Origin of the sequence: Pseudomonas sp. PB106 (genome assembly GCF_009764645.1) — a bacterium.
Classification (GTDB): domain Bacteria; phylum Pseudomonadota; class Gammaproteobacteria; order Pseudomonadales; family Pseudomonadaceae; genus Aquipseudomonas.
The window spans coordinates 57,672-101,868 of the sequence record NZ_RWIM01000061.1 but is presented as its reverse complement, the minus strand read 5'-3'; the positions used below and the strand labels follow the sequence as shown (position 1 = coordinate 101,868).

The following is a 44,197-nucleotide window of genomic DNA, read 5'->3' as shown; positions in this document are numbered from 1 at the left end:
TGCGATCTTTTGATTCTGATCCTGAAAACACAGATCAAAAGATCGCAGCGTGCCGCAGCTCCTACAGGAGAAGGTACGATGTTGTCTGTACTCCCTCGAATGACTGGCGATCGAACCTCATCGCTGAATCACTGTCCTTCGGGGACGCGAAGTTTTTTGCCAAGGATCGATATGACCAGCCTTAACGCCCAAGCCACCTTCGTCCCCGGACGCCTGCAACAGATGTCCACGCGCATCGCCTTTTTCATCGCCGGGCTCGGCATTGCCGCGTGGGCGCCGCTGGTGCCGTACGCCAAGGCACGCGCCGGGCTCGATGAGGGCACGTTGGGCCTGTTGCTGTTGTGCCTCGGTGTCGGTTCGATTCTGGCGATGCCGCTGGCGGGGATTCTCGCCACGCGCTTCGGTTGCCGGCGCGTTGCAACGGGCGGCACACTGCTGATCTGCGCGGCATTACCGTTGCTGGCGACGGTGTCGTCGATACCCGCATTGATCGCCACGCTGTTCATGTTCGGAGCGGGACTGGGCACGGTGGATTCGACGGTCAACCTGCAAGCGGTGATCGTCGAACGCGCCAGCGGCAAGAACATGATGTCGGGCTTTCACGGCTTGTTCAGCCTCGGCGGGATTGTCGGCGCGGCGGGCGTCAGCGCCCTGCTCGGCCTGGGTTTGACGCCGCTCGCAGCGATGTTGGTGGTGGTCGTGGTGTTGATCGCGGCGCTGTTCAAATGCGTACCGCACATGTTGCCTTACGGCAGTGAAAGCTCGGGCCCGGCATTCGCCATCCCCCACGGCATCGTGCTGTTTATCGGCGGGATGTGCTTCATCGTCTTTCTCACCGAGGGCGCGGCGCTGGACTGGAGCGCGGTATTTCTGGCGCAGGAACGCGGGATCGACACGGCATATGCAGGGCTGGGTTATGCGGCGTTTGCGTTGACCATGACCGCCGGACGTTTGATGGGTGATCGGATTGTGCGGATTGTCGGTGCGACGCGGATCATTCTGTTTGGCGGGCTATTGGCCGCGGCGGGATTGTTCCTGGCGACATTCGCGCCGAGCTGGGAAGCGGCACTGGTCGGTTATGCGCTGGTTGGCGCTGGTTGTTCGAACATCGTGCCGGTGCTGTACACGGCGGTGGGCAAGCAGACGGTGATGCCGGAAAGCATTGCGGTGCCGGCGATTACCACCCTCGGTTATGCGGGGATTCTGGCGGGGCCGGCGGTGATCGGCTTTGTCGCGCACGCCAGCAGTTTGAGTTTTGCCTTTGGCCTGATGGCGGTGCTGCTGGTGGCTGTGGCGATTGGCGGGAAAGTGTTGAAGGTCTGAAGCAAAAGATCGTCCGATCGCGGCCCGAGCCTGCGGCAGCTCCTACATGAGATCGTTCCCACGCTCTGCGTGGTAATGCCTCAATGGACGCTCCGCGTCCGCTTTTGGACGCAGAGCGTCCCGGGCTGCATTCCCACGCAGAGCGTGGGAACGATCAGTTATCTTACGTTTTAGAAACCCACGCTAGCCTGCACAAAGAACGTGCGCGGCGCGCCCACGTACATCCCCGAGTTGTTATCGCTGGAACGGGTGAAGTACTGCTTGTCGAAGATGTTCTTCACCCCCGCCCCCAACTTCAGGTTCGACACCTGCGGCCCGAAGTCATACCCGCCGCGCACGTTCCAGGGCTCATTGGTATTTCCCTATCTCAAGATTTGATCTGCGCAAGTTTCTATATCGTGCCTGACAATAATTTCTTGAATCCAAGATGCGCGCTTGCCTGCTCGGGAAAACGCGGGATCTGCCCGCAATATCGCTCAGCGTATAGACAAGGCACACAAGGTCACTCGAGCCACGCATTGCGCAGAAATTGCACCGTGATCGGATTCTGAAGGCAGCCATCGGACAACCGGCGCAAAAAAGGAATTGCCACAAAATATTACTCGCGTCATATTACAGCCGTAATAACGATCCATTTCCGCAGGAATGACGCGATGACCAGCATGCCCTCCCTCGAACCCGACCTCGCCGCTCCGGTCAAGCCCAAGCCACCCCTGCTCAAACGCCTGTTGATCCTCGGCGCCGGTTTGCTCGCGCTGGTCTTCGTTGCTCTGTATGCCGTGCATTGGTGGGGCGCCGGGCGTTTTCTCGAAGAAACCGATGATGCTTATATCGGTGGCGACGTGACGGTAATCGGGCCGAAGGTCGCCGGTTACATCGATGAAGTGCTGGTCAGCGACAACCAGCACGTGAAGGCCGGCGACGTGTTGATCCGACTCGATGCTCGCGATTACAGGGCCAATCTGGCCAAGGCCGAAGGCGCGGTCGCCGCTGAAGAGGCGTTGCTGGCCAACCTCGACGCGACCGAACAACTGCAACAAGCGGTGATCGGTCAGGCCCGCGCCGGCATCGATGCGGCCGGTGCGGAAACCGCGCGTTCGCGGGATGACAACGCACGCTATAAACGTCTGGTGACCACCAACGCCGTGTCGGTGGAAAGTGCGCAACGTGCCGATGCCACGTTCAAAACCGCGCAAGCGCTAAGCGCCCGCGCCCAAGCCGAATTGCTCGCCGCGCAGCGCCAACTGGCGGTGATCGACACCCAGAAACAACAGGCCCGCGCCGCCCTTCAGCAAGCCCGCGCCGAACGTGATTTGGCGCAACTGAACCTCGGCTACACCGAACTGCGCGCACCGGTCGACGGGGTGATCGGCAATCGACGCGCGCGGGTCGGCGCCTACGCGCAGGCCGGCTCACAGCAATTGTCGGTGGTGCCGGCCAGCGGTCTTTGGGTCGATGCCAATTTCAAGGAAGACCAATTGGCCCGGATGAAACCCGGGCAACGGGTCAGCATCCGCGCCGACGTGCTTTCCGGGCAAGAATTCCACGGTCGCCTCGACAGCCTTGCCCCCGCCACCGGCTCGCAGTTCAGCGTGTTGCCGCCGGAAAACGCCACCGGCAACTTCACCAAAATCGTCCAGCGTGTGCCGGTGCGCATCCTCCTCGATCCGGCCGACGGCGTGCTCGGTCATTTGCGTCCGGGGCTGTCGGTGACGGCAGAAGTCGACACCCGCGCCCAGCCTGAATCTTCCGCCGTGGCCGTCGCGCCATGAGCGCCACCCTCGCCGCCCCTGCACAACCGTTCAATGCGGCGGACATGGACACCGCGACCAAGGTGTTCGCCTTTGCGACCATGTGCATCGGCATGTTCATCGCGCTGCTGGACATTCAGATCGTCTCGGCGTCGTTGCGCGATATCGGCGGCGGACTCTCTGCCGGCACCGATGAAACGGCCTGGGTGCAGACCAGTTACCTGATCGCCGAGATCATCGTGATTCCGCTGTCAGGCTGGCTGTCGCGGGTGTTCTCGACGCGTTGGTTATTCTGCGCTTCGGCGGTCGGTTTCACCTTGGCCAGTTTGCTCTGCGGCATCGCTTGGAACATCCAGAGCATGATCGCTTTCCGCGCGCTGCAAGGGTTTCTCGGCGGCTCGATGATCCCGCTGGTATTCACCACCGCGTTCTTTTTCTTCACCGGTAAACAACGGGTGATTGCTGCGGCGACCATCGGCGCGGTTGCGTCACTGGCACCGACGATGGGGCCGGTGATTGGTGGCTGGATCACCGATATTTCGTCGTGGCACTGGTTGTTCTACATCAACCTCGTGCCAGGGATTTTCGTTGCCGTGGCGGTGCCGATGCTGGTGAAGATCGACCAGCCGGAATTGTCGCTGCTCAAAGGCGCGGACTATCTGAGCATGGTGTTTCTCGCACTGTTTCTCGGCTGTCTGGAATACACCCTTGAAGAAGGCCCGCGTTGGAACTGGTTCAGCGACCAGACCATTCTCACCACCGCGTGGATCAGTGGTCTGGCCGGATTGGCATTCATCGGGCGCACGTTGCACGTGGCCAATCCGATCGTCGATCTGCGCGCGTTGAAGGATCGCAATTTCGCCCTCGGCTGCTTCTTTTCCTTTGTCACCGGCATCGGTCTGTTCGCGACGATTTACCTGACACCACTGTTTCTCGGACGGGTGCGTGGCTACAGCGCGCTGGACATTGGTCTGGCGGTTTTTTCCACGGGCGTGTTCCAGATCATGGCGATTCCGCTGTACGCCTTTTTGGCCAATCGCGTCGATCTGCGCTGGATCATGATGATCGGCCTGGGGCTGTTTGCAGTGTCGATGTGGGAATTCAGCCCGATCACCCACGATTGGGGCGCAGGACAATTGATGTTGCCGCAAGCGTTGCGCGGGATCGCCCAACAACCGGCGGTGCCACCGGCGGTGACATTGACCTTGGGCGGATTGGCGCCGGCTCGCTTGAAGCATGCCTCGGGCCTGTTCAACTTGATGCGCAACCTCGGTGGCGCAATTGGCATTGCCGCGTGCGCGACCATTCTCAATGACCGCACCAATCTGCACTTCACTCGTTTGGCCGAGCATTTGAACAGCAGTAACGAGGCGATGAATCAGTGGTTGTCCCAGGTCGGCGGCAACCTGGCGAATCTGGGTCAGAGCGGTGATGTCGGCGTCACCGCCAGCCTGCGCCAGTTGTGGCTGTTGACCTACCGCGAAGCGCAAACCCAGACCTATGGCGATACGTTTTTGATGATCGGCGTGTGCTTCGTCATCGCCACGGCGATGGTGCCCTTGATGCGCAAGGTGCAACCACCGGCCGCGCCGAGTGCGGAGGGGCATTGATCCCGATCCCGACATCACCACATTCCCCTGTAGGAGCTGCCGAAGGCTGCGATCTGTTGATTTTGTTTTTAAAAGACAAGAGCAAAAGATCGCAGCCTTCGGCAGCTCCTACAGGGGGTTATGTGTAGGGAGGGCTCAGGCCTGCGGGGTTTTGCGGAAGCCTACCGCCAGACGATTCCAGCTGTTGATGGTGCTGATCGCCACGGTCAGGTCGACCATTTCCTTGGGCGAGAACTGCGCCGCGACGACGTCGTAGTCTTCGTCGGGGGCGTGGGTCAGGCTCAGTTGGGTCAGCGATTCAGTCCACAGCAGTGCGGCCCGTTCACGGTCGCTGAAGAACGGCGCTTCACGCCAAGCGGTCACGGCGAACAGACGACGCGGGGTTTCGCCACCCTTGATCGCATCGGTGGTGTGCATGTCGATGCAGAACGCGCAGCCGTTGATTTGCGAAGCGCGCAGCTTGACCAGTTCGATCAGGGTCTTTTCCAGCGGCAGTTTGGACACAGCGGTTTCCAGCGCGATCATCGCTTTCAGTGCGTCAGGGGAAGCGGTGTAGAAATCGGTACGAGGTTTCATGGTGGCTCCGGGCAGCAAGTGAATGTGTGACTACGTTAGTCCCCGGACCCGATTCGACAAATAGCCAATATTCCAGAAGATCAGGAGGCCACTGGCACAAAGAAAAGTTGCGCTGGGTAATTGCCAGCGCTGGAACAGTGCCACTAGAATGCGATCAATTCTTAATTGCACTCAGGCAACGGATGCCCACATTGAGTATCTGCCCGTCATGACCGTCATCCACTCGCCCTTGAACCCGCCGATCCACAGCCTCTACCGCGCGCGCAAGGAAGCTCCCAGCCGACGACAAACCCTCACCCGTCTTGGTTTGCTGTTGCTGGTCGGCCCGCTGGGCATCGCCGCGCAGCACGTGGAATGGCGGCAGTGGACAGCTGTCAGCGAGCAGAACAAGGCTCATCTGCCTGATCTCACGCCTCGGGTGCTCAACACCGTCAGCGATTCCGCTCCGATGTTGCAGCGCTGCGTGTGTCCGCAGCCTTGCGCGACACCTGAGCCCGTCTGCCGCTGACCGCTCGTCAGCCGACCGGCACCAAGGGTTATGCGCGTCAGACCAATATCAGGTACATCCCCTTTCTGGAGACGGATCATGATGACGCGCAAACTCACTTCATTATTGCTCGCCGGCCTGCTCGCCACGGCCTCGGCCGCCAGCTTCGCCGCCAATGACAGCACCGACGCAACCGGGACCAAATCCGGTGGCCCGACCAGTACGACCATGCCACCTGACAACACGCCAGGCGCACCTTCGGGTGGTAGCACGTCGGGCGGCACAGGCTCAGGCACAGGCTCAGGCACTAACTCGGGCACTAACATGGGCACCGGCACTAACGGTGGCGCCAGCGGTTCGGGCTCGGGTGCGGGCGGTGGCACCGGATCGGCCGGCGGCGGGACTGGCGGTGCGGGCGGTGGCACAGGCGGCTGAACGAACAAGAGCCACCCCCGGTGAACACCCCCTCAGATTTAAGTGTTCACAATGTTGCCCATAGAGGAACCCTGTGGGAGCTGGCTTGCCAGCGATAGCGGTCTGACAGTCCAAAAAGATGTTGCCTGTGCTGACGCTATCGCTGGCAAGCCAGCTCCCACAAGGTCTGCGGCATCCACACACTTGAATGAAACCCAAAAGTTTTGGAGCTGGTTGACGATCAGCGGTCGGAGCGCATCAACTCGGCCAGACCACTGTCCAGCGATAGGACAGCCGCCCGATTACGCCCGGCATTTTTCGCCTGATACAACGCTGCATCCGCACGCTTGATGAACACTTCAGGGTCGTCATTGCCGCTCGGAATGAACGAATAGCAACCCAGGCTCACGGTGAGATATTCCGTCGGCGAGCCACTGTGGATGATGTGTTTGTCGATCACACTGCGGCGGATCTGCCCGGCGATCGCCAGTGCGCCGTTGATGTCGGTGTCCGGCAACAACACTGCGAACTCCTCTCCCCCATAACGCACCGCCAGATCAGACTTGCGCTGACAACAGGCCTTCAACACCTGCGCGACTTGCGCCAGACATTGGTCGCCGGCCACATGCCCGTAGGCATCGTTGTAGCGTTTGAAGAAGTCGATATCGAGCATGATCAAACTCACCGGGCTGACTTGCCGTGCGCCTCGGGCAAACTCGATCTCCAGCGAACGCTCGAACAAGCGCCGGTTGGCCAGCCCGGTCAGGCTGTCATGGGTCGCAATCTGCTCCAGCGCGAGCTGCGCCTTGCGCAGGTTCTTTTCGATACGCTCGCCGTCGCGCACCTGATGAATGAACACCCAGCCAAACAGACCGACGCCGAGGATCAGCAACGCCACAATCACGCTGGACTGAAACGCACGGTCATTCCAACCCTTGAGAATCGTGTCGCGCGACGTCGCGGCGGAAACCACCAGCGGATACGACGCCAACTGTCGGTAGCCGTACAAACGCGTTACACCGTCGACAAACGAATCGAGCATGGCGGTGCCGGCAGCGGCGTTTGGCAGCAACGTCTGATAAATCTCGCCTTTCGCCAGCGAGCTGCCAATCAACGATTCATCGAACGGTCGGCGGGCAAGCAAGGTGCCGTCGGTGAGACCGAGAAACATGATGCCGTTGTCATCGAGACTGAAGCTTTTGAAGAACTGATCGAAATACGACATCTTGATCCCGGCCAGCAGCACGCCCTGGAAATTGCCGGCATGGTCGTTCACGCGCCTGGAGATCGGGATGATCCACTCACCATTCTCGCGACTGCGAATCGCCGGGCCGATATGCGCCAGGGTCGAAACGTTCTGCTGATGGAATTTGAAATATTCACGGTCGGCCACGCCGTTGCCACGGGGCAGATCAGGGAACGAAGTAATCACCCATTGCCCGTCACGGTCGAAGAAAAACATGCCGTGCAACTGGTCGAGTTGCTGCACCCGGCGCGCGAAGGTTTTCTGTAAGCGCGTCTTCTGCCCGGCGCCGTAACCGTCCTCCTGAATCCAGTCGACGAGGCTATTCATCACCAGGTCCGCCGCCAGAAAAGTGTCCTCGGCCTGCTGCGCCATCGCCCGGGTCAGGTTGCTCGAAGCCATCTGCGCCACCGTCAGATCCTGACGTCGCGATTGCTCCAGTTGCAGGTACAACAAACCGCACAGACACAGACACACCGCAACGGTAAACAGCACGGCCGCTTTGCGAAGTGGCAGGCGCTTGAGCGTGCCGGGGGTCTGTTGCGGATCGTGAATGGGGATAGGCAAAAGCATGTCCTGGGCAGGTACGACAAGGGCGCCAGCGGGTAAACCCTTATGTTTTGTGAGCGTAGCCCACCGAGATGCACGGAGCAAACCGCGCCCTCCCGCCCAGGTATATCGGCGCGCAACGAGATTGGATGATCACCGTTCGCCGGTTTATTTTCGACTTGCTCTTTGCGGTTAGTCAGTTGTGATGGGTTTGTTGATTTCCCGCAGCAGATCCGCAACGGGGACGTTCATGGTGTTTGAGTAATAGGGTTTGTAGCCGTAGGCGGTGACGACGACTTTGCAGGGGATCTGTTGTTTGTTGGCGAGGAGGTGGTTGAGTTCTGTTGTCGAGAGATCTCTTTCCGAACTTCGGTCGCTGGAGGTTTCAGTGATAAATGTACTGGTCGAAAAGGAGTACTCGGAGCTGCCGTTTTCGCGTTTTTCAGAGTCGACCAATCCCACCGCAGAAAACTGAATGGCTTTACCAACCGAAAAATCGTGGTCATCCGCCAATGCGCACCTCAACGTTCCCGAAGCCATCCCTTGCCTTTCGCCTCGACCAAAAAGATCTAAAACATCGACATCGGATTGATATTTGATGACATACAAAAGGACACTCGACCGATCTACGGACACGTACCTCAAGTTTGCTGGAGGCTGTAAATGGTCCTTTGCACACCCGGAACAGACAGCTAGAGCCACACAAAGGAATAACCTGAACATTACGAAAGATCCTTCATGATTGAATCAAACAGCAAATCGCTTGCTGATCTACCCTCAGCGATAGGGGCGTTTAGCATTCCCAAGGCGTTCGCATGATTCGTATCAATATTTACGTTAAGTGACGGACCGCAGGAGATAATCCACTTTTCCCCGAAGTCCGCGACCCCATCTGACGGGTCTCTCACGGATGGTGCAGCCTTAATATTGATCCAATCAACCGCAACTGGAACTGGACGTTCGCGATAGATATCTGAGCCCAGCCACACTAGAGCCCCTTCACCCACAGGGTCCAAAGTAATCAGCATTTGAACCCTGTAACCCCAATCCGACATTATTTTGGACAGGTGAGCACCATTCCAGCCGCCGAGGCTGTGGCCCACGATATAGACGGGGCAGCTTTTATATGGAATCAGACTTAGCACATGCCGCTGAATATCTTGCTTCCCTCTGACTTCGTTGTAACCCAACCAATCCGATTTATATTTCCCTTCTCTCTTTAATGCCTCAGTGCGCCTATCGAATGTACGTCGTGCATCCTGGATGTTTTCATAAGGCCCCGAAAAGTAATAACTCTCTTTATCGCCCGCCCCACCAATAAAAATCACAACCGCCTTGGTGCTTTCCACCGGCACAGCCTTGTCACTGACATCCTTCTTATCCGTCAGCGCATGCTCCGTGTGAAGCTTGTAATTGTTGCCCTTCGCGCACGTTACCGTTTCAGCCGCCATATCTCACTCTTCCAAAAACAACTTGATGGTTTCAGGCAAGTGCGAGCTGACTTCGTGAGTGAACCCGTTTACGTCAGACACCCCATGTTCCAGTCGGCCATCTGCGCGCTGGATTACGTAGGGATGATCTGGCATCGGCTCACCGGTAACGTCATTGACCAGTTTCAACTTGTCAGTGAAGTGCACCGGCATTGGCAACAAACCACTGAAGGGCGCCACTGTCACCGTATCTCCAATGATGACCGTGCCTGATCCACCGATAACGACATTGCCATGGCCACCGGTGCTGTCCAACGTCGCGGCATTCAGACCGTTGATAAAGACCGTCGAAGCAACAGCGCCGGTGATCGGGCTGCCACAGGCGGATTTGTCAGTCATTCGCGCAGCCGCCAGACCGTCGAAATTCACATTCGGCGAGCCACTGACAATCGGATTGGTGCCATGCCCAGGCAGTGGGCAGGCGGTTGGATCGGTGACGCGGGCAGCGGGTTTTCCGCTCATGAACAGCTCCTTGCGATATTGCGTGGTCATCCTTTTGGGGGCGCAAGCATGCGTGAATTCGCAAAACGCTTCAAACCTTCAGGCAAAAAAAAGGCGCCTCCTCAGGCGCCTGTTTTATATCCGCACGAGCCGCTCACATCACCGCGACGGCGGCACCCGAATATCCCCCGCCCGGCACTGGGTTTTCACACCTTTGCCGCACGCGCCGAACTGCAGATCCTTGCCCATGCACACGCGCACTTCCGACAGCTCAGGGCCGCTGCAGATCACTGCGATACCGTCGGCCGGAATGCCGGGGTTGGCCTTGCGGAACAGGTCGGCGATTTCCTCGGCTTCGAAATAATACGAGGAGCTGAACGGTTGCAGTTCCTGCGGGACTTTCACGGCAGCGACGGCCTTGTCCGCTTCATCCAGATAGCCCATCGCGCCCAGACCGCTGCAAGTGCCGTGTTTCGACCATTCGTGATCGAGCAGTTTTTTGGTCGGGAACAGTGTCAGGCCTTTGCTGGTTTCCGCCGCGTTCAGCGTGGTCAGCGGCGGGCAGGATTCTGGCCAGCCGCCCTTGGCGTATTGCGGCCACAGACCATGCAGCACGAAGCCGTAACCCTTGCCGGAACACTGCGCGTCATCCTTGTGGGTCAAACAAAACGTCGGCGACCACGACAGCGTCAGCAGGTAATAATCGAACACCCCTGTCACCGATTCCGCTTTGCCCGACTGCGACTGGCGCGCCGAACTCAAGCCGATGCTACCGACCGTCAGCGCGATCACTGCCAAAATTGTAAACAGCTTTTTCATCCACCCGCTCCTTGGGACGCCTGCGTCCGTGGTTTTCGATCCCGGCCAGACTTGGCCAGCGCTGATTTCGCCACGCTTGTGTTGCAAGCGCATGACGCAAGGCAAGGCCGCACGCCGTTGAACGGTCTACGATTAACAGGCAGACATCAAACAACAGGGATCCGAAATGAGTAAAGCAGACGAACTCGCCGCCAAACTCAAACAAACCCGGCACACCCACGCGGACGCGGCGCTGGAGATCGATTGCTGGCCGGCGCAGGTCTACGACCTGTACCACCGCATCGAGGCGTGGCTGCAACCGGTCACCGAAGTCGGCCTGAAAATTCGCCGCAACCCGACCCACGTTTGCGAAACCTCGCCCGATGGCGAAAGCCATGATTACGCCATCGATCAACTGGTGATCGAAGCCAATCATCAAAGCCTGACATTTGATCCCATCGCACGGTTTACCGAGGATGGCGCCGGACGCGTGCAAATCTATCCTTCAGCCACCGACACTTATTTGTTGCGCACCGTGGATGAACACGGGGAGAGCCATTGGTGGATGCAGTCGATTGAAACCGGACAGCAGTTGGATGCCATTGCGCTGACGGAAAACAATCTGTTGTTGGCGGTGCAGGAAGGTCTCGGCTTGTAGCTCCCACGATCACCGTCGCGCCGCACAAAAATCGAAGATCGCCTGAGAAACCGCTTCGATCATTTGCGGGTCGGCGTGAGCCGCAGTGAACAAGCGGAACTGCGCATCCGGCAACGCCGGCAAGCCATGTTCCGCACCCAGTGCCACCAGCCCCAGGCCCAGTTGACTCAACGGCATCGGTGCGACGGCAAATCCCGACAGCGCCGCTGCGCGCAACCCTGCGGTGCTGGAACAGAGCATAGCCGTACGCGGCGTGATACCGGAATGGGCCAAGCGAGTCAGCGCCGCCTCGCGATACGGGCACGGCTCAGGGAACAGCGCCAACGGCAGCGGCGTCGGCAGCTGCGTGAACGGTTGTGCCGCCCACGCCCACACCAGCGGCTCCTGCCAGAGCAACCGCCCCGAATCAGCGGTTTCACACAGAGAGCCGATGACCATTTCCAGGTTGCCCTGCTGCATCTGGCTGAGCAATGTTCCGGGAATATTCACCTGCACATCGATTTCCATACCGGGATGCTGCGCCGCGCAATCCTGCAGTGCGCGCAACAGACGCGCCTCGACAAAATCCTCGGAAACACCCACTCGCACACGGCCCTGAAATGATGTGCGCGTCAGCTGCGCCCAGGCATCGCGGTTCAGCGCCAGAATCGTTCGCGCATAACCCATCAGGCGTTCACCGTCGGCCGTGAGTTGCTGAGAACGAGTGGTGCGCTTGAGCAGCGGTTTGCCGACCTGTTCCTCCAGCCGTCGCAGATGCCCGCTGACAGCCGATTGCGTCAGGTGCAGTTTTTCGGCGGCACGACTGAAGCCGTCTTCATCGACGACAGCCACGAAAGTCTTGAGCAGCAAAGCGTCGAACATAGTTAGTTACGTGATCAATTGGCGAATTATTTACGATTTATAGTTTGAAGCGCGCTATGTTGCAATGCCTCGCAATCTCTCCCCGAAATGCCGAGGCTCAACGTGACCACCCTTCTGCACATCGAATGCTCGCCGCGCAAACAACGCTCCGCGTCACTGCAAGTGGCTGGTAACTTCATTGATCGCTACGTCCAGCATCATCCGCAGACACACGTCGAAACCCTGGATCTGTGGAGTCTGCAGTTACCGGAATTCGGTGAAGACGCCATGAGCGCCAAGTACGCCGGCCTCGCCGGGATACCGCGCACACCGGCCCAACAATCGGTCTGGGAAGACCTCGAAGCACTGGCCGCCCACCTGCATCGTGCCGACATTCTGGTGATGTCGGTGCCGCTGTGGAATTACGGCATTCCGTACAAACTCAAGCATTACATCGACCTGGTGTCGCAGAAAGACATCCTCTTCAGCTTCGACCCAGAGCGTGGCCCGCAAGGCATGCTGCAAGGCAAAACCGCTGTACTCGCCTATGCCCGAGGCCTGGATTTTTCCGCGCAATCGACCACGCCAGCGGAGCGTTTCGACTTTCAGAAACCTTATATGGAAGCCTGGCTCGAATTTATCGGGATCACCGATGTGCACGCGCTGATCGTTGAAAAAACCATTCTTGGCGAAGACATCGACCGCAACGCGCGATCGCTTGCCTCACAACAGGCTCGGGATCTGGCCGATCGCCTTGTCCGGGCTGGATGACACTCACGAAAGTCTTTCACTACACTGGGCGACCTTCCGTCTCAGAAGCCCGATCACAATGACAACGCTAAAAAGCACGATGATCCTCTGCGGTGCGCTCACATTGGCCACCGCCGTTCAGGCGCAAGAACCCCCTTCACACCTCGACACCCTCCAACAACAAGGCGAACTGCGCGTCTGCACCACAGGCGACTACAAGCCCTACACCTTCAAACGCCCCGACGGCGATTTCGAAGGCATCGACATCGCCATGGCACGCTCGCTGGCCGACAGCCTCGGGGTCAAAGTGCAATGGGTGCAAACCACCTGGAAAACTCTGATGCCGGACATGCAGGCCGGCAAGTGCGACATCGGCATGGGCGGTATTTCGGTGACGCTGGAGCGGCAGAAAAAAGCCTACTTCAGCAACACCCTCGACACCGACGGCAAGATCCCGCTGGTGCGCTGCGCCGATGTCAGCAAGTACCAGACTGTCGAGCAAATCAACCAAGCCAACGTGCGCCTGGTCGAACCCGCCGGCGGCACCAACGAAGCCTTCGTCCACGCGTTCCTGCCCAAGGCGCAACTAGCCCTGCACGACAACGTAACGATCTTCCAGCAACTGCTGGACAACAAGGCCGACGTGATGATCACCGACGCCTCGGAAGCGCTGTACCAGCAGAAACTCAAACCGGGGTTGTGCGCGGTCAATCCGCATCAGTACATGCAGTACGGGGAAAAGGCTTACTTGCTGCCGCGCGATGACATCAGCTGGAAACTGTATGTCGATCAGTGGCTGCACCTAAGCAAGGTGACTGGCAAGTATCAGCAAACCCTGAGCGAGTGGATTGCCGTACCTGCCGCGCAGTAGTCCTCAATCGTCATGCAACATGCCGGAAATGTACTGATTGAGACTGCTGCCAATACTGTTGCCACCAAACTTCAAGGTATTGACGTTGCGAGCCTCCGGCGACTGACAGTCGCTGGAGAAACAACTGGTGGTGGTCAAACCACCCGCGCCGGAACAGGCACTCAACACCGATACCGCTGCAGCAATCAACAGCACTTTGACGACATTAAGGCGCATGGCACGATTCCCCTCGGAGTGAATAGCGACGAACTTGTGCCAACATCCTAGGCCTGCGCCGCACGCGGCAAGATGAAACTTTGCTGATCGACAGCGCCGGTTCAGAATCGCTTACCCGCCGACAAGGAACTCCCCATGCAATTCCTGCCCCTCACCGACGCCAGCCCTGCTGTCCAGGCCCACGTCCGCACCCTGCGCAATCAGCCGGACGTGCGTAAGTTCATGTACACCTCGCATGAAATCAGTGAGCAGGAACATGCGAATTGGCTGGCCTCTTTGCAGGGCAACCCACGCCAGCAGGTGTTTGTGGTGATCAAGGATGAGCAGGCCGTCGGGGTTGTTTCGTTGAATGCGATCAACGTTTTGCACAAGAGCGCGGATTGGGCGTTTTATCTGGATGTCGGGTTGCAGGGAAAGGGCTTGGGCAGCGTGGTCGAATTCTGGATGCTCGATTACGCGTTTGGCGTGGCGGGGTTGGAAAAGCTGAATTGTGAAGTGCTGGCGATGAATGCGGCGGTGGTGAAGATGCACCAGAAGTTCGGGTTTGAGGTTGAGGGTGTTCGGCGGCAGAACGTCGTGAAGGATGGGGTTCGGGTGGACGTGGTTTTGTTGGGGATTACCAAAGAGGAATGGCTGAACAGGCGCCCTGCTCTGGCGCCGGTAATCAACCGGCTCAACGCCGTTTAAAATCGGGAGGCCTGCGTTTGGAACGTGAACTGAGTCCTGCCGACCTGTACAAAATCAGAGACGCCTTGTCGTGGATCTTTGTCGACATCGCAGTGGATTTCCCCTACATCGCCAGACAAGTCGAAGGCTACGATTCGGAACAGGTCAAAGAGATTTTGTATTCGGAAGTTGCCGTCGTCTGCGCCTGGAACCTTGCAGGGCCGTTACCTCCGATCTGGACGGGATTCCAAAGCGATGAGTTGAATCGAGATATCGAGGAAATGTTGCGGGAGAAGAACAGAAGCTGGATTCGGCAAAAGCTTTATCGCCTGCACGTGGCTTGGTTGCGGTTCAACTACAAGGAAGCCTGGAAAGAGCTTTCAGCCCACCTCAAACAATCGGACTGAATCCCTCTTTGACGACGGCAACCCGCCGCCAAAGAGGTGCGTGCTTTTACGCCTTCACCTCAACGTTATCCAACGCCTGATTCACCGCCAACTCCCCCAGCATCACCACCTGCGCGATACCCAGCGCGGTTTTGCGGTGCGAGAGATCGAGCGTAGCGGCGAAGTTGATGAGCATTTCCGAGGCGGAACCCAAGGTTTCGCTGGCGTTGGCGAGCAGGGATTCGGTGTCGTACTTTGGATTGGCTAGGTACATGCGCTCGGGCTCGTTGACGCTGGCCATGATGTGGCCGGCGGGAAGGAGATAGTGATCGAGCGCGCGCTCGGCGGCTTCGTGGAGTTTTTTGGAGTTGAGGGATTCGTAGGGGGATGCGGGATCGGTGTCCGGCGGATTGGGCGTTACTTTGAACATAGATGGAACCTCTAGCGCGATTACTAAAAGGAGCCATCACCCACGCTACCAAACGATGGGTGGCGGCCATACGCGGGTTGGTAGACCGGTCGCACTAGAACCCGGCGCCCACGAATGGGCCCCACGCATGACCACCATGAAATCCGAGTCCTGCGAAAGCGACTGAAATTGATGATGCGATGCATCTAGACACGAAGCGGGCTACCAAACCCGATCACTGGTTTTTAGTGATGTGGCGACGATAGAGCGTGCGTGCTAGACGTACAAGCCGGGGGATTCTGTCTTAGGTGTAGGGGGAGGCGCAAGATGGTGTAAGGCATTATGACTAAACGTAAACTGATTTAAACAGATGAAGAAAAGCTACCTCCATGTCACTTTCGAAATCGGAAATATGAGTTTTAATAGGCATCTAAGAAAAATCATCGACAAATAAAAATGGCGGGATAACCAACCATAAACTCAGGAAGTTCTCCACCAGAAAACCCAGGTACATTTGCCTTAAAAATAGCTAACGACATTCCCTCAGGCGCCCGTGCCCAAATCTGATACGCCATAGTTAATCCGCTTATTTTTTTCTGAAGCACAGCCCTATGCAGAAACTCAAACCCTTGCACATTCACAAAAAATTGCAACATCTCATTACTCAGCGAGTAAAACTCTTCATGACTCAAGTTTTGAGATTCTGCAGACTCAAGTAACATCCGGTAGTAAAAGGCAATCTCATCTTGATCATCTCCCCCTTGGGCACCAATCGGCAAACTCATATCGGGGCGTCCGTTAAATCCATCATGCGCTAGCCTGTGGCACTCTGGGCAAAGCGAGATTCCGTTTCCCAACTCAAATCTTGCCTGCGGCAATAGGGTACGCCTGAAAAGATGATGGGCCTGAACTTTATTAGATGAGTTGCAAACAACGCAGCTATACGCATCTCTTGCACGGATAAAGCGACTCCACAACGTCAGACACCAGCGCTCAGAGCGCTTTTTATCCAACGCCACATATAGCCTGTTTCTAATATCAATCAACTGATCAACGTTTATAGGCTTCACAGTTCACTCCAAGAATATTTTAGGGTGAATAGATAGGTCCTTTTTCTGATCAAGGCTAAATAATTTTCGATAAGTTGAGACCTTTTAGGCACTTCCAAACGATGAAGCCGGCCCAAGCTAAAATGCCCAATTCAATCGAATGCTAGTGCGGAAAACATCAGAGACCACGCTCAGGAACAATGAGAGAAACAATGGGGACAGATTTATTTATCGTCTAAAAATGAGCAAACAAATCTATCCCTTTCTACTGTTATCGAGGCGTGTTAAGCGCCAAAGTATCAAACTCAGAAAGATTCGACCGGTTTTTTGGTCTGCTCAACAAGCTTGTTCTCGTCAAGTTTCGGGAAAGAAAACTTGATCATGATGACCGATTCCTCGCCCTCGCCCGTGACAATCAGATCAGCCCCCCTGACATTCGCAGGCGCGGCTGCCATCAAACCAGAAACGCTAGGGGTCCCTTTGATCGAGGCGGCACCCTCAATAAACGAGTAGGTTAGATTATTGGCGTTCAGAGCAACACTTTCGTAGTTGGTGAGTTTAGCGGTGTACTCATCCTTGTTTTTAGCTTTTGCCGCCAGATCGACGAGATCCAGCATGGACTTGCCGTCAGCCAGTGCGACCAGACCGAACGAATTGGCCAGCGCACCGATGGCACGCCCAAACAATTCACGCTCATAGGGCGCGAACAGGGAAACCATAATTAGCTTGTCACCGCTGAACACCAAGCCAGCGGTGAATTTCTGATCAATGAAATCCACGTCATCGATACACCGAGCGGGCGCGCCCACCTCTGCCGAGCAATCATAGTAACCGTCAGCCTCGGTGTATTTCGTGATTGGGGTGTCGTAGCCGTAGCTCTTGAACAAATTTTCAGCTGCAACGGCACTCTGTATAGCGCCAACAAGGCCGCCCAGGCAAAGCACTAACGCATGGATTTTTTTCGACATGGATTCCGTTCCTACAAGGATGTGGATATTGATAGCCACATGCTATCAATCCTGTATTGGATTTGTCTCGCTCAATCCAATACAGGTTGAGCAAGCTCAGCAGGTCCAGAAGTGGGACGCTGTAAACCCACTCTGCCATTCCTGCCCCAAGCCCCCTCCTCCCATTCCTGATAAACTCCCCCACCTCCCAGCCACACCGATTCCGTACCCCTAATGTCCCCTATTCCCGCCACACCCGCCCCACTCTCCCGCCGCTTCTCCGTCGCCCCAATGATGGATTGGACTGACCGCCACTGCCGTTTCTTCCTACGCCTCCTGTCGAAGAACGCCCTGCTCTACACCGAAATGGTCACCACCGGCGCGCTGCTCAACGGCGATCACGAACGTTTCCTCCGTCACAACGAAGCCGAGCACCCTCTCGCGTTGCAGTTGGGCGGTAGCGTTCCGTTGGATCTGGCCGCCTGCGCGCGCATGGCTCAGGAGCATGGCTACGACGAGGTAAACCTGAACGTCGGCTGCCCAAGCGATCGTGTGCAGAACAACATGATCGGCGCGTGCCTGATGGGGCACCCGCAACTGGTGGCGGATTGTGTGAAGGCGATGCGTGATGCGGTGTCGATTCCGGTGACGGTGAAGCATCGCATCGGCATCAACGGTCGGGACAGTTATGCGGAGCTGTGTGATTTCGTCGGCACAGTGCGCGATGCGGGGTGCACCAGTTTTACCGTTCACGCGCGGATTGCGATTCTGGAGGGGTTGTCGCCGAAGGAGAATCGTGACATTCCGCCGTTGCGTTATGACGTGGCGGCGCAGTTGAAGGCGGATTTTCCGGCGTTGGAGATTGTGCTGAATGGCGGGATCAAGACGATGGAGGCTTGCCATGAGCATTTGCAGACGTTCGATGGTGTGATGTTGGGGCGTGAGGCTTATCACAATCCGTATTTGCTGGCGGAGGTGGATCAGCAGTTGTTTGGCAGTTCGGCGCCGGTGATCAGTCGGGCTGAGGCGTTGGCGCAGTTGCGTCCTTATATAGCCGAGCATTTGCTGGCGGGTGGGGCGATGCATCACATCACTCGGCATGTGTTGGGCTTGGGCACGGGGTTCCCGGGGGCGCGGAAATTCCGTCAGTTGTTGTCGGTGGATATTCACAAGGCCAAGGATCCGCTGGCGTTGCTGGATCAGGCCGCCGAGTTGCTTGAAGGGCGCTGATCCCCTCCTCTTCCACTGAGCCGGGCGGATTGCTCCGCCCGGCGTCAGCCATCAGGCTGCCGCAGCTGCGGTCCAGTTGACCCAGCCAAACGCCCACGTCGCCAGAATCAACAATCCGAACGCGATCCGGTACCACGCGAACGCCGCATAGCTGTGGTTGGCAATAAACTTGAGCAAGCCGCGCACGGCGATCATCGCGAAGATAAATGCGGTGACGAAGCCGAGGGCGAAGACTGGCAGGTCGTTGGGTTGGAACAGGTCGCGGTATTTGTAACCGGAGTAGACGGCGGCGCCGACCATGGTTGGCATGGCGAGGAAGAATGAGAATTCGGTGGCGGCTTTGCGCGACAGGCCGAAGAGCAGGCCGCCGATGATGGTCGAGCCGGAGCGCGAGGTGCCGGGAATCATCGCCAGGCATTGTACGAAACCGATCTTCAGTGCGTCAGACCAACGCATGTCGTCGACGTGATCGACGCTGATCACATGGCTGCGCTGTTCGGCCCACAACATGATGATGCCGCCGACGACCAGTGCCACGGCGACGGTGATTGGGTTGAACAGGTATTCGTGGATCGCATCGGCAAACAGCACGCCCAGGACCACGGCGGGCAGGAAGGCGATCAGCAAGTTGAGGGTGAAGCGTTGGGCATTGCGTTCGGTGGGCAGGCCTTTAACGATGTTGAAGATCTTTGGGCGGAACTCCCAGACCACAGCGAGGATGGCGCCGAGTTGAATAATGATGTTGAACGCCATGGCGCGTTCGCCGCCGAATTCCAGCAAGTCGGCTACGATGATTTGGTGGCCGGTACTTGAGATCGGCAGGAATTCGGTCAGGCCTTCTACCGCACCTAATATCAACACCTGAAAAAACGTCCAGAAATCCATTAATCCTCCGTCAGTGCGCTCTTTGGGCGAGCGACCGGGTAACAACACTCAGGGGTTGAGTATCTGCAGTGAAACCATTGACATACATAAATGCAAAAGTTCATCAGCCACAAAGATTACGTCTTATTAAAAGACACACTCAAGGCATGTTAGTAATCGTCGGCTGACGAACTACGCAGAAAATATTTAGGGCTCACTACAGAAAAAAGTTGCTCTGCCGACAAAGTGTGATCAGTATCACATTAATCAGGGATGGCCATACAATGGCAAAAGGACATAGACAAAGCCATCGCAATAGACTCAAAATAGTGGCACCATTGCATATCGCCACCATCTATTCAGTAGTTCACAGCTCCGAGAAAAGCAACTAAAAGCCTGAAAAGCTTAATTATTGTTAGAAAACTCGCGAGACACGTCTAAAATCCGCGCAAATGTTACCAATTGTCAGTCACAGATGAGAACCGGTGCTTTAACATCCCGATGTCAGCACTAATTCGAGTCAATGCATGATGCTCTCAGGGAACTTAGCGCCTAGAAGCCCGCGCCCGACAAATGACGAACCTGGAGTTCTTACTCTGGGTCGCACCCGTGGCGTGGCTGAACATTTTAGAGCGCTGGTCGCCAGGCACGTGCGAACTGATATGGCATTAGAAGCCAACTCGTACGCGCATTCATATCAGTTCAATGAACAATCTGCTCCGTATCGGGCGATCTTCCTGGTCATCGACAGCCCACAAGCGCTCGAGGACAATCTCGCGCTGGTGGAAAATCTGCGCAACGACAACTTGAAACCGATCATTTGCGCAGTCATCACTGGGCGCGGTGCCTTCAACAAGATCAAGTACTATCTTGCCGGTGCGGACTTTTGTATCAAGCTCAATACCCTTTCCGAGGAGGGTGCCGAGTTGCTGGGCGAGTTCTTCAACAGTGAAGAGTGGCAAAGGGATATCAATCTCACACTCGACCCGACGCGTATCTGCCTGATGGATACAAGCAAGAAACTCGACATCTCGTTTGCCGAGATGAAGATCCTCGAAGCCTTTGCACAAACCAGTAATCACATTCTGAGCCATGATGAAATTGCCAACATCATGGGCCTCAATACCAATTTCTACGACCCTCGAGCGCTGGAAAAATCAATCAGCCGCTTGCGTGGAAAAATCAAGGACATGTATGGTACAAACGCGATTCAGAGCATCCGCGGCTACGGCTATCGCCTGATGCGGGGCCTGATATCGACTGCCTGATCAATGCAGCCATCCCTTTTGCATACGAACGAAGGATCGTCTGATGCAACCATATAGCTCCTGTTCTGCTTTACCCCTGCTGAAAATCAAGCAATTGAATGAGCGCGGCAACACGACCCATAACAATAAAACTCCATAACATAGCAGCAGTTCGAGTGGAATTCATCGAGGGCCAACTTTGGGCCCAGACCCTGCCTATCGATTACTTCCGAGGAAGTCATTGCTCGCCTGCCGATTTATCTTTTAGCCAATTTTGGTGTGTATTTAGGAGAGAGACATGGAAACTAGTACAACCCTCCCAAGGAAATATTTTGTTGTCGTGACTCATAGCACAACGTCGCAACGTGAACTGGAGAGCATCCTGTCCAGCGAACGCTTCAATTCGTTTGAAGGCGTTGACTCGCCCTCTTCCGCTCCAATGGTGATGGAGTTCACATATCCGAACATCAGTCGAAAAAATGCGCCGCGCAGTATTGAACACGATACTCAGCGAATACTGGCCACGCTTGAGTCCGAATGGCTGGCAGCGCAATCGGCTAATCCTTTCCAGAATGCCCCGGCAATAAACGCAGAAAGCAGCAACATGCCACCTGCCATCGAAGGCCATATGCCGGCGAGCGAGACCTGGCATCTGGACAATGATCAGGGCGCACTGAGTAAAGACGATATCGAAATCAGTCTTACCGGTCTTGAAACAGCACTGGTACGCAAAATGCTCACTCATGAAGAGCGCGTTGTCAGTCGGGACGAGCTGATTCTGAGCATCGGTCGAGAGCCAGAGCAATATCGCGGTCTGGAAATGTGCCTGAGTCGTCTGCAAGATAAATTCAAGCATGCCAGCAACGGCGAGCGACTGTTCCGTGCGGTGCGCAATCGCGGTTATTGCCTGATCCAGGAAGTGGTCGCGTAAGCACAGCTGACCTTCCTATAAAACAAACAGATAAAGTGCGATTACAACAACAAGAAGAGCACTCTGTTTGGTTTCACCTCCCTTCTCCTGCTTCTTCAGACATCCCTGCCTCCACCCCTCCAACAGTAACAAATACAACACGATTAATTCACCCCTCGCTCTACGACCTTTTCTAACAGTGCGCTATTTAATTATTAGAAAGTTGGCACTGTGCCATCTTGTTAGAACTCGTCAGACACCATTCCAGCCAATAACTTAGTCTATTGACTGAAGACAGTTCGGCATATCGATGTTGTTACCTCAGGACACTCGTTAAAACAAAAACAATAAGTCTGCATAACAACTCGGATTTCAACTGTTGAAACCTGAATGGACGTCTTTTGGGGATACCGTATGGATCTTTCTCTAAGTATCAATCGAAGCACAGGCCTCAAGGGACTGACCTTTTGGGGCCAATGGGCGCTGGCGCAGGGCTTTGTGGTAACGCTGCTGTTCATCCTCGCCGAGCATCACACCGGGACGGTCGCGTTCTACTACCGAATGTGCGCCACCCTGGCGGTATTGGCCTCGGTGCCGGCGTATACGTTCAGCGGTGTCTATCGCAAACGCGATAACTACCTGACCGGTCTGGGTCGGCTGTTCATGGGGTGGTCGATGACCATGGCCGCGCTGGCTTGCATTGCGTTTGTTTGCCAGGCCGATGAGTTGTTTTCGCGGCAGGTGATTCTGAGCTGGGCGGTGTATGGCTTCCTCGGTCAGGCGTTTCTCTATGCGCCGTTGCACGCGTTTTCCAAGTACTACCAGCGCTCGCGCAAAAGTGAACACAAGACGCTGATCGTTGGTACTGGTGACTTGGCGCTGGGTCTGGCGAAGAAGCTCAGCCAACTGGAAAACCTGCCATTGGTAGGTTTGGTCAGCAACGGTGATGTGTCGGCGCTGGGTAAAGATGCGCCGCGTGTGGTCGGCGCTCAGGAAGATTTGCTGAAGCTGATCGAAGCCCATGACATCCGTCGTTTGTACATCACTCTGCCGCTGTGTGAAGCCGCGAAAATCGAAGCGATTTATGGCGATTTGCTCGGCGCCAACGTTGATGTGGTGTGGGTGCCGGACCTCAACAGCCTGACCCTGCTCAATCACTCGGTGAAAGTCGTGGACGGTCTGCCGGCGATCTATCTCAACGAGAGTCCGCTGACCAGCCGCCCGACTGCTGCGTTGAGCAAGAGCCTGGTCGAGAAAACCGTGGCGTTTCTGGCAATCATTGCGCTGAGTCCGATCCTGCTGATCATCGCGCTGGCGGTGAAGATCAACTCGCCGGGGCCGGTGTTCTTCAAGCAGGATCGCCACGGTTGGAACGGCAAGGTGATTAAGGTATGGAAATTTCGCTCGATGCGTGTTCACGATGACCGCGAAGTGAAACAGGCCAGCCGCAATGACTCGCGCATTACCGCAGTCGGTCGTTTTATCCGTCGCACTTCGCTGGATGAATTGCCGCAACTGTTCAACGTCTTGCAGGGGCACATGGCACTGGTTGGGCCGCGCCCGCACGCTGTTGCGCACAACCACTTCTACTCGGGGAAAATCCTCGCCTACATGGCCCGCCACCGGATTAAACCGGGTATCACCGGGCTGGCTCAGATCAGCGGCTGCCGCGGTGAAACCGACACCCTCGACAAGATGCAGAAACGTGTGGAAATTGACCTGCAGTACATCAACAGCTGGTCGTTGTGGCTGGATCTGAAGATCCTGGTGAAGACGCCGTTTACATTGCTGTCGAAGGATATTTACTGAGGTTTGAAGCTGCACATCGCAAGGGGACGAAAGTCCCCTTTTTTGTGGCTGGGATTTGCCGGCGTGAGTGGATGCAGAGGAATGCAAAAACTGTGGGAGCGAGCTTGCTCGCGAAAGCGGTGGGTCAGGCAACAGGGATGTCGACTGTACGGGCGCCTTCGCGAGCAAGCCAGCTCCCACAGGGATTTGTAGTTGGCTTGGGATTTGTGGCTAGACACATGACCTGTGGGAGCTGGCTCGCCAGCGATGGCGCTGTGTCAGGCGACATCAATGTTGCAGGTGCTGGCCTCATCGCTGGCAAGCCAGCTCCCACAGGGATTTGTAGTTGGCTCGGGATTTGTGGCTAGACACATGACCTGTGGGAGCTGGCTCCCCAGCGATGGCGCTGTGTCAGGCGACATCAATGGTGCAGGTGCTGGCCTCATCGCTGGCAAGCCAGCTCCCACAGGGATTTGTAGTTGGCTCGGGATTTGTGGCTAGACACATGACCTGTGGGAGCTGGCTCGCCAGCGATGGCGCTGTGTCAGGCGACATCAATGGTGCAGGTGCTGGCCTCATCGCTGGCAAGCCAGCTCCCACAGAGATTTGTGGTTGGCTCGGGATTTGTGGCTAGACACATGACCTGTGGGAGCTGGCTCGCCAGCGATGGCGCTGTGTCAGGCGACATCAATGGTGCAGGTGCTGGCCTCATCGCTGGCAAGCCAGCTCCCACAGGGATTTGTGGTTGGCTCGGGATTTGTGGCTAGACACATGACCTGTGGGAGCTGGCTCGCCAGCGATGGCGGTGGGTCAGCCAATATCAATATTGAATGTGCCGACCTCATCGCTGGCAAGCCAGCTCCCACAGGTTTCAGAGGTGCTTCGGAGATCTGCGCTTACTCCGTAATCTTCTCGAAATTGCGATAGAACATGTCCCCTTCCCGGCTATCGGTCATCGAGTGCAATTGGAAGCTGCGGTTCAAACGTGCACCACCGTCACGGGTCAGCGGGGCCCACACCAGGTTGGCGCGGCGCATGGTCGACATGCTCATCATTTCGTCGAACGGGATGGACAGGTAGAGGCCTTTGTCGAAACTACCTTCGCCATACTCGGCGCTGCTCGCCGTGGTGATCGTTGCCCAGGCACCGAAGCGCACACCGTTGGAAAACTCGCGGGAGATGTCCAGCGTGCCGCCCCAATCCCCGGCCAGATATCGCCCGACGCTCACCGCCGCCAGCGTATCGAACGGCAGATCGGTATAGCCAGTGATGTGCCCGGTCACCACCGAGTAATCGCGCAACGCAAAGCCCTGATCGAAATCCCGCTGACGCACCCAGTTGATATCCGCCCCCACCGACCAGCGCTCACCGGTCGGACGGAACAGCACTTCACCGCCCACACCGGCAAACATCGACTCCAGATAACCGCCATACACCATGCCATACAGGTCTTTATCCAATTGCTCGGCATGGCTGACCTGGAACAGCGGCATGGTCGTATCGGAGGTGGTCAGGTACTGACGCAAATCCGTACGCACACGAGGCAAACCGCTCGGTGCGTCGTAGACGAATTTGTCGAAGTTGTTGACCAGGTTGGTGCTGAGCAAACCGTTCCACCAGGTGTTGCGATTGAAGCGGTATTCGGCGTCGGCATCGGCGGTGAATTGATAGAGCAAGCCATCCGGGCCACCGACGTTCTGCTTGAAGCCCAGCCCCACGCCATAACTGAAATGCTGCGGTGCTTCGGTGTAGAGGGTTTTCTCGTTGTGCGGCATCGCCGGGTTGATCTCGGTGGTGCGGTGCAACGACTCCAACGGCTCTTCGTTATTGATCACTTCACGGAAGGTCTGGCGCGGCACGCTGGTTTCTTCCACCGGCAAGTCGTAGCGCTTGTTGACCATGGTGAACCAGTCGATGTCGTCGTTGACGCTGTTATCGAGCACACGGCTCGCCCGCCCGACAGCCTTGGACGAATGGAAATAACGCTGCTGCTCGCCATAGACGATCAGCTCGGAATCACGCTGGGTGATGCGCTCGACTTTGTAGCCAGCGTTCTGCTGCAGGCGCTGCGAAACGTTGGCCCAGTTGACCTGATCCATCGCCGTGGTCGGCGCCTTCGCCGGCAGCGGTTCTGGGGTCGGATCGTACGTCTTGGCGGGTGCCTTGCGGGTAGCGAAATTGGTGTGAAAGGTGATGCCGAACATCGCCGTATTCCCGCGCTCCCACGCGGCGCTGACGTCGACTGAATCTGCCACTTTGAACACCGCGCCGAGGTTGATCGGCGAGTCTTGCTTGATGATGTTGTCCTTCGGCTCGTTCTTGTAATCGTTGCCTTCGTATTCAAGCTTCAGGCTGAGACGATCCCACGGCGTCTGATAGCTCACACCACCGAAGAGCGACGGCCGACCGCGAAAGTAAGAGCCCGAGTTGACGTCACCGGTGCCTTCGAGTTCGGGCCGGGTATCGAAGCGATCACTGACGTAGCCCAACGGGTTGTCGAGGTCGCCGCGATTACCCAGATAACCCCAGGCAATCCCGGCGCTGAAGTCGAAATTGTCGAAGCGTTTGTTGGCGACGAAAAATTCACTGGAGAACAAACCGGTACCACCGATATCTCGGAAGCCCAGCGCCACGTCGGGCAACCAGTGACTTTCCTGCCACAGCCGGACTTTGACGTCGACCGCCTTATCCTTATAGCTTTGGCTGCCGCTCAGAGCCTCCGATCCGTATGCCCGGTTGGTGATCGCGGTGTAGCGAAACGAGCCTTCGAGCCAGTCCAGCGGTTGCAACGAAACGCTGTAGCGGCTGTACGGTTCGGTGCGGTTGGCGTTGACGCTCAATTCGCCGGCCGGGGCCATGCGCGCGGTCGGCGTCTGCAACAGACCGGTGCCACCGAAGTCATTCTGGGTGATGCGCGGCTCGGCATGGGCCAGACCGCAGGGCAATAACAACACAGCTGCAAAACGTAACTTCAACGAACCACCTCGGCCAGCTGCGTGGCAATAAATTCGGCCAACTGCTGATTCAGTTCAGGTAGAGGCGGATCCAGATCATCATTTTTCAGCGGCACCAGAATCTTGCTGCCGGCCACGGGAAAGTGCCCGCTCTCGCGATTCCAGTGCGCGATGCCGACCCGTTGCGAGGCGCCGTTGGGCTGAATCAGCCACAGGTAATCGGCTTCGGCATCGCTGAGAATCGAGCAGCCCTGCAAGTATTCACGGGCCTCTTGCAACGGCTGATACGGCAGATGACACGGCGTGGCGACGGCGCCGAACACTTCGACTTCGTCGACCCGTTTCGGATAGATCAACTGATCGCCATCGTCGAGGCGAATGTTGCGCGCGAAACCGACTTCCAGTGCGACCGGGTCGAGATCGGCGATCTGCCGCCCGGTCACTGGCATCTGCCGCACTTCTTCAGCCATGCGCTGCGCCAACGCCGCGCGACTCGGCCGGTCGAACAGCATCGCCATGCGCCGCAACACATCCAGATCAAACAGCACGCCGACCTTGAGGCGCGCCTGCTCCTCAATCAGCGACTGGCGCAGCAAGGCACCCGCCAGCCAGTAACCTTCGGCATTCGGCACCGCTTCGCCGATCACGTCGAGCAAGCGCCCGCCCGGTGGCAACTCGACCGGCCCGGGGTTGGCGACATCGCCCGACACCGTGACAGCCGCCTGACTGACACTGGCGATCAACATCAGGCCCGCCGATAACATCCTTAGACGCATCACGGCAGGTGCCTGCGATCAGGCGTGAGTTGCACAACCTTGACGCGCAACTGCGAGGTCAACTGCTGCTCGCTCTGCAAAATGAAACCGTCGCGCGGGTCGACCCAGTAATGATTGGTCGCGCGCAGGCCGATGGCCGGCGCATCAATCTGCTCATCGACACGCAGCACGGTGTATTCCTTGTCGAGAATCTGCAGGGTTTGTTCGGAGCGGCGGGAGAAGCGGCTGTTGACGATCACCCCGACTTCCTGACCCTTGTAGAGGTCGATCCAGCGCCGCGTGGTGAAACCATCCGCCACTTGATGCAAACCTTGTTTGAACGGCGAATTATCGGACAGCCGCGTGCCGTCGAGATCGCCTTCCAGGCCCAGGCCGACGCTGCGCACGGCGAGGCCATCGCGCAGCAACAGCACCTGTTTGCCGGACGCGACCCAGAACTGCAGGTCCTCCCGTTCGCGCATCAGCGCCAACACCCCGGAGCCCGAAGGTGTGGTCAGTTTCAGTTGCGGATAATTGACCCCGGCTACTTCGGCTGCCGTCACGTCCACTTCATCCGGGCCGACCACCGCAGCCTTGAGGTTGTTCAAGGACGCGCTCATCAACGGGTTACAACCACACAGCAACGAGGCCGCCATCAGGCACAGGCCAACTTTCAGAATGTTCAAAGTCGGCGACCTTATTTGCTGTTGTTACTGTATTCGCTCCAGTTCTTCGCAGCGGAAGCGCCAGTGCCGACAAGCGATGCCGACGGCACCAATTGACTGATCAGACGGTTCCAGCGAGTCACGTTGGCAGGCCCGACATACACCACGTCCTGCGGGCGAACTTCGAAGTGCGAAGCCAGCGCCATGGCGGTCGGCGACTCGGCTTCGAGCTGATAGATCTTCGCCGGCTCGACGTCGAGATTTTCCACGCCACGAATGACATACACCGCGTTGCCATTGGAGGTGGTCTGGGCCAGGCCGCCGACCGAACCGAGCACGTCGGTGAGGTTCATGGTTGCGGTCTTGAAACTCAGTGCGCGCGGTTGGTTGACCTCGCCCATCACGTAGATGCGCTTGTTGTCGTTGTACGGCAGATACAGCTGATCGCCGCCCTTGAGGTAGACGTTCTGCAACTCGGAATCCTGTTGATTGAGCGAGTCGAGATTCAGCGGATAGGTGCGGCCCTTGCGCGTCAGCAACAACCCGGACAAATCAGCATTGTTGGTGTCGATACCGGCCGAGCCGAGGGCTTCGACCACACTCAGCGGGTTGGTGGAAATCGCTTGCGGCCCGGCCTTGGTCACCGCACCGGTGACCACGACTTTCTGGCTGGCGAAACGCAACACCGCGACATCCACTTGCGGCTCGGCGATGAACGCCGAGAGTCGCTGTTCGATGTCCGAGCGCAGTTGCTGGATGGTCCGGCCGGCGGCCTGGACTTCCTTGATGAACGGGTAATAGAGCGTGCCGTCGGAGCGCACCAGTCGGCCGTTGGCATCGATCTGTTGTTGTGCACCGGACGGCGCCGTCAGCTCCGGGTGATCCCACACCGTGATGTACAAGACATCGTTGTTGCCGATGCGGTACTCGGCCGGGGTCGCCAGCAGCTCTGCCGGCAGCGACTCACGCTTTTGCGTGGCGCGGTTCATGGCAATCAGCTTGGGCGTGATCGGAATCAGCTCGACCCGGCTGCTTTCGCTGGCACCCTGGCGGGTGATGTCACTGGTGCTGAGGTATTGACCGGGGGAAAACATGCAACCTTGCAAAGCGAGACTTGCCAACATTAAAAGATAAACACTACGAGTCATAATGGCACTACGCTATTCAAGGGCGAATCCAAAAAGAAAGTCACCCAACTTGCGTCGGGCGACCTTGTACTGCACTAACAAATGTTCCTGTTAGTTATGCGTGCCGGTTGTACCGGTGGTACCTGTGGTACCGGTAGTACCGCCATTGGCACTGCCACCACTGTTGGACGCCGCTACTGCACTGGCAACCATTGCAGTACTGGCTGCAGGCGCTTGAGAAGCCGCTACATTGCCACCTACATTGGTTACCGCCGTCAGCGGTGCTTCAGCTGCGGCAGCCCAGTTGCTCAACATCGTCAACAGGGCAACTGCCATCACTTTTTTCATAACAACTCCTTTCTAACATTCGACCTGTTAAAAAACCGGTCTAAGTCAGAGTGGGTAGCGTTCAAGTCCGCAAAAAACGCGAACATGATCCGTCGTTCTTTCACAGTCTTACCCAACTGATAAAAGTCGAACGGCAGGTTTATATCTACGGACTTGCAAAAGGCATTGCCAGTGTAATTTCCCGACGTTATCTAACAACCTGACTGAAAATAACATTGGACTAAATGGCCATCATCCCAAGTAGCCTTTGGGATGATTCGATTGCCAGCGCCAGGTATCGGTGACCATGTCCTGCAAGTTGCGCGTGGCTTTCCAGCCCAACTCTGTCGCCGCCTTGGACGCATCGGCCCAACTCTCGGCAATATCGCCAGAACGGCGCGGCATCATCCGGTACGGCACTGCTTGCCCGCAGGCCTGTTCGAAGGCGTGGAGCACTTGCAGGACGCTGTAGCCATCGCCGGTGCCGAGGTTCCAGGTATGAATGCCGGTACGCCCCGAGATCGACTGCAAGGCCTTCAAGTGCCCATCCGCCAGATCGACGACGTGGATGTAATCGCGCACGCCGGTGCCGTCGATGGTCGGGTAATCGTTGCCGAAGATCGACAGCTCCGGCAGGCTGCCAACCGCGACCTGACTGATGTAAGGCACCAGATTGTTGGGGATGCCGTTGGGGTCTTCGCCCAGGTGGCCGCTGTGGTGCGCGCCGATCGGGTTGAAGTAGCGCAGCAGCGCGATGCTCCAGCGCGGCTCGGCCTGAGCCAGATCGCGCAGGACATTTTCAACGATCAATTTCGACTGGCCGTAGGGATTGGTCGGCGTGCCGGTAGGAAAATCCTCGCGGATCGGCATCTGCTCCGGCTCGCCATACACCGTGGCCGATGAGCTGAAGACCAGACGAAACACCCCCGCCGCTGCCATCGCCTGGCACAGATTAATGCTGCCACTGACGTTGGTTTCGTAGTACTCAAGCGGCTTGCGCACGCTCTCGCCCACAGCCTTGAGACCAGCAAAATGCAGCACGGCGTCGATGTTGTGCTCGCGGAAAATCCGGTCGAGCAATGCCCGGTCACAGACATCCCCGCGGATCATCCAGGCACTCTTCCCGCAGATGCCTTCAATGGCGTGCAGTGCCGCTTCGCTGCTGTTGCAGAGATTATCCAGCACGACAACTTCATAGCCTGCTTCAAGCAGCGCAAGTGTGGTGTGCGAGCCGATATAACCGGTGCCACCCGTTACCAGAATTTTCATAGCGCGGTCCGTCAGTGGATAAGTGCCCTGTGGTGTGTCAAGCCTCTTGCATTGGATATGTGTCGTAATCCACACAAATAAGGCGACAACAACCTCAAGCAAAATTAGTTCAACGACTGGCAATAAATATTTTTCCAGGTCAAACTGTATTACCGGGTACTTATTAGCACTGCCTGTGCACTAACCACTATCAACGGATACCGACTAAAAATAACTAACTACGCACTTACCGACATCTCATAACATTGTCACGCTTTAAGCCCGCCGCGCATTGCCATGTATAACCTGACTCATGTATTAAATCACTCGTTCAATATTATTTGAAACTTGCGTGGTGCTCTAAGTGCCGCGCTGTCGTTGACTGTGTTCCATGACTGTCCAGGATACTTTTATGATTCGTAAATGTTTGTTCCCCGCTGCCGGCTATGGCACGCGTTTCTTGCCGGCCACTAAAGCCATGCCGAAAGAGATGCTGCCAATCGTCAACAAGCCGTTGATCGAATACGCCGTTGAAGAAGCGCGGGACGCCGGTCTGCAACACATGGCCATCGTCACCGGTCGCGGCAAGCGTGCGCTGGAAGACCATTTCGACATCAGCTACGAACTCGAACACCAGATTCGCGGCACCGAGAAAGAGAAATTCCTCGCCGGTACTCGCGAGCTGATCGACACCTGCACCTTCTCCTACACCCGTCAGGTGGAAATGAAGGGCCTGGGCCACGCGATCCTCAGCGGTCGCCCACTGATCGGCGACGAGCCGTTCGCCGTGGTGCTGGCCGATGACTTGTGCCTGAACCTGGAAGGTGACGGCGTACTCACGCAGATGATCCAGCTGTACAAGAAATTCCGCTGCTCGATCGTCGCCATTCAGGAAGTCCCGGCCGACCAGACGCACAAGTACGGGGTGATTGCCGGCGAGCTGATCTCCGACGGCATCTACCGGGTTAACAACATGGTGGAAAAACCGGCGCCGCAAGACGCACCGTCGAACCTGGCGATCATCGGTCGCTACATCCTTACGCCGGACATTTTCGACCTGATCGCCGACACCGAACCGGGTAAGGGCGGCGAAATCCAGATCACCGATGCGCTGATGAAACAGGCGCAGAACGGTTGCGTGCTGGCCTACAAATTCAAAGGTCTGCGCTTCGACTGCGGCGACGCCGAGGGCTACTTGCAGGCGACCAATTTCTGCTACGAAAACGTCTATCTCAAGGGCCGCTGAGACGGCTCCCCCCACCCGACGAGGCGACCATGAACATTGCACAACATTCCGTAGAGATTGAACGCGAGGTGGGTAACCTCGGGGTGATGAGCTGGTTGTCCCGCCATCAGCCGTTGCCCAGCGCCAACGAAACCTGGCTGGGCACGATTCTGCTGGTGGAGCGGATTGGCGTGTTCCCCGCGTCAGGTGACATCCGCCGACCGATGCGCGATCCCTATCCCCTGCTCGCCCATTTGAAAAAGCTGTACGGCGAGCAGGCGCTGGAAATGGATGACCGTGACGGGCTGAAAGTGATCTTCAGCGATTGGCGCTTTCGCGTGCGGATTTGCTGCAACGACCCGGCGATCATCATCAACGTTGAGACGCGCTGCGATACGCGGTTGATGCCGCAGAAGATTGCGGAATTGCTCGAGCAAGTCGACGCCTTCACGCAAAACTGATCGTTCCCACGCTCCGCGTGGGAATGCCGCCCGGGACGCTCCGCGGCCCTTCGCTGAGTGACGCAGAGCGTCACAGGATGCATTCCCACGCGGAGCGTGGGAACGATCATCGCGCCGGGGTTTGCGCGTTACTTCGGGAGGGCGTCGCAGCGGTCTTTGGCGCCGGTAATCCAGCCATAAAAGTAATCAGCAATCACCTTCCCGCCCGTGGCCGGCAGCGGATGAATCTTGTCCGGGCCGATCATCGCGGCGGAGTAGCGCTTCACGTCCGGGCCAAACGCGCATTGCAGATTGGCATAACCCAAATGCTGCTCCCGCGCCCAAGGCTCCAGCACCTGCGCATACGCCGACATCGGGTAAGCGCTGGAGCGCGTGGTGTCCTGGCGCATGATCAGATTGATGCTCGCCTTCGGTTGAATCTCGCGCAGCATGCCCACCAGACCCTGAACATTCTGCAGGTACTGCGCAGGTTTCACCCCGAAGCCCTGATCGTTGCCACCGAGCATGATCAGGTAAACGTCAGCCGGGATCTTCGCCACCGCGGCTTTCCACTGCACCTGCCATTGCGGATCCTGGTGATAGAAGTCCGCCGACGCCGCACCGGAGGCCGCCAGTTTCGACACGCGTATGCCGTTCTGATCGTTGCTCATCCACAGGCCGAACAAGGTGGGCGCGCCCTTCACCACTTCCAGTTTGAACGACCAGTCTTTGGCTGCAGAGAGGCCAGTCAATGGCACTTCCTGAACCCCTGCGCCTGACAGGGTCATGGGCTGCCAGTCTTCTGAAGGTGACCAGCGATAGCGGATCTCGCTGGATTCGCCATTGCCGAGGTAAAGCAGTTTCGCCTGAGTGACCGCTGTATCGATGCGCGGCGTAGGGTTGGCATCCACTTGCAGCCAAGCGCCGGGTTTGCCCGTGACCGTGCGACTGTCCGGGCTCGCCTGACCCAGCTCAGAGACCTTCCAGCCACCGCTGAAATACTTTTCACTGCTGCGGGTGTATTTGAAATGCGTACCGCCCAGCGCTGCGCCGTGGTTAAAACCGACATAACCGGGCCCGGCAAAACCGACCTCCCCGGCCACGCGCTGCACCAGTTTGTTCAGATAGAAATCCTGCCCGGCGCTGTAGCTGTCGCCGATCACCGAGACCGATAAAACCTTGCCGGCCTTGCCTTCCCGCCACTGCGCAAAACGCTCACGGGCATCGCCCACCTGAACCACGGATGCTGCGACGGGTTGAGGGTCATCTACTGCCAACATGCACAATTTCCTTCAGTCTGAAATGGCCCCTTCGCGAGCAAGTCGAATCGTCACTCCCAGAAGGATTGTGGTCATCCGCTAAATTCATTCACATCTGATAAACCTGTGGGAGCTGGCTTGCCAGCGATGGGGTCCGGTCAGACACAGATGCATTGCCTGACAAAACGCCATCGCTGGCAAGCCAGCTCCCACAGGGATGGTGTGACTTACAGGGATGATTGGGTCTGCACCACCGGGATGACAGGCACCACCGGCTTCTTCTTCGCCGCCCGCTCCCCAAGGAACAACACAGATGTGAAATTGAACCGACTGAAAACCATCGACAACACCACCGGCCCAAGCAAGCCAGCACTCAAACCACCGAGCACCAGCAAGCTCTCATCCTTCACGCCCAACCGCCCCAGCACAAACCGCGACGTCGCCGCGAACAGCACATGAAACAGGAAAATCGCATAGGAATACCCGCCCAACCAGGTCAGCGCCTTCGACCGCACATCACTCGACAACAACGCGATGCAGGAAACGCAACCGACGGTCAAACCGATGAGGCTCCGGCGATCAACGATCAGCTCCCGATCAATCGCCGCCACATACAACAGCGTCAGCGAAATCAGCACAAACACCAACGGCCCGATCACCTTGAAGCGTTGTTTCAGCGCGTCGACGTTCTCCTGGCCAATCATCCCCGCGACGAAAAACGGCAGCAGGTAAATCGCGCCGTTAATCCCGAATGCATCGAACTTGAACGGCGGCAGCAGAAACAACACGGCGGCAAACGCGAACAAGCCATACAAGCGCGTCGGCGAACGCAGCATCCCGCGCCACTCCAGCAAGCCAACGAACATGAAAATGATAAACACCGCCTGCAGGAACCAGAAGTGGTTGACCGGCACCCAGAACGACAACAATGCGTCGAGCACGCCGACGTCCTTGTTCACCCCCGGCGCCACCGCTTGCAACACCGAGAACGGTACGCCGACGCAGAACAGCGGCACGATCAAGCGCCGCACCTTGCCGCTGAAGAACGCGGAAAAGTCGTTGCCACGGATTTTGTAGATCGAATAGATATACCCGGAAATAAAGGTGAACAACGGCATGCGCACGTACACCATCGAATCGGCAATCACCCGGAACGGCGAGCCGATATCGATCTTCAACCCGCCGCCCAACGGCCCGATGACGTGATAGAGCACCAGCAACAGGCACGCCAGGCCACGCAGGGTTTCAATCTCCAGGGACTTTTTCTTGCTCGACATAAAGCACCTGCCTCAATTCAGAATTCTTGATTCAACCTGCACCGGTTTGTTCGCCCGCAGCATCAATCCGAGGCCGACGAACAACACCGGCACCACCATCGAAAAGTGTCGGGCGAAGGAGCCGAAGTCCGGTTCGAACAAACCTTGCACCAGCAAAAACGCCAGCGGGATCGCGATCAATTCCTTGGGTTTGGTCTGGATCGGCGCACCTTTGTAATCGGTCGAGGTGATGACTTTGAACAGCAGCAACGCGGTCATGATCATCAACGCCACGAAGATCACCTGACCCGGGCCCGACAGCAGAATCAGCTCCACCGGGAACGACAAGCGGAAGAAGATGATCATCGAGTCCAGCGCCTGCGAAACGAAATCGCTGCCGGTGAGCCACGAGACGATCAACGACTTCGAACCCTCCTCCCCCGCCGTGCGCAGTTCATTGTTACTGGCGCGAATCGACGACACCGGAAACCCCAGCGCAACCTGGATCGCCATGGCCACGGCCAGGTAAAACAGGAACAGCATCAGGAAGAAGGTCGTGCGCGACACATACTTTTTCATCACGCAGACGCCGATCCACGACAGCGAAAACAGAATCCAGTAAGGCCGGATCAGCACGCCGTAGATCACCGCCGAGAGGAAAAAGCCGCCGCGATATTTGCGCGTCAGCGAACTGAGCAAAATGCTCAACACCGCCACCGAGACGATGATTTCCTTGGTCAGGTTCTCCAGGAAAAACGAGCGCACGATGCCCCACAGACACAGCGTGCCAAAGATCGCCAACGGCATGCGCCGGAACACCACCACCGGGATCGCCGTGAGGAAGAAATTGCAGAACATGCCGTAGGCCCAGGCATTGGTCAGGTTGATCCCGGTGGGCCGCAACAGGAACGCCGAACACTCGTAGGACGAGCGATCCGGCGAGAACGGGTTCCAGAAGTTGCAGTTGTCGGCGCGGGCGTAGGACGACCACAAGGTCATCGCATCCGGGCCGGGATCACGGGGAATCAGCAGGGGCATGGCCACCGACAGAAACAGCCCGGTGAAGAGGATCAGGAACGACACATACGAATCGAGTCGCTTGCCGCGAAACTCGATGCACGGCAGCTTCAGGCCCATGACACGGCAGCCTTCTTCGCACCGGTCACGCGGGTCAGTACGGCGATCACACCGAGCTGCACGATGATCGCAAACACATTGCCCCACGCCGCGCCGTAGATCGAGTAATGCTTGATCAGCACCCAGCTCACCGGCACTGAAACCAACAGGCAAATCGCTGCGCTCGCGAGCGAGACGCGACTGTTCTTCGAGGCAATCAAACCGCCCCAGACAATGTCGCCAATCGCGCGCAAGGCAAAGGAAAAGATCAGCACGCCGAGGATGCCGTTGTCCGGACGCGGCACGCTGGTGGCGACGTAATCGAGCACCACGTTGAAAAACACATAGATCGCCACCGCCACCGCCGCCGACACCACCAGCGAGCGCATGACCCACTTGTTGACGAACAGTTGCTTGACCGTGAACGCCTGCTGATCAGCCTGAAAACGCTTGGCCAGCAGCGGAATCCCGACCACCGCCACCACCGCGTACGACAACGCCTGCAAAGTGTTCGCCGCCGACCACGCGTAGACGTATTTACCGAGGCTGGCGTAGGGTTCGAGATCGATGATCAGGAAGCGCTCGGCGTACTGACTCAACGCGATCAAACCGGTGCCGAGATAGAACGGCAGCCCGGCCTTCCATACCGTCGCCGTCGCCAGCGATCCGCTCTCGCGGCCCTTGTGCACGTTCACCACGATCAGGTAACCGGCGATGATCACCAGCACGTTGGCGGCGACCCACAGCCACAACACACTGGCGATGCCCGACACCCAGCCGAGCATCATCCCGCCCACCGCCAACACCGCCCACAGACCGGTCTTGATGAAGAACAGCAACGCGCCGGCGGTGGCTTTCTGCGCGGAAAACACAAACGAGTTGATCTCGAACGACAGGTGCTCAGTGAGCAACACCAACGTCACGCAGAGGATCAGCATGGCCGTCGCTTCAACCTGCTGGAACAGTGAATAAATCAGCACTGTCACCACCGACAACAGCAATCCCACTGCCAGATACAGCAGCAGGACTTTGTCGACCACCCGGCGCGAACTGCCGCCGACGCTGATCAGCCGATTGATCTCGGAACTGAAACCGACGCTGTAGAACTTCGAGGCGATCAACGAGGCCGCGACCACCACGCCGTAAAAACCCAGCGCCTCATAACCGAGGTAATGGGTGATCGCCAACACCAGCAAAAACTTCGCGCCTAAGGCTCCGCCGCGAAGCAGCAGCCGAAATATCATCGAACGACACCCTTGATGATGTCGTCCATGGCCACGGTTTTTGCTTCGATTTCACGGCAGGTGTCGGTCAGGCGCTGGCCGAAATTCGTCAGTGCATTCGGCGCGTAAACCGTGTTGATGATGGTGTCGACATTGATGTCGCCGCCGTTGATCACCCAGTCCTCGACGCCCATGTCCTGATAGGCGCCAAAGCCTTTGCGCTCGTAGCTGATGTGGTACGCCGGCACGCCGGACAGCAGCGATTCGATCGCGCCGTGCAAGCGCACGGAAATCACCAGATCCGGTTGATACTTGGCAATCGTTGCCTTCAAGGACAGCAGGTCTTCAGTGATGCCCAGCTCGCGATAGAACGCGCCGTCATCGTTGCCGCGCACGGCGCTCTGTACCGCGCAGACCACTTTGCTTTTTTGCTTCAGGCGTTGCAGCAGCACCTTCAGGTTGGCGACGTAGGCGACTTTCTTCTCTTTGCTCCACTCCGGCGGCTTGCGCAGCACCACGCAGACCGTGGCCGGTGATGCGGCGCAACGCGTGAATTTCGGTTGCTGGAGGATCTTGCTCGCCAGCGACTGCACCGCCAGATCGGGGGCGCGATAGACATTTTCGCAGGCGTCGAAAATCGCCGAGGAACGGTTGTCGCGCACGAACACCGCATCGGCGCTGGCGTAGTGCTCGACGATTTTGCTGCTCTCGCCATGGAACGGGCCGATGCTCTGCGGCAGGTACACCGACGGCACCTTGCTGAGGATCGCGGTTTCCAGTTGCTTGGCGTGGCCGAGCTTCAACTTGACGTGTTCGAAAGCGCTTTTCGAACGCATATAGCCGCCACCGACACCGACGATCAGATCAGTTTTCTTCAACAGATCCGCCAGCCCGGCATAGGACTGGTTGAGAAACACCGCTTGCTTGACCCGACCCAGGCCCTTGGCGGCCATGACCGGCGCATCAAAACGCGGGTGCGGCAAATAGCTGAAAGAGTCCGGATCGGAGGCCACCACACTGATCGCGGTGTCTTCGCCAAAGTTGCGCTGCACCAGGGCGATGGCCAGATCGACGAGCAGGCCGTCACCGGAGTTGGACGCACTGTAGCCATGCAAAATCGTTACGTTCATATGCTTGAGTTCTACTTAAAAAGTGGGAGCGCGATACAGGTCGTAGGTCTGGCGAATCATCAACGCGGCGCTGAAACGCTCGCGGACGATGCTCCGTCCTTCGTTGCCGAGGTCGAGCAGGCGTGGCTTCTGGATTTTCTTCAGCACGTCGGCCAACGCCTGGTGATCACCGGACGGAAAGACGTAGCCGGACACTTCGTTGGTGACCAGTTCTGGCAGCGACGTGCAATTGCTGGCGATCACCGGCAAACCCATGGCCATGCCTTCCAGCGGCACCATGGCGAAACCTTCCCAGCGACTCGGCACGATCAGCGCATCGGATTGTTGATACAGCGCCTGCACCTCGCTCGGCGTGACCCACGGCAGGTACTCGACGCCGTCCATCGGCGGGCACTCGACCGCGTCCTCGTTGACGGCGCTGCCAACCACGGTCAGCTTCATGTCGCTGCGCTGGACCTTGGCGTAGGCCTTGAGCAGCACGTCGAAGCCTTTTTGGTAGTCGAGGCGACCGACGAACAGCAAATGAATCGGCGCCGGGCTGTCAGTTTTCGGCGCGTCATCCCTGTGATGAATGCCGTTGTAGATGAGCTTCATGCGCTTGCGCTCGATGCCGAACCGCGCGGCTTTATCCAGCTCGTACTGGCTGACGCAGATGATCACGTCGGTGACCTTCTGCAGCACCCGCTCGATCCACGCATAGACTTTCTGCTTGATCGGCGAGCTTTCCATCAAAAACGAAAACGCATGCGGGCAATAGACGATTTTCGGCTTGCGCCACGGTCGCAACAGCACGCACACGCAACGGCCGATCACCCCGGAGAAGGTGCTGTGCAAATGCACCACATCGGGTTTTTCCTTGAGCATCACTTGAGTCAGGCGCCAGGCGAAGCGCAGCAACGACGGCACGTTGCGCCCGGTGCGAGGGAAGGTGCGGATCTGCTGCGCGCCGATGCCGTGCAATTCCCTGGCCTGATCGTCTGGCACCAGATACACCAGCTCGTAGTTCGCCGCGTCGCCTTCGGGCGAGGCCGAAATCGTGCGGATAACGGTCGCGACGCCACCTTTGATCGTCTCTGCCACGTGCAGTATTTTCTTCACAAATCACCCACTTCAAACAGGAAAAAACAGTCGCTGACAGTCAGGATTTGTCGGACGCGTATTCGTAGTTGTAATAGCCGTAGCCGCCGTTGCCGTAGTAACTGGCGGCACGCTTCTCGACGCCGTTGAACACCGCGCCTTTCAACTCGATGCCGTTCTGCGCGAAGCGGCGGATGGTCAGTTCGATCTCTTTGGCCGGGTTCACCCCGAAGCGCGTGACGATCAGGCTGATGCCCGCTTCACGGCCGACAATCGCCGCGTCGGTCACCGCCAGGAGCGGCGGCGTATCGATGATCACCAGGTCGTAGCGCTCGCTCAGTTCGGCGAGCAAGTCGCGGAAGTTGGCGTGCATCAACAGCTCGGAAGGATTGGGCGGCACCTGCCCGCGACTGATGAAGTGCAGGTTGTCGACTTCGACTTTGTTGATCGCCTGATCGATGCTGCAGCGCTTGACCAGCAGGTCGGACAAACCGTTGGTGATCGGCGTGTTGAGGGTTTTGTGCAGATGCCCTTTGCGCATGTCAGCATCGATCAGCACCACGCGCTGACCGCTGAGCGCCATGACCGCCGCAAGGTTGGACGAGACGAAGGTCTTGCCGACTTGCGGGCTCGGCCCGGAAATCATGATGCGGTTATTGGTCGAATCGAGCCCGGCGAAGTGCAGGCAGGTGCGAAGACTGCGGATCGATTCGATGGAAAGATCGGTCGGGTTGCGCAGCGCCAGCAGGTAAGCCGGCTTGTCGGCGCCATCGCGGGCGCGACCTTTTTTGCTGTCTTCTTCCTGCTGCAACGCGCTGTAGGGGATCGAGGCGTACACCGGCAAACCGAGCTGCTCGATGGCTTCCGGGCCTTCGAGACCACGGCTCAGGGATTTGCGCAGGAGCACCAGCGCCACGCCGACGAAGGCACCGAAGAATGTAGCGATTAGCACAATCAGGGCTTTTTTCGGTTTGACCGGACTGGTCAGGTCGACGTCAGCCGTATCGACCAGACGCACGTTACCCACCGCACCGGCGCGGACGATGTCCAGCTCCTGGGCTTTGTTCAGCAACTGCGTGTAGATCTGCGAAGCGACTTCGACATCGCGGGTCAGGTTAAGCAATTCCTGCTGCGTGGCGGGCAGGTCGCCGACCTTGCCTTCCAGCGACTTCTGTTGCTGGGTCAGTTCGCCAATCTGGCTCATCAACGCACGATAGGCCGGATGCTGCTTGGTGAACTTGCGGTCCATCTCCGCCTGCTGCATTTTCAGCTCGGAAATCCGCGTTTCCAGCGCCACGGACTGACCGAGCACCGATTGCGTTTCCAGCGAGATGTTCACGGTCTTGCCGTGGGTCTGGTAGACATTCAGCGCATCACTGGCCTTGGCCAGATCACGTTTGACCTGCGGCAACTGGCTTTGCAGGAACGCCAGACTCTGCGCGGCCTCCGCTGAGGTGCGGCGCACGTTCTGGTCGACGTACAGCGCGGCGATCTTGTTGAGAATCTTCACCGCCTCGGCGGCGTCACTGCTGGCCAGTGCCAGTTTGATAATCCCCGATTCCTTGCCTTGCTCGGAGATGTCCAGCGCGTCCTGATAACCCTGAATGGTCACGATCCGTGGGTTGCGCACCACTTCGAAACGCGTTCCGGGATTGGCCTGCAACTGGGTGATCTGCCCTTCTACGCCGTCCTGCGCGAACGCTTCACCGGCGACGCCGTCGACCAGCAGGTTGTCGTTGTCATCGAGCAACTGGAAGTGCTTCTGTTCGCCAGCGATCAGGGTGAGTTTCTTGCCCAGCAGTTCTTTTGGCAGATTCAGCCGGGCAAACTCCAGGCGCTCACCGCCCCAGGCGTAGCTGTTCAGGCCGAAACGCGGCGCCGCGACGCTGGTCTCGGTTTCGCCGCGATAACGCCGGGCGAGAAAACCGCCAATCATCGGGAAGGTGTTGGGGGTGACGTCGATGTCCAGACGCAGGTCGTCGACGGTTTTGCCGATCACTGCGCGGGATTTGATAATGCCGATTTCGGTCACCGACGGCGATTGCCCACCGAGCATGCTGTTGAGGTCGGAGAAACCGAGCATGTCGTTCTTTTTCGGTTCGACCTGCACCAGCGCGTTGGCTAGGTACACCGGCGTGGCCAGAACCGCATAGGCGACGCCGGTGACCATGAAGGCGCCGGTCAGCGCACCGATCAACCACTTCTGGTCGATCAGGCTGCCAAAGATGCCGAGCAGATCAATACTGTCTTGATCATTGTCGCGGGTGCCGATTACGGACGGTAACTGCATAAGTCTGTTCTTACCATTCACTGTTCTGAAGAATATTCATCAATGCCCGAGACGCTTTGCCCATGAACTAACAGCATCTTCAATCAATGCGTGGGCATGAATAAAAGCGGCCTTGCCTTGACGATACGGGTCTTGTATTTCGCGCTCGCTCTGCCACTTGCCGAGCAGAAACACTTTGCCTCTGGCGTGAGAGGCAATCTTCAGCACTTGATTTACATGCTCTTTTTCCATGACCAGAATCAGGTCTGATTCATTGACAATGTCCGAGGTCAGTTGCCGCGCCTTGAATCCGTCGGCATTGTGTCCGTGGTCTTCGAGCACCTGTCGCGCCGAGGCCTCGACGCCCTCGCCGACGCGGGCGGAGAGGCCGGCGGAAGACACCGAAATCGATGAAGGCGCCAGTGCGTTACGCAACATGAGTTCTGCCGTCGGACTTCGGCATATGTTGCCCACGCAGACAACAAGGATCTTTCTGAACAAGGTTATACTTTCCTGTGTAATGTCAAACGGCCAACATCCCGAGAGCAATTGAATGAACCCTCAAGATCTTCATGCACTCAGAAATAGATTCGCCCTGTTAGTACTGGAGCATTAAGTACCACAGCGTTTTAAAGTCCCCCAACCACAATTAGCGGACTAAAAATAACTGTGATTTTCAGATAATGGTTTTCCGACAAAAAATAACATTCGTGCACTAAGTGCCATCACCTCACTCGAAAATTGAGTAACGAGATCATTTATTCGAAGTTGTCATTTCTCTTCGGGAGAGCAGACATGAAATCAACACATCTCAAAAAACTCGGCGCCTTGGCGCTGACGATGCTGGGTGCGACGGCTCAGGTTCACGCCAGCGAACTGTTTCCCAACCTTCCGGCCAAGAACATCGGGGTTCAGGTCAAGATTCAGAACTTCACGGCCGCCGACGCCGCGCAGATCAAAACGGCAGGCTTCGGTTTTGTCCGCTTCGGTGTGTGGAGCGACAGCCTGACTGCCAAAGCCTACCAGCAGCAGGTCAGCGATGCGTTTGCGGCGGCAAAATCTGCGGGGTTGCCGGTGCTGTTAACGGTGCGCGCGATCAAGCCATTGAACAGCGCGGACCTGCCGGGCGCTGGTGCGGCTTTCGCCAATGCCGTGACAACGCTGGAATCGTCCTACGGCTCGCAAATGGTCGCCCTTGAACTGTGGAACGAGCCAGACCTGGAAACCTACTGGCCGACACGTAATTTCGACACGACCTTCGCGCCCTTCATGGGTGCGGTGTGCAAGGGTCTGCAAGGCAAACCGCAATCAACCCCACGGGTCGGTTACGGCTTCGCCCGGCCGCCGAGCGCCGGTTCGGCCTCCACCGTGGCACTCAACCGTATCGTCAGCGAATACCCGAAATGCCTGAATGCGATCTCCTATCACCCTTACGGCATGACGGCCACGCAGATCAGCAATGCGCAGACCTTCATTCAGCAGAACTTCCATGTGCCCGGTGTCATCAGCGAATGGGGCATTTCCGCGCTTGCCTCAAACGGCGGCGTGGAAGGGCAAGCGAGCAAGATCAACGCGTTCATCGGCGATGTTAAAAAACTCAACATCCCGTTGACCTCCATCTACGAATGGAAGAACAGCGATTCGGGCAGTAACGAGCGCGAGAAGAACTTCGGCCTGCTGACCTCGGACGGCCAGCCGAAACCGGCGCGAATGTCGGTCGAAGCCCTGTTGAACGCTGAGTAGTCGGTGCGCAACCGATCTGTACGCAGGTCGGTTGCTTTGAACCTGTGAGCGCTTTTGGCATCGTATTCATCGATAGCACGCCCCGCCTTTCAAACAATCGGTTTCAGGTTGTTGCCGCAGGGGCTGTCGATACACGTAACCGCCCTTGAGTGGCTGTCAGCGCTCGGGTAATGTCATCAGACCCATAGGACAGAGCACGCCCATGACTTCCAAGCTGGAACAACTCAAACAGTTCACCACCGTTGTTGCCGATACCGGCGATTTCGAAGCGATTTCCCGTGTGAAACCGGTCGACGCAACCACCAACCCTTCCCTTCTGCTCAAGGCAGCCGCCATTCCTGGCTATGCAGAGCTGCTCAATGCCTGCGTCAGCGACTGCAAGGGCGATGTCGGCCTGGCCAGCGACCGCTTTGGCGTCGCGGTCGGTCAAGAAATCCTTAAAGTGATTCCGGGGCGTATTTCCACTGAAGTGGATGCGCGCCTGTCGTTCGACAAAGACGCCGTACTGAAGCGCGCCCATCGCCTGATCGAGCTGTACGACAAGGCCGGCATTGGCCGCGACCGCGTGTTGATCAAGATCGCCTCCACCTGGGAAGGTATCCGCGCTGCCGAAGTGCTGGAAAAGGAAGGCATCCAGACCAACCTGACCCTGCTGTTCTCCTTCGCCCAGGCTGCGGCTTGCGCCGATGCCGGCGTGTTCCTGATTTCGCCGTTCGTGGGCCGTATCTACGACTGGTACAAGAAAGCCAACGGCAACGACTACACCGGCGCGGATGATCCGGGCGTACAGTCGGTGACGCGCATCTACAACTACTACAAGGCCAATGACTACAAGACGGTGGTCATGGGCGCGAGCTTCCGCAACCTCAA

44 protein-coding genes and 2 pseudogenes (1 of these 46 running past the window's edge) are annotated in these 44,197 nt (G+C 57.5%); 18 read left to right on the top strand and 28 right to left on the bottom strand.

What is annotated here, in order from left to right:
* Positions 1 to 171: 171 nt before the first annotated feature.
* On the top strand, positions 172 to 1,323 hold the full coding sequence (locus EJA71_RS08255) for an MFS transporter (RefSeq protein WP_064389838.1): 1,152 nt from the start codon (positions 172 to 174) through the stop codon (positions 1,321 to 1,323).
* Positions 1,324 to 1,493: 170 nt separating this feature from the next.
* Here EJA71_RS08255 and EJA71_RS08250 read toward each other — a convergent pair.
* A pseudogene (locus EJA71_RS08250) lies at positions 1,494 to 1,667 on the bottom strand (hypothetical protein); the annotation flags it as partial.
* Positions 1,668 to 1,976: 309 nt separating this feature from the next.
* Between EJA71_RS08250 and EJA71_RS08245 the strand changes: the two are divergent.
* Together EJA71_RS08245 and EJA71_RS08240 are read left to right on the top strand one after the other, a co-directional pair.
* Positions 1,977 to 3,095 carry an HlyD family secretion protein gene (locus EJA71_RS08245; protein WP_158955824.1) on the top strand — a complete coding sequence of 373 codons (1,119 nt, stop codon included), beginning with the start codon at positions 1,977 to 1,979 and terminating at the stop codon, positions 3,093 to 3,095.
* Positions 3,092 to 4,684, top strand: coding sequence for a DHA2 family efflux MFS transporter permease subunit (locus EJA71_RS08240; protein ID WP_158955822.1), 1,593 nt, complete (start codon positions 3,092 to 3,094; stop codon positions 4,682 to 4,684). The genes EJA71_RS08245 and EJA71_RS08240 overlap by 4 nt, the downstream gene beginning before the upstream one ends.
* Before the next feature lie 135 nt (positions 4,685 to 4,819).
* Here the strand turns inward: EJA71_RS08240 and EJA71_RS08235 are convergent, their stop codons facing one another.
* Positions 4,820 to 5,260, bottom strand: a complete 441-nt coding sequence (locus EJA71_RS08235) for a carboxymuconolactone decarboxylase family protein (protein ID WP_158955820.1) — start codon at positions 5,258 to 5,260, stop codon at positions 4,820 to 4,822.
* A 208-nt stretch (positions 5,261 to 5,468) separates the two neighbouring features.
* Between EJA71_RS08235 and EJA71_RS08230 the strand changes: the two genes are divergently transcribed.
* Both EJA71_RS08230 and EJA71_RS08225 read left to right on the top strand, forming a co-directional pair.
* A complete protein-coding gene (locus EJA71_RS08230; RefSeq protein ID WP_178113669.1) occupies positions 5,469 to 5,768 on the top strand; it encodes a hypothetical protein in 300 nt (99 codons plus the stop codon).
* A 78-nt stretch (positions 5,769 to 5,846) separates the two neighbouring features.
* Entirely contained in the window at positions 5,847 to 6,182 is a 336-nt protein-coding gene (locus EJA71_RS08225) for a hypothetical protein (protein WP_158955818.1), read from the top strand.
* A 220-nt stretch (positions 6,183 to 6,402) separates the two neighbouring features.
* Here EJA71_RS08225 and EJA71_RS08220 read toward each other — a convergent pair whose 3' ends face one another.
* The 5 genes from EJA71_RS08220 to EJA71_RS08200 all read right to left on the bottom strand — a co-directional run bounded on the left by EJA71_RS08220 (position 6,403) and on the right by EJA71_RS08200 (position 10,703).
* Positions 6,403 to 7,971, bottom strand: a complete 1,569-nt coding sequence (locus EJA71_RS08220) for a diguanylate cyclase (protein ID WP_158955816.1) — start codon at positions 7,969 to 7,971, stop codon at positions 6,403 to 6,405.
* Between the two features lie 174 nt (positions 7,972 to 8,145).
* Positions 8,146 to 8,562 carry a hypothetical protein gene (locus EJA71_RS08215; protein ID WP_256671554.1) on the bottom strand — a complete coding sequence of 139 codons (417 nt, stop codon included), beginning with the start codon at positions 8,560 to 8,562 and terminating at the stop codon, positions 8,146 to 8,148.
* Between the two features lie 113 nt (positions 8,563 to 8,675).
* Positions 8,676 to 9,404 (bottom strand): alpha/beta hydrolase, encoded by a 729-nt coding sequence (locus EJA71_RS08210; RefSeq protein WP_158955812.1) that lies wholly within the window; start codon positions 9,402 to 9,404, stop codon positions 8,676 to 8,678.
* A gap of 3 nt (positions 9,405 to 9,407) precedes the next feature.
* Positions 9,408 to 9,905 (bottom strand): PAAR domain-containing protein, encoded by a 498-nt coding sequence (locus EJA71_RS08205; protein WP_158955810.1) that lies wholly within the window; start codon positions 9,903 to 9,905, stop codon positions 9,408 to 9,410.
* A 138-nt stretch (positions 9,906 to 10,043) separates the two neighbouring features.
* On the bottom strand, positions 10,044 to 10,703 hold the full coding sequence (locus EJA71_RS08200; protein ID WP_158955808.1) for a ribonuclease T2: 660 nt from the start codon (positions 10,701 to 10,703) through the stop codon (positions 10,044 to 10,046).
* A gap of 166 nt (positions 10,704 to 10,869) precedes the next feature.
* On the opposite strand from EJA71_RS08200, the gene EJA71_RS08195 reads away from it, so the two are divergent.
* Positions 10,870 to 11,340, top strand: a complete 471-nt coding sequence (locus tag EJA71_RS08195) for a hypothetical protein (protein ID WP_158955806.1) — start codon at positions 10,870 to 10,872, stop codon at positions 11,338 to 11,340.
* A 9-nt stretch (positions 11,341 to 11,349) separates the two neighbouring features.
* On the opposite strand, the gene EJA71_RS08190 is transcribed toward EJA71_RS08195, so the two are convergent.
* Positions 11,350 to 12,201, bottom strand: coding sequence for a LysR family transcriptional regulator (locus tag EJA71_RS08190; protein WP_158955804.1), 852 nt, complete (start codon positions 12,199 to 12,201; stop codon positions 11,350 to 11,352).
* Between the two features lie 102 nt (positions 12,202 to 12,303).
* Between EJA71_RS08190 and EJA71_RS08185 the strand changes: the two genes are divergently transcribed.
* Entirely contained in the window at positions 12,304 to 12,951 is a 648-nt protein-coding gene (locus EJA71_RS08185) for an FMN-dependent NADH-azoreductase (protein WP_158955802.1), read from the top strand.
* A 58-nt stretch (positions 12,952 to 13,009) separates the two neighbouring features.
* Entirely contained in the window at positions 13,010 to 13,801 is a 792-nt protein-coding gene (locus EJA71_RS08180; RefSeq protein WP_158955800.1) for a transporter substrate-binding domain-containing protein, read from the top strand.
* 3 nt (positions 13,802 to 13,804) lie between these two features.
* Here the strand turns inward: EJA71_RS08180 and EJA71_RS08175 are convergent, their stop codons facing one another.
* The gene (locus EJA71_RS08175) at positions 13,805 to 14,017 is read right to left on the bottom strand and encodes a hypothetical protein (RefSeq protein ID WP_158955798.1); all 213 of its coding nucleotides are present in this window, start codon (positions 14,015 to 14,017) and stop codon (positions 13,805 to 13,807) included.
* A 135-nt stretch (positions 14,018 to 14,152) separates the two neighbouring features.
* On the opposite strand from EJA71_RS08175, the gene pseH reads away from it, so the two are divergent.
* A complete protein-coding gene (pseH, locus tag EJA71_RS08170) occupies positions 14,153 to 14,704 on the top strand; it encodes a UDP-4-amino-4,6-dideoxy-N-acetyl-beta-L-altrosamine N-acetyltransferase (protein WP_158955796.1) in 552 nt (183 codons plus the stop codon).
* A gap of 17 nt (positions 14,705 to 14,721) precedes the next feature.
* A complete protein-coding gene (locus EJA71_RS08165) occupies positions 14,722 to 15,090 on the top strand; it encodes a hypothetical protein (protein WP_158955794.1) in 369 nt (122 codons plus the stop codon).
* A 46-nt stretch (positions 15,091 to 15,136) separates the two neighbouring features.
* Here the strand turns inward: EJA71_RS08165 and EJA71_RS08160 are convergent, their stop codons facing one another.
* From EJA71_RS08160 to EJA71_RS08150, 4 genes and pseudogenes are all read right to left on the bottom strand, one after another.
* Positions 15,137 to 15,499 carry a DUF6124 family protein gene (locus EJA71_RS08160; RefSeq protein WP_158955792.1) on the bottom strand — a complete coding sequence of 121 codons (363 nt, stop codon included), beginning with the start codon at positions 15,497 to 15,499 and terminating at the stop codon, positions 15,137 to 15,139.
* Positions 15,500 to 15,918: 419 nt separating this feature from the next.
* The gene (locus EJA71_RS08155) at positions 15,919 to 16,263 is read right to left on the bottom strand and encodes a hypothetical protein (protein ID WP_158955790.1); all 345 of its coding nucleotides are present in this window, start codon (positions 16,261 to 16,263) and stop codon (positions 15,919 to 15,921) included.
* 42 nt (positions 16,264 to 16,305) lie between these two features.
* Positions 16,306 to 16,497: pseudogene (locus EJA71_RS27765) on the bottom strand (hypothetical protein); the annotation flags it as partial.
* A gap of 335 nt (positions 16,498 to 16,832) precedes the next feature.
* Positions 16,833 to 17,534, bottom strand: coding sequence for a hypothetical protein (locus EJA71_RS08150; protein WP_256671551.1), 702 nt, complete (start codon positions 17,532 to 17,534; stop codon positions 16,833 to 16,835).
* 174 nt (positions 17,535 to 17,708) lie between these two features.
* On the opposite strand from EJA71_RS08150, the gene dusA reads away from it, so the two are divergent.
* A complete protein-coding gene (gene dusA / locus EJA71_RS08145; RefSeq protein WP_158955788.1) occupies positions 17,709 to 18,704 on the top strand; it encodes a tRNA dihydrouridine(20/20a) synthase DusA in 996 nt (331 codons plus the stop codon).
* A 51-nt stretch (positions 18,705 to 18,755) separates the two neighbouring features.
* Here dusA and EJA71_RS08140 read toward each other — a convergent pair whose 3' ends face one another.
* Positions 18,756 to 19,589, bottom strand: a complete 834-nt coding sequence (locus tag EJA71_RS08140; protein WP_158955786.1) for an undecaprenyl-diphosphate phosphatase — start codon at positions 19,587 to 19,589, stop codon at positions 18,756 to 18,758.
* 506 nt (positions 19,590 to 20,095) lie between these two features.
* Between EJA71_RS08140 and EJA71_RS08135 the strand changes: the two genes are divergently transcribed.
* The 3 genes from EJA71_RS08135 to EJA71_RS08125 all read left to right on the top strand — a co-directional run bounded on the left by EJA71_RS08135 (position 20,096) and on the right by EJA71_RS08125 (position 23,534).
* Entirely contained in the window at positions 20,096 to 20,836 is a 741-nt protein-coding gene (locus tag EJA71_RS08135; protein ID WP_158955784.1) for a winged helix-turn-helix domain-containing protein, read from the top strand.
* 277 nt (positions 20,837 to 21,113) lie between these two features.
* A complete protein-coding gene (locus tag EJA71_RS08130) occupies positions 21,114 to 21,746 on the top strand; it encodes a winged helix-turn-helix domain-containing protein (protein ID WP_158955782.1) in 633 nt (210 codons plus the stop codon).
* 393 nt (positions 21,747 to 22,139) lie between these two features.
* A complete protein-coding gene (locus EJA71_RS08125) occupies positions 22,140 to 23,534 on the top strand; it encodes an undecaprenyl-phosphate glucose phosphotransferase (RefSeq protein WP_158955780.1) in 1,395 nt (464 codons plus the stop codon).
* A gap of 875 nt (positions 23,535 to 24,409) precedes the next feature.
* On the opposite strand, the gene EJA71_RS08120 is transcribed toward EJA71_RS08125, so the two are convergent.
* From EJA71_RS08120 to galE, 6 genes are all read right to left on the bottom strand, one after another.
* The gene (locus EJA71_RS08120) at positions 24,410 to 26,488 is read right to left on the bottom strand and encodes a YjbH domain-containing protein (RefSeq protein ID WP_158955778.1); all 2,079 of its coding nucleotides are present in this window, start codon (positions 26,486 to 26,488) and stop codon (positions 24,410 to 24,412) included.
* Positions 26,485 to 27,243 (bottom strand): capsule biosynthesis GfcC family protein, encoded by a 759-nt coding sequence (locus EJA71_RS08115; protein ID WP_158955776.1) that lies wholly within the window; start codon positions 27,241 to 27,243, stop codon positions 26,485 to 26,487. Before EJA71_RS08115 ends, EJA71_RS08120 begins: the two co-directional genes overlap by 4 nt.
* Positions 27,243 to 27,908 carry a YjbF family lipoprotein gene (locus tag EJA71_RS08110; RefSeq protein ID WP_158955774.1) on the bottom strand — a complete coding sequence of 222 codons (666 nt, stop codon included), beginning with the start codon at positions 27,906 to 27,908 and terminating at the stop codon, positions 27,243 to 27,245. The genes EJA71_RS08115 and EJA71_RS08110 overlap by 1 nt, the downstream gene beginning before the upstream one ends.
* A gap of 11 nt (positions 27,909 to 27,919) precedes the next feature.
* Positions 27,920 to 28,981 carry a polysaccharide biosynthesis/export family protein gene (locus tag EJA71_RS08105; RefSeq protein WP_158955772.1) on the bottom strand — a complete coding sequence of 354 codons (1,062 nt, stop codon included), beginning with the start codon at positions 28,979 to 28,981 and terminating at the stop codon, positions 27,920 to 27,922.
* A 144-nt stretch (positions 28,982 to 29,125) separates the two neighbouring features.
* The gene (locus tag EJA71_RS08100; protein ID WP_007910552.1) at positions 29,126 to 29,362 is read right to left on the bottom strand and encodes a hypothetical protein; all 237 of its coding nucleotides are present in this window, start codon (positions 29,360 to 29,362) and stop codon (positions 29,126 to 29,128) included.
* Positions 29,363 to 29,593: 231 nt separating this feature from the next.
* Complete coding sequence (gene galE / locus EJA71_RS08095; protein ID WP_158955770.1) at positions 29,594 to 30,610, bottom strand: UDP-glucose 4-epimerase GalE; 1,017 nt, start codon at positions 30,608 to 30,610, stop codon at positions 29,594 to 29,596.
* 391 nt (positions 30,611 to 31,001) lie between these two features.
* On the opposite strand from galE, the gene galU reads away from it, so the two are divergent.
* Both galU and EJA71_RS08085 read left to right on the top strand, forming a co-directional pair.
* Positions 31,002 to 31,835, top strand: coding sequence for a UTP--glucose-1-phosphate uridylyltransferase GalU (gene galU, locus EJA71_RS08090; RefSeq protein WP_158955768.1), 834 nt, complete (start codon positions 31,002 to 31,004; stop codon positions 31,833 to 31,835).
* A 29-nt stretch (positions 31,836 to 31,864) separates the two neighbouring features.
* Positions 31,865 to 32,275, top strand: a complete 411-nt coding sequence (locus EJA71_RS08085; protein ID WP_158955766.1) for a mannose-1-phosphate guanylyltransferase — start codon at positions 31,865 to 31,867, stop codon at positions 32,273 to 32,275.
* Positions 32,276 to 32,403: 128 nt separating this feature from the next.
* On the opposite strand, the gene EJA71_RS08080 is transcribed toward EJA71_RS08085, so the two are convergent.
* The 8 genes from EJA71_RS08080 to EJA71_RS08045 form a co-directional block, all read right to left on the bottom strand.
* Positions 32,404 to 33,534: a GDSL-type esterase/lipase family protein gene (locus EJA71_RS08080; RefSeq protein WP_158955764.1), complete on the bottom strand. Its 1,131-nt coding sequence runs from the start codon at positions 33,532 to 33,534 to the stop codon at positions 32,404 to 32,406.
* A gap of 206 nt (positions 33,535 to 33,740) precedes the next feature.
* Positions 33,741 to 34,790, bottom strand: coding sequence for an acyltransferase family protein (locus EJA71_RS08075; RefSeq protein WP_158955762.1), 1,050 nt, complete (start codon positions 34,788 to 34,790; stop codon positions 33,741 to 33,743).
* Between the two features lie 12 nt (positions 34,791 to 34,802).
* Positions 34,803 to 35,906 (bottom strand): hypothetical protein, encoded by a 1,104-nt coding sequence (locus EJA71_RS08070; RefSeq protein WP_064392790.1) that lies wholly within the window; start codon positions 35,904 to 35,906, stop codon positions 34,803 to 34,805.
* Complete coding sequence (locus tag EJA71_RS08065; protein WP_158955760.1) at positions 35,897 to 37,129, bottom strand: polysaccharide biosynthesis C-terminal domain-containing protein; 1,233 nt, start codon at positions 37,127 to 37,129, stop codon at positions 35,897 to 35,899. Before EJA71_RS08065 ends, EJA71_RS08070 begins: the two co-directional genes overlap by 10 nt.
* Positions 37,126 to 38,238 carry a polysaccharide pyruvyl transferase family protein gene (locus EJA71_RS08060; protein ID WP_158955758.1) on the bottom strand — a complete coding sequence of 371 codons (1,113 nt, stop codon included), beginning with the start codon at positions 38,236 to 38,238 and terminating at the stop codon, positions 37,126 to 37,128. The genes EJA71_RS08065 and EJA71_RS08060 overlap by 4 nt, the downstream gene beginning before the upstream one ends.
* 15 nt (positions 38,239 to 38,253) lie before the next feature.
* The gene (locus EJA71_RS08055) at positions 38,254 to 39,336 is read right to left on the bottom strand and encodes a glycosyltransferase (RefSeq protein WP_158955756.1); all 1,083 of its coding nucleotides are present in this window, start codon (positions 39,334 to 39,336) and stop codon (positions 38,254 to 38,256) included.
* A gap of 40 nt (positions 39,337 to 39,376) precedes the next feature.
* Positions 39,377 to 41,605, bottom strand: a complete 2,229-nt coding sequence (locus EJA71_RS08050; protein WP_158955754.1) for a polysaccharide biosynthesis tyrosine autokinase — start codon at positions 41,603 to 41,605, stop codon at positions 39,377 to 39,379.
* A gap of 39 nt (positions 41,606 to 41,644) precedes the next feature.
* Complete coding sequence (locus EJA71_RS08045) at positions 41,645 to 42,085, bottom strand: low molecular weight protein-tyrosine-phosphatase (RefSeq protein WP_158955752.1); 441 nt, start codon at positions 42,083 to 42,085, stop codon at positions 41,645 to 41,647.
* A 294-nt stretch (positions 42,086 to 42,379) separates the two neighbouring features.
* Between EJA71_RS08045 and EJA71_RS08040 the strand changes: the two genes are divergently transcribed.
* Positions 42,380 to 43,327 (top strand): glycosyl hydrolase family 5, encoded by a 948-nt coding sequence (locus tag EJA71_RS08040; RefSeq protein ID WP_158955750.1) that lies wholly within the window; start codon positions 42,380 to 42,382, stop codon positions 43,325 to 43,327.
* 202 nt (positions 43,328 to 43,529) lie between these two features.
* On the top strand, positions 43,530 to 44,197 hold the 5' portion of the coding sequence (gene tal, locus EJA71_RS08035) for a transaldolase (protein WP_158955748.1). The gene runs 259 nt beyond the window's last position; 668 of the gene's 927 nt are visible here — the first part of the coding sequence; its start codon is at positions 43,530 to 43,532; the stop codon falls past the right edge of the window.

Coding starts and splice junctions, on each gene's coding strand:
- EJA71_RS08100 (WP_007910552.1), bottom strand. CDS start 29,362: ATGAAAAAAGTGATGGCAGTTGCCCTGTTGACGATGTTGAGCAACTGG.
- EJA71_RS08160 (WP_158955792.1), bottom strand. CDS start 15,499: ATGTTCAAAGTAACGCCCAATCCGCCGGACACCGATCCCGCATCCCCC.
- EJA71_RS08200 (WP_158955808.1), bottom strand. CDS start 10,703: ATGAAAAAGCTGTTTACAATTTTGGCAGTGATCGCGCTGACGGTCGGT.
- EJA71_RS08075 (WP_158955762.1), bottom strand. CDS start 34,790: ATGTCGAGCAAGAAAAAGTCCCTGGAGATTGAAACCCTGCGTGGCCTG.
- EJA71_RS08080 (WP_158955764.1), bottom strand. CDS start 33,534: ATGTTGGCAGTAGATGACCCTCAACCCGTCGCAGCATCCGTGGTTCAG.
- EJA71_RS08210 (WP_158955812.1), bottom strand. CDS start 9,404: ATGGCGGCTGAAACGGTAACGTGCGCGAAGGGCAACAATTACAAGCTT.
- EJA71_RS08140 (WP_158955786.1), bottom strand. CDS start 19,589: ATGGATTTCTGGACGTTTTTTCAGGTGTTGATATTAGGTGCGGTAGAA.
- EJA71_RS08125 (WP_158955780.1), top strand. CDS start 22,140: ATGGATCTTTCTCTAAGTATCAATCGAAGCACAGGCCTCAAGGGACTG.
- EJA71_RS08235 (WP_158955820.1), bottom strand. CDS start 5,260: ATGAAACCTCGTACCGATTTCTACACCGCTTCCCCTGACGCACTGAAA.
- EJA71_RS08060 (WP_158955758.1), bottom strand. CDS start 38,238: ATGAACGTAACGATTTTGCATGGCTACAGTGCGTCCAACTCCGGTGAC.
- EJA71_RS08255 (WP_064389838.1), top strand. CDS start 172: ATGACCAGCCTTAACGCCCAAGCCACCTTCGTCCCCGGACGCCTGCAA.
- EJA71_RS08050 (WP_158955754.1), bottom strand. CDS start 41,605: ATGCAGTTACCGTCCGTAATCGGCACCCGCGACAATGATCAAGACAGT.
- EJA71_RS08040 (WP_158955750.1), top strand. CDS start 42,380: ATGAAATCAACACATCTCAAAAAACTCGGCGCCTTGGCGCTGACGATG.
- galU (WP_158955768.1), top strand. CDS start 31,002: ATGATTCGTAAATGTTTGTTCCCCGCTGCCGGCTATGGCACGCGTTTC.
- EJA71_RS08135 (WP_158955784.1), top strand. CDS start 20,096: ATGATGCTCTCAGGGAACTTAGCGCCTAGAAGCCCGCGCCCGACAAAT.
- EJA71_RS08130 (WP_158955782.1), top strand. CDS start 21,114: ATGGAAACTAGTACAACCCTCCCAAGGAAATATTTTGTTGTCGTGACT.
- EJA71_RS08205 (WP_158955810.1), bottom strand. CDS start 9,905: ATGAGCGGAAAACCCGCTGCCCGCGTCACCGATCCAACCGCCTGCCCA.
- EJA71_RS08105 (WP_158955772.1), bottom strand. CDS start 28,981: ATGTTTTCCCCCGGTCAATACCTCAGCACCAGTGACATCACCCGCCAG.
- EJA71_RS08155 (WP_158955790.1), bottom strand. CDS start 16,263: ATGAGTTTGCCGATTGGTGCCCAAGGGGGAGATGATCAAGATGAGATT.
- EJA71_RS08175 (WP_158955798.1), bottom strand. CDS start 14,017: ATGCGCCTTAATGTCGTCAAAGTGCTGTTGATTGCTGCAGCGGTATCG.
- galE (WP_158955770.1), bottom strand. CDS start 30,610: ATGAAAATTCTGGTAACGGGTGGCACCGGTTATATCGGCTCGCACACC.
- EJA71_RS08240 (WP_158955822.1), top strand. CDS start 3,092: ATGAGCGCCACCCTCGCCGCCCCTGCACAACCGTTCAATGCGGCGGAC.
- EJA71_RS08225 (WP_158955818.1), top strand. CDS start 5,847: ATGATGACGCGCAAACTCACTTCATTATTGCTCGCCGGCCTGCTCGCC.
- EJA71_RS08180 (WP_158955800.1), top strand. CDS start 13,010: ATGACAACGCTAAAAAGCACGATGATCCTCTGCGGTGCGCTCACATTG.
- EJA71_RS08115 (WP_158955776.1), bottom strand. CDS start 27,243: ATGCGTCTAAGGATGTTATCGGCGGGCCTGATGTTGATCGCCAGTGTC.
- EJA71_RS08085 (WP_158955766.1), top strand. CDS start 31,865: ATGAACATTGCACAACATTCCGTAGAGATTGAACGCGAGGTGGGTAAC.
- EJA71_RS08195 (WP_158955806.1), top strand. CDS start 10,870: ATGAGTAAAGCAGACGAACTCGCCGCCAAACTCAAACAAACCCGGCAC.
- EJA71_RS08070 (WP_064392790.1), bottom strand. CDS start 35,906: ATGGGCCTGAAGCTGCCGTGCATCGAGTTTCGCGGCAAGCGACTCGAT.
- pseH (WP_158955796.1), top strand. CDS start 14,153: ATGCAATTCCTGCCCCTCACCGACGCCAGCCCTGCTGTCCAGGCCCAC.
- EJA71_RS08065 (WP_158955760.1), bottom strand. CDS start 37,129: ATGATATTTCGGCTGCTGCTTCGCGGCGGAGCCTTAGGCGCGAAGTTT.
- dusA (WP_158955788.1), top strand. CDS start 17,709: ATGTCCCCTATTCCCGCCACACCCGCCCCACTCTCCCGCCGCTTCTCC.
- EJA71_RS08190 (WP_158955804.1), bottom strand. CDS start 12,201: ATGTTCGACGCTTTGCTGCTCAAGACTTTCGTGGCTGTCGTCGATGAA.
- EJA71_RS08245 (WP_158955824.1), top strand. CDS start 1,977: ATGACCAGCATGCCCTCCCTCGAACCCGACCTCGCCGCTCCGGTCAAG.
- EJA71_RS08230 (WP_178113669.1), top strand. CDS start 5,469: ATGACCGTCATCCACTCGCCCTTGAACCCGCCGATCCACAGCCTCTAC.